Genomic DNA, 57,267 nt, shown 5'->3' on the forward strand with positions numbered 1-57,267 from the left:
CGCCGAACGCGGCGACATGCTGAAAGTCGAAGACGTACTTGAAATCCTGTCTATCCCGCTTCTGGGCATCATCCCTGAAAGCCAGGATGTGCTGCGCGCATCCAATATCGGCTCTCCAGTGACGCTTGCCGACCAGCGCAGTGCGCCGGCTCTGGCCTATCTGGATGCAGCACGCCGTCTGGCGGGCGAAGAAGTGCCGATGACTGTTCCATCCGAAAAGCGCAGCCTTCTGGGCAAAATTTTCGGAAGGAGAGCGGCATGAGCCTATTTCGTTTCTTCACCAAGCAGGCATCGGCGCCCTTGGCGCGCGAACGTCTGCAAGTTCTGCTGGCGCATGAGCGAGCGTCCGAGGGACATTCCGATCTTGTGGCTGTGCTGAGGGAAGAAATTCTGGCGGTGATCGCCAAACATATCCAGATCGATCGCGACAAGGTCAGCGTGAAGATGGATCGGGGAGATCAGATGTCGACACTGGAAGTCGATATCGAGCTTCCCTTGAAGAAAAAGGTGCGGGCAGCCTGATCTTCAAAGCATTTCCGGCAAATCGTGTCTGGAAGTGCTTACTATAACGTGCGGGGGCGATAATGGAGGGATTTTTCCATGAACCGCGGCACACTTCTTATCCGTCTGAAGGAGCTTCAGGAACTGCCAAAGTTTCAGAAGCGCGATATCTGTACGGTAAGCGCCTTTCTACCTCTCGACGCTCTGGCAGAACATGTCAGGGTCTGCGAGGAGGCCGCAGGCGTAGCGCAAACGGGGCAGGATCATTGATCCTGCCTTTTTCGCTGGCTCATGCGTCTTTTACGGCACGGCAAAATGCGTCTGCAAATAGCAGCCGAGAAACAAAAGCACGACCGCAGCCGCTATGAGAGCCAGAATTTTCATAAAACAGCATTCGCTCAATCTCCGCTCACGTTCAATAAAACTGATGGTGATCGACGTGCGGAGGCAGGGAACGTATCAGGCGGTGTTCTGCAGCAGTTCGCGCCGCGCTGTTGCGACAACCTGCTGCGTCAAATCGGAGAGCCGATCAGCCGCAAGCCGATTGACCTGCCAATAGAGCGGTACGTCGAGCGGTGTGTCGGCTACAAGTTCGACCAGCTGGCCGGATGCAAGGTGGTCCTTCACCAGCACGTTTGGGTTTACACCCCAGCCCATGCCGTCAAGGCTCGCTTCGACAAATCCTTGCGTAGAAGGTAACCAATGCGTCGGGCAATTGACATCCGCCTTCAGGTTGTCCTTGATCCAGCGCTCCTGTAGCCGGTCTTTCTGGTTGAAAGTCAAGGCTGGCGCAGTGGCAAGCGCATCCGGCGTCACGCCATTTTTGAAATATCGTTCCATGAAATCCGGCGATGCGGTTGCGTGATACCGCAGCGTGCCGAGCGGAACGATACGGCAGCCTTGCACCAGTTTCGCGTGAGAGGACACAGCCGCCAGAACACGCCCATGCTGAAGCCATTCGGCTGTGTGATCCTGATCATCCACGGCGATGTTGAGAAGATGCTCGGAACCTTTGGTAAAAGCGGAAATGGCTTTCAAAAACCATGTTCCCAGACTGTCGGCATTGGTGGCGATGTTCAGCGTGACGCGCTGCTTCAGGTCGTCCGGCCCGGCAAGGGCTGGCAATTCTTCCAGCAACTCGCGTTCCAGCATACCCACCTGTTCGATGTGGCGACAAAGCCAGTCGCCTTTTTCGGTCGCGGTGCAAGGCGTCCCGCGCGAAATAAGCACCGTGCCAAGCCGCTCCTCCAGATGTTTCACCCGTTGCGATATGGCAGACGGCGTCACGTTCAAGGCGCGGGCCGCTTTCTCGAAACTGCCAGTTTGCACGACCATCGCGACGGCACGAAGTGCGGAATAATCGATCATTAGTTTATCTTAATTATAGTTAGTATCTTTAACTATACTAATCCAGACGAGGTTTGTATCCAAGCGCTATCAACCATTCCAATTTGCGTGGCATCTGGCGCCATGCTCCGTAGCGAGCCGAAATGAATTTCTCCGTTTATCTGACGGGCCTGACCATGGGCCTCAGCCTGATTGTAGCCATCGGCGCGCAGAACGCTTTTGTTCTGCGGCAGGGGCTGCGCGACGAGCATGTCTTCGCGGTCAGTCTTGTCTGTGCTGTTTCGGACGCAGTACTGATCACGCTAGGGATCACCAGCTTTCAGAAGATCGCGGCGGCGCTTCCGTCAATCGATCCGGTCATGCGCTATGGCGGTGCCGCTTTTCTGATTTGGTATGGAGCGCTAAGCCTTTATTCGGCAATCACATCGTCAACGGCGCTTTCGACCGGCAACGGTCAGGCAACAGGCTTGGGGAAAACCATTGCCACCTGCCTCGCTTTGACCTGGCTCAATCCGCATGTCTATCTGGATACGGTTGTCTTGCTGGGCACGATCTCTACCCAGTTTCCGGGCCTCGAAAGCGCATTCGCTATGGGCGCCATCACGGCTTCGTTCGTATTTTTCTTTTCGCTGGGATTTGGTGCGCGCTGGCTACGCCCGGTTTTCGCCAAGCCGTCCGCCTGGCGTGTGCTGGAGGGCTTGATTGCTTTTGTAATGTGGGCAATCGCATGGAAGCTACTGACCGGTGCATAAGCGCCGGTTCGCTCTCTATCCGGTTTATTCTTCCGAACTCTGCTGCCGAATCCGCTCGGAAACAAAGGTATGCAATGTGAACGACGTAGCCGGATTGTGATCCGGTGATTTTGGAAAACCTTTCAAATCCTGCGGCGCTATACCGAACCGCTCCTTGAAGAATTTGGTAAACTGCGCGCGGTCTGAAAAGCCGCAGGCATAGGCGACTTCCTTCATGCTCAGCCGTCGTCCGCCATCATTGATGAGGCGTCGATAAGCAAGGTCGAGCCGCTTGTTGCGGATCACCTTTGTGACACCGTTGTCAGGTTCAAACGCGCGATAGAGATGAGAGTGCGACAGCTTGAACTGTTGCATAATGCTCTTTGGCGAAAGGTTCGGATCAGCCAGGTTCGCGTCGATATGGTCGAGCACGCGCTGACGCAGCGGCTGGCTGACGGCAAGATATTCTTCCAATGTGAAAGCCTGCCTGTTGATCGCCGCTTTCAGCAGAACCATCAGGGATTCCTGAATTTCAGGATAATCATTCTGGTCGATCGTATCGATGATCCGGTCGAGTGTCAGAATGAAATTGAACAGGATCTTGTTGGTTGCAATGTTGGAAGGCAGCACGAGACCGTGCAGGTTCTTGCCCGGAAAGGCCTTGTTGAGTTCCTTGCGCGGAATGGCCAGCGTCACGCGTGCGCCAGCCTCTTTCTTGCTGGTCAACACCTGCGTCAGATCGAGAATGAATATGTCGCCCGGCTTCACATCGACATTCTTGCCGTTGAAGTCGCCCCGGTAGTCGCCAGCCAGAACCAGTTGCAGCAGATAAAGGTCGAGATCCGTTCTCGCGATGATTTTCGGCGTTCGATCACAGAACTGGCTGCTGAATGTGGTATTGCCGACCACCATGTCGCCGAACAGACGCGAGCGGACGGAGCCGCTCATGACTTTGTCGCCCTTTTCGAGCGTTGGCGAAACCTCATAGATGATGGACGACGTGTCCCGCCAGAAATCATTGCGGATTTTCTCGTCAACCATATCCGCCGATATGTAATGGCCGCTCTTCATGTGCCCCCAACTGCGACAATTATCAGCTGGCAACTTTGCATGCGCATAAGCTTACGCACTTTTTAAGCATCCAACTGTTTCCTACTACTCCCAAGCCCGGACCTATTCTATCAAATTTGTCCCTCAAAACGCAAGATGGGACAAAAATACCGCATATTAGGGACATACATGTATTGTCAGTGCGATTGCCTCAGCTATTTCTATTAAGTCGAATTCTTTATTGTTAGATCTTGGTGAAGTATCGAATTGCGGAATTAAATCAGGGTCTAACGCGATAACCGCCCGCCCGATGTTCGAAGTAAAGCTGTCTCGTTGAAACGGGTATTCCAGATCAATTAAATCGTTGGATTAAACAACTCTTATATTGAAAGAAAAATCTGGCGGAGGCGGTGAAATTATACAGCGGGCGCAATTCAGGGTTGCCAAGCCATCATTCTGTTTACGACGGAAAAAGTCGCATATGCGAAGGTTTTGGCGGAATTATCCCCACCAGACGTCGCTATCCCTCACGGATATAGACGCTTGGCGTCGCTTGAGCAGGGCGCGCTCGACACAACGAAAACCTTTCACTGGAACAAACCGCTTTATCAGAAAGGATCGATTATGATCGTGAAGCGAAGAACGCAGCTGCTTGCCAGCATGGTGGTGCTTGCACTGGCGTCACCCGTGCAGGTCGCGTTCGGGCATGACTGGGATCATGACCATTGGGGCCATCATGACCATGATTTTCCGCCTTTCGGTCATGACCATGGTTTTCATCATCACGATCATGCTGGTGCTGCCGTTGCCGCAGGGATTCTCGGACTGGCGATTGCCGCCGCCATTGCCGACAATGGCAACAACCGTCCTCACGATGTTTATGCTCCGCCGCCACAACCTTATTATGCGCCGCCGCCTTATCGCCTGAGCAACGGCATCACCTGTTATCCGGCGCAGCGGGCCTGTTACCTGGCGAACGGACATTATGCGGGCCTCACGACCCATTCGCAGTTCGGCAATTAGGACATATTATGAAATTTCATCATTTTTTACTGGGTGCGGCATTGCTGGCAGCCTTTCCAAAAGTGGCTATGGCTGAAGACGCTGCCAATAATCGGCTCCATGCCGCTTGGGACGCTCTGGCCAAGGGCGAAGGCGAATTTCTGTCAACGAAGCAATTTGCCAGCCTGAACAATCTCGCCTATCAGGCGGCCATCGTCAGGCTCTGCGATGGGCATGAGCTCGATCATGAAGCATTCCGCAGGAAAATTGAAGACGTCATCAAAGATACGGACAAAAAGCTGAGCGACGAGCAGGCCGATCTGCGCGAAGCAGCTGTTCTTGTGGCCTTCGGCGCGCGTTTTGGTCTGTTTCTCGCCGAAGGCAGCGATGACAGCAAGCCAGAGTTTTGTGCATCCGCCGACGAAATCAAATCCTCGCAGGACATTTCAGTTCTGGCGAAGTGAGGCGACTGCCGATCAAAACGAAGCCTCCCGTGCTGTCCGCGCGGGAGGCTTTTTGTCTAGGCGGTCATGCCTCATGCGGTGCTGCTGTCCGTCTGAGGAACCAGCGTGCACTTGCCAGACGGTCAATCTCCACAAAAATCACCGGTGTGATGAACAGTGTCAGCACCTGACTGAGCACAAGGCCGCCCACCACCGCCACACCAAGCGGCTGGCGCAGCTCAGACCCTTGACCGCCGCCAAGTGCTACGGGAACAGCCGCGAGAAGCGCACAGAATGTCGTCATCATGATGGGACGGAAGCGGCGAATAGCTGCCTGATGGATTGCTTCTTCCGGCGCATGGTTTTCATCACGCTTCAGGTAGAGCGCGACATCGACCATCATGATCGCGTTCTTCTTGACGATGCCGATCAGCATCAAAAGCCCGATCAGCGCTATTATCGACAGGTCGAAACCGGACAGCTGTAACGTAATCAGCGCGCCGAACGCGGCCGATGGCAGGCCGGACAGAATGGTCAGCGGATGCGCGAAACTCTCGTAGAGAACGCCGAGTACGATATAGATCGTAGCAACGGCGGCGAGGATCAGCAGACCCATATTGCCGGTCGATTGGGCAAAAATCTGCGCCGCGCCCGAAGGCCGCGCCGATACCGAGGCTGGCATGCCGATTTCACTGCGCAGTGCCGTCACGCGGTCGATTGCGGTGCCAAGCGAAACACCTGCGGGCAGGTTGAAGGACAGCGTGACCGATGCGAGCTGTCCCGACTGGTTGACGGTCACCGGCCCGTTGGTCCGCTTGATTGTGGCAAAGCTGGCGAGCGGAACCAGAGTACCCGATGACGATGGAACGCGCAGCGCGCCGAGTTGCGTTTCGTCCCACTGGCGGTTCTGATCGAGTTCCAGAATGACATCATAGCTGTTGCCGGTGGTCTGGATTTGCGAAACTGTCAGCGTGCCATAGGCGGCTTCCAGTGTGCTGCGGATCGCCTGCGAGCTGATGCCAAGACTTCCCGCCTTGTCGTGATCGATTTCGATACTCGCTTGCAGCGCGTTGTTTTGCAGGTCGGACGCCACATCGACAAAGGTTTGCGGTTCGGCCTTCATGGCGTCGGCCAGTTTCACCGACCAGGACCGGGCTTCGTCGGCATCGAGCGATTGCAGCACAATCTGATACTGGCTCTGCGTGCTGCGTCCGCCGAAACGGAGATTTTGCACCGGCGTTATATAGGCGCTGATACCGGGAAGGGCGGCGAGCGATTTGCGCAACGCGCTCAAAGTCTGGTCGAGCGGAGGGCGGCTGTCACGCGCTTTCAGCTGCACCAGCAGCGAGCCGGTGTTGAAGGTCGAGCCGCCGGGGCCGCTGCCGAGTGACGCCGTAACGTGCTGGACGGCGGGGTTTTCGGAAACGATCGCCGCCGCCTGCTGTTGCAGGTTGCGCATCGCCTGATAGGAAATATCCTGCCGCGCTTGCGTGGAAATGGTGAGAAGGCCAATATCTTCCTGCGGGAAGAAGCTGCGCGGCAGCGTCGTGAACGACCAGATCGAGCCAAGGAAACTGAGGCCGAACACCAGCAGCACCAGCGCCCGATGCCTGAGGCACCAGCCGACAGCGCGCCCATAGCTTTCTGTCACCTGATCGAACAGGCGAGCGATCCGGCCCGGTTTGATTTCCTTGTGCGGCAGGCGTGCGGCGAGCATCGGCGTCACGGTCAGCGACACGAGCGCCGAGGAGAGAATGGCGAGTGTCACCACCATGCCGAATTCGTTCAGCACACGCCCGACGATGCCGCCCATCAGGAGAATGGGCAGAAACACCGCCACAAGCGACAACGACATGGAGATGATCGTGCCGGTCACTTCCTGACTGCCCTTGATGGCGGCCTCAAAAGGCTGCATCCCCTGTTCGGTATAGCGCACGATGTTTTCGAGCATCACGATGGCATCGTCCACCACAAGGCCGACTGCCAGTGTGAGGGCAAGCAACGAGATATTGTCGATGGAAAAGCCGAACGCATACATGGCGGCAAATGTCGCAACCAGCGAAAGCGGCACGGCAAGCCCGGGGATCATCGTCGCCCAGAACTGGCCGAGAAACAGAAAGATCACCAGCACTACTAGGACAATCGTAATGCCAAGCGTCTTTTGAACATCGGCCACCGCATCGCGGATCGACCGGGATACGTCGTTGACGACAGAAATATGCATCTGCGCGGGCAGGGCGGCTTCGATCTCCGGCAGCTTGGCCTTGATCGCATCGACAACGGCAACCGTGTTTGATCCCGGCTGGCGTTGTACCGCAAGCGCAATCGACTGTTTGCCATCCAGCCAGCTGCCTTGATTGATGTTTTCCACGCTGTCGAGAACATTGGCTACATCCGAGAGGCGGACGATGCGATTGCCGCTGCCGGAGATGATCAGGCTTTTGAACTCTTCAGCATTGGTGCGCTGGGTTTTGGCATTGACAGTCAGCGCCTGCGACCCGTTCTGCAATGTGCCGACTGGCGTCTGGCTGTTCGCGGCGGCGATGGTATCGCCAAGGCCAGACAGCGACAGGCTGCGACTGTCGAGTTTGTCGGGATCGACCTCGACGCGCACGGCATAGGTTTTGGAGCCGTAGACCTGCGCCTGCGCAACGCCTGAAATGGTGGAAAGCGCTGGCGATATGATGTTCTGCGCGATGTCGTCCATCTGCGTCAGGCGTGCGCCGTCGCCGGTGAGCGCCAGAATGATGACCGGCGCATCGGCTGGATTGGCCTTACGGTAGCTTGGCGGCGTGGTCAGATTGTCGGGCAACTGACGCTGGGCGCGGGTAATCGCCGCCTGCACGTCGGCAGCTGCCGCGTCGATATTGCGCGACAGGTTGAACTGAAGCGTGATCGACGTGTTGCCGAGCGACGAGGTGGCGCTGATCGTATCGATACCCGCAATCGTCTCGAATTGCTTGATAAGCGGGGTTGCGACAGACGATGCCATGGTATCCGGCGACGCGCCTGCCAGCTGTGCCGACACGTTGACGGTCGGAAAATCCGCCTCGGGTAGAGCCGCGACTGGAAGCTGGAGATAAGCCGCGATGCCGCCGATCAATCCGCCGATGACAAGGAGGATCGTCGCAACCGGGCGGCGAATGAAGACTTCGGAAATGTTCATCGCCCTGGTGCCTTCATTCAGTTGGACGAGACTTTTGTCTCTGCGTCGTTGCTGGCCAGTTTGACCTTGCTGCCATTGGCAAGCGAGGCCTGACCTTCGGTCACGACCTTTTCACCGGGTTGCAGGCCAGCGCTGAGACCGGCCATGCCATTGGCGCGAAGCGCAACCGTGACCGGGCGCACTTCGATGCTGTTATCCGTCTTCACGACATAGCTGATCGAACCGCTTTCCTGCGGCTGCACGGCAACGCCGGGCACAAGCACCAGATTGTCTGCCTGTCCGGCTTCCACCAGTACACGCAGCGATTGGCCTGGCCAGAAATTGCCGGATTGATTGTCCAGCGTGGCGCGCAGACGCACGGTGCCGCTGGCCTCGTCGATTGTGTTGTCAAGGAAACTGACCGGGCCGCTTTCCGAAATATCCCTGCCGTCAGCCGATACTGCGGAAGCTGTGGCTTTTAGTGTGCCGGTGGCGAGCGTTTCGCGGATCAGCGCGATATCCGTTTCCGCTAGTGCAAAATCTGCGTAAATCGGCTTCATCTGCGTGATGGTCGCGACCGGCGAACCGGCGGAAAGATAGGCGCCAGCGGATACAAGCACGGCGCCAAGCTGGCCGTCGAAAGGCGCTATAATCCGGGTGTTGTCGAGGGTCACCTGATCAGCCGCCAGCTGTGCCTGATCGACTTGCAACTGGGCTTCAGCCACTTTGAGAGCGGCCAGCGCATCATCGCCCGCCTGCGATGTACTGACGCCCTTGTTGACAAGGTCTTGCATCCGCTTCAGCAGGATTTGCGCATTGTTCAGCGTGGCCTGCGATTTGGCGACGGAAGCCTGATCTTTCACGACGGTGGCGCGGATGGCTCGGTCATCAAGTTGAGCGATCAGGTCGCCCTTTCTGACGATGGCCCCGTCCTTGACCTTGAGGATGGCCACATTGCCGGGCTCGGGACTGTTGACTGCGGTGGAGGCGACGGCAACCACCGTGCCGATGGTGCTGCGCTGGATCGGCAGCGATCCAGCGGTTGCAACCGCGACCTTGACGGCATGCTCGGCACTGGCCGAGCGGCTACCGCCTTTTCGACTGTCTGTCTGAACTGCGTTTGGAGCACTGGTGCCGTTCTGTTTCGTGGTATGTTGCCAGCCGACAAAACCGGCACCGGCAACCAATAGGATCGGGACACCCCAAACAACCCAACGCTTCACTCAACGCTCCTGTCAACGAAGGGATACGCCGTAATACCGGCTGTCCGAACGCTAACACAACGGTGCCGCCCGGCAATTAAATTGATTGAGAGCGGCAGTTGTTCACTTCGTGATAATGAGTGATGCCATTATTAGCAGAAACGCGTGTTGTTGCTGGCCGTTATTGAAGAACACGGAGAATATCGCGGACGACTTCCGCCTGCAGCGGGCGTTGTTTTTCGATGTTGAAATGGCCGACTTCCTTCACGCCGGAGAAATCGCGGTTGTCCAGCTTCCCCTTGAAACGGGGGCCGGGTACCAGCGGAAGCCCCCAACCGTGCTGCGAGAAATAGAAATTCACAACGCGGCGGATATTTCCTGGCAAGGGATCGGGTGCCGTGGCGGCAAACGAGGCCATGTAATCCACGCGAATGCCTTTTTTCTCAAGGACTTCGGCGATGGAAATAATGGCATTGGCACCCAATGAATGGCCGACGAGAATGACCGGCTGCGGGCCATATTTCTGCCGGTCGGCAATAATCCGGTTGGCGACGAGCCGCCAGGCGGCGTTGCCATCGACATGCGCATCTACACCTGCGGCCTGCAATTCTGCACCGATTTCATCGATGCCGGCGGAAAAGATATTGGCGAAACCGCGCAGGAGATAGACGTCGGGGCGTCCCGGCTGGGCGGCGTTTCCCGTCTTGTCATTCGTAGCGGGCACCTGTCCGGCAGGTTTCGCCGATTTGGCGTGTGCTGCGACCGGCATCGCGGCCAGCACAAGGCCAGAAAGCAGCAGAAAGCGGCGGCTGATGAAATTTTTCGCCGAATTGCCTGATTTGTTCGTCATGTAAAAATACCGGGGTTATGGCCAAGGTCTCGGAATAATACGTCCGGTGCGCCTGGCATATTCGTCATATGAAGCGCCGAATGCGTTGCGCATCATCGCTTCTTCATGGCCTACGCGGTAAAAATAGAGAATGCCGACACCAACAATGCCCGCCAGTCCGGCGAACCAGTTGGGGAGCAGGCAAAACTGCGCTATCGCCCAAAGCCAGAACGATAAATACATCGGATGGCGGACATATTTATAGAGCCCATCCGTCACGAGTTTGTGTTCCTTGCGGATTTCCAGCGACACCGACCAGTTCTTGCCGAGTTGGCGATGACTTGCATGAAACAGCCATAGAAAGGCGAGTTCCACGACAAGGCCGATCCAGCCGAGCCACGGCTGAAAGGTATAATCAGCAAATGCTGGAAAGCCCGTTGCAACATAGATAATCGGGATCAGCGACAGGCCGACGGTCGCGGCAGCCAGCGCCGCCCGGTCGGGCAGTGTCTTGGCATTGGTCGTAACTTTGATCTTGCGGGCGCGCCGCTGGTGCGGCACCCGGATGACCACCCACGCAACGAGGCCAATGGCCCAAACGATCATTGCCAAGGTGGGCGTCATTCGGAAATATCCTTTTCTGGCGACGAGCCGCCCACAATATGGTCACGCACACGGTCTGCGAGGAAAATCGGGCCGCAGCAGACCTGAAAGAAATCGTACCAATAGGGCTTCGTATTGCCGAATACATATTGATAATGCACGCGAAAGAGATTGCGCCTCACCCGCGTGTAAGTCTCGGCCAGCAGCATATCCTTGATGCGCACCTGACGCACGAACGGAAACCTTCTGCCCTCCGCACGCTTGAGCTTCATTTCCGCCACCGGGTCGGTTTTATAGAAGTTGATAGCGTCGGTGAGGCACTGGATTTCCACCCACTCAAGCTTACCATCATCGGTAAGTCTTTGCACGTCTTCACGAAATCTCTTGGCTGCCGGATGGTAGCCCGCCTTGAGCGCCGTGGAACCAAGCGTCAGAATGGTAACCTTCGGCGCGCGCGTTGAAAAGGCTTGGTCTATGGCCAGACAACGGGCGGCGACATCCAGCATCAGCATGCCGCCGGTGCTGTGGCCGATCAGGATGACCTCGTCATATCTGCCCGCTCTGACGCGCTGGACAATGCTTTCCGCAAAACGCTGCATCAGCGCTTCGGCATCCGGTCGCCTGCCGCGAAAGAAGCTCAACGAGAAGGACCAGAGATCCATCAGATGATTGGTGGACCAGCGTTTGCCCAGCACCATCAATGCGAACGAGAACACGGCAAGCCCGATGATCCAGCCAAGTGCGCCAAGCCAATGCGCCGTGAGACGAACGGCGGCATATCCCAACAGCGCGAACAGGACGATTGCGAGGAAAGGATAGAGGAAATAAAGCCCGAAGCGCCAAGCTTTGGCAAAGAATTGGAAAGCCGTGCCGGAAAAGACGAAGTCGGCAAAAGCGCGCAGATATTTGCCGAGCCGAACAGGCAGGGGCCGGGCGAAATCTGCCAATACGATGCTGTCGAGTGCGAGAAAATTGAAATCGGTCGTCGTTGACCAATCTTCGTGCGCAGCACGGGTTTCGATGGTTGCAAGCCCGATCTCGTGATCGGGTGCCTGATCCACGGAAGAGACCGCTGACTGGTAGCCCCACAGCGTGTCGAAACGAGCAATTTCCTTACGCAGCCGCTTGAAAAACGCGTCTGGCGTTTTCGGATCATACCCGCCAATAAAGAATACGGCACGCCGCTGGACCGACTGATTCATGCCGAAAGCGTAATTTGCATCTTATGCATTGTCGAGATTAAACCGCATCGCATAATATTGAAATTCTTTGGCCTTTCTTTCTCAAGCATGAGCTTTCAGCGAGAAAAAATTTCCGGTCCATTTCAGCAATTTTGCATGATGGCTTTATGACGGAAGCTTTGTCGAAACAAATGGATAGCAGGGCTTTTGCTGTTTGGCGCAACAGCCTGCGCGCCTTCTGGCTTGGTGCGACGGACGCTTTGCAACTGGCGAAAACGTGATATGGCGAGAGCGGCGCGATCCGGGGAGGACGCTGTCAGATTCTTGCAAGTTCTGGATCGCATATTATGAGCCGCACTATTCTCTGCCTGGGCGCCCTTACGCTCGACACAATCCTCCGCCTTGACGCATTGCCGGAAAAAGCCGGGAAATATCTGCCCAGAGAAGCGGTGCAGATCGCAGCCGGTATGGCATCGAGTGCCGCAGCCGCCATCGCCCGTCTTGGGGGCGATGTGGCGCTTTGGGCATCGACCGGCGACGACGCCACCGGCGAGCGGGTGATTGCTGAATTGCGGGCCGAAGGCATCGACTGCTCTCATATTCGCAGGCTTCCAGGCGCGCGCACCGCGTTTTCGTCGATTCTGGTTGATCCGTCCGGCGAGCGCGTGATCGTGCCGTTCTATGATCCGCAACTGGGTAGCCCGGCTTCAAGCGTGCCGCCTGTCGAAACAGGTGCATTTGCAGCGGTCATGGCCGATGTCCGTTGGGCTTGGGCCGCAGAAACCGGCCTCAAGGCCGCGCGTCGCGCCGGTATACCCGCCATTCTTGATGCAGACACGGCCCCGGTCGAACGCCTTGAACGACTGTTGCCGCTTGCAACGCACATTGTCGCGTCAGAACCCGCCGCCATCAGCCTGACGGGAACGGCGAATTTGAGCGAATGCGTCGCGATACTGGCCAGCCGCTATGATGTTTTCACAGCCGTTACCGCTGGCGCGCAGGGGTGCTACTGGACTGAACGGGCCGGGCATTCGGTGCAGCATGTCGCCGGGTTTCCCGTAAAGGCGGTCGACACGCTCGCTGCGGGCGATGTCTTCCATGGCGCCTTCGCGCTCGGTTTGGTCGAAGGCGGCGCGATGCATGACATCATCCGCTTTGCCAATGCCGCCGCCGCCATCAAATGCGCACGGTTCGGCGGACGTTCCGGTTCACCAAGCCGGGCAGAAGTGCAGGCATTTATGGAAAGCGGACTGTTTCCGGTTTAAATCTCCAATCCCCAAAATTTACATAAATGCACAGTGAACTCGAATTGACTATTTACTAACATGTTAGTATGTGCCAACTTACAGTTCAATCTTGGGAGGAGACGGCTTTGCCAACAGATTCTGGGCCCCAAAACAATTCTGGGCAGAAGCGCTTCGGGCTTTCTGCAGCGCTCACAACGCCATTCGATGCGGATGGCAAGATCGACGTCAAGCGTGCGCTGGCGCATGCCAAGGCGCGTCTGGATAGCGGCTGTTCCAGCGTCACGCTGTTCGGCACCACCGGCGAAGGATCTTCGGTTGGCGATGCGGAGCGCGCAGCGCTTCTCGACGCATTCATCGCGCAGGGATTTCCAGCAGCCAATATCGTTGTCGGCGTGATGGAGAACTCCATTGCCGATGCGGTGCTTCAGTCGGGCGATGCGCTGCGTCGCGGCTGCAAGGCCATTCTTCTGGCGCCGCCGTCCTATTTCAAGAACCTTTCCGACGATGGCCTTTTCAACTGGTTCTCCGCCGTGCTGAAGGGTCTCGGTTCGGATGCGCGCGATATCATCCTTTACAACATCCCTTCGGTGACGGCGGTTGAACTTTCGGTCGATCTGGTCGGTCGTCTGCGAGTTGCTTTCGGCGCGATTATCTCTGGCGTGAAGGATTCATCGGGCAACTGGGCTTATACCGAGAAGCTTCTGGCTGCGCATAAGGACATTGCAATCCTGATCGGCGACGAGCGCGATCTCGCCGCCGGTGTTCGTCTCGGCGGGCAGGGCGCGATTTCCGGCATGGCCAATCTGTTCCCGGACCGCCTGCTGCGCATGATCAATGACGGGCAGGACGATGCCGAACTGGTCGATGCTGTGCGCAAGCTTCTCAACTATCCGGTGACGCCTGCGGTGAAGGCGCTGGTGGCGCGGCATACCGGCGATCAGGAATGGCGCCGTGTCCGTGCACCGCTGGTTGCGCTGAACGATGCGGATTTCGATGCAATTGGCAGTGTATTTGCCGGATTGCATATGGCAAAGGCGGCCTGAGCCGGGCATAAGCGTTGCAGACATGCTGCGGAAATGTGGGAGACGTTTCCGCAGTATAACCAAAGCGGTTGGGGGAGGACAAAGCCTTGGCGGAAGATCAGAACGAGCCGGTGAAGTTGCGGGACAAAGCCTATCAGAGCTTTACCCAGCATTTGCTGGCGCGCGATTTCCATCCGGGCCAGTTCGTCTCGCAGCGCCAGCTCGTGACCATGACCGGCCTGCCGCTTGGCGCAATCCGCGAACTGATCCCCCGGCTTGAGGCGGAAGGTCTGATCAAGACCGTGCCGCAGCGCGGACTTCAGATCGCACATATTGATCTCAATCTCATTCGTGAGGCTTTCCAGTTTCGCTTGTTCATCGAGAAAGAGTCGGTTGCCATTTTCTGCCAGTCGGCATCGGATGAATTGCTGCGTTCGCTGCGGGCCGAGCATGAAGACACGCTGAACCGCGCCATGAGCGAAGGCGAAACGCCGGAGCTTGAGGAGCGGGCGCAGAATATCGACTGGAGCCTGCACGACACCATTGTCGCTTCGCTCGACAATGAAATCATCTGGCGCGCTTACCAGACGAATACGATCAAGATGCGCCTGATCAATCAGGAGCGTTTCCGGATCACCGGGCGCGTCATTCCGGTCATGCAGGAACATCTGGCGGTCCTGACGGCGATTGAAACCCGCCACCCGCAAATCGCCATGGATGCCATCGCCGTTCATATCAACAATGCGCGGAAGCTGGCTTTACACATCTAGATCAAACAAAGGCCCAGCAAGAGGAGTTGCCGGGTTTGAAACATAGGGGAGGAGCAGAATGAAACTATTTCATCCGACACGTCGCCAGTTTCTGGCGGGTTCAGCGGCCATCGCCGCATCCGGCGTGACAGGCATCAGCCCGTCTTTCGCCGCTTCCACGGTTGACTGGAAGAAATATGCGGGCACCACGCTTGAGGTGAATCTCATCAAGAGCCCGCGCGGCGAAATCCTTCAGAAGCATCAGAAGGAATTCGAAGAGCTGACGGGCATCAAGGTTCATTCCGAACAGATGCCGGAACAGCAGCAGCGTCAGAAGGCGGTCATCGAACTGACCTCCGGTCGCCCGAGCTTCGACGTCATTCACATCAGCTATCACGTGCAGAAGCGCCAGTTCGAAAAGGGCGGCTGGCTTGCCGATCTCAACCCGTTCCTGAAAGACCCGACGCTGACCGATGCGTCGCTGACGGAAAACGATTTCGCAAGCGCTGGTCTGACCTTCGCCAAGGACGCCAATGGCCGCTTCGGCGCATTGCCGTTCTCGGTCGATTACTGGATCATCTACTGGAACAAGGACCTGTTCGCAGCCAAGGGTATCGAATATCCGAAGACCTTCGAAGAACTGGTGAAGGCTGCGGAAGCGCTGACCGATCCGTCTTCGAACACCTACGGCTTCGTGGCCCGCGGCATGAAGAACGCCAATGTTCCGGTCTGGACGAGCCTGATGCTCGGCTATGGCCAGAGCTCGGTCGATGCCGACGGCAATCTGAAGACGGATTCGGCAGAAGCCATCGAAGCCGCCAAGCTCTATCAGCGCCTGATGACCAAAGCGGCACCTCCCGGTGTTGCCGGTTTCAACTGGGCCGAATGCCAGTCGAGCTTCCTGCAAGGCAAAGTCGGCATGTGGCTCGACGGTATCGGCTTTGCGCCGCCGCTCGAAGATCCGAACAAGTCGCGCGTTGTCGGCAAGGTCGGCTATGGCGTCATCCCGGCTGGACCGAAGGCCCAGGCTGCACCGACCACCGGCGACGGCATCGGCGTGACCGAAGCTTCTACCAAGAAGGAAGCCGCCTATCTCTACTGCCAGTGGGCCATTTCGAAAGAAATGGGCGCTCGTCTGCTGCAGACGGGTTCGGGCGTTCCGTTCCGCAAGTCGATCATCGACGATGCGGAAGTGCGCAAGGGCGTGACCATGCCGGAAGGCTGGGTCGAAGCCCTGTCGAAATCCGCACCAATCAGCCAGCTCTGCCTGCCGGTTATCGTCCCGGTCACGGAATTCCGCGACATCATGGGCGTTGGCCTCACCAATCTTCTGAATGGTGCCGAAGCAGAAGCTGAAATGAAGCGCGCGACGGAAGAATTCCGTCCGGTCCTCGCACGGAGCGAAGGAAAATGACATCTGCCGCCCCGACAGGAGCAACAAAGAGCATGAATGGGGAGGCCGCCACAAAGGCGGCTTCCACAACCAGAACCGGTAGCAAGTCTGGCAAAAGCCATCTGAAACCGAGTTACTGGCCGTTTGTGCTTCCCGCCTTGATCACCGTCGGGGCGGTGATCGTCTTCCCTTGGCTGTTCACCCTCTGGATGAGTGCCAATCAATGGCAGCTCGGCGGAGGCATCAGCTTCGTCGGCTTCGACAATTATATCCGTCTGGCAGCCGATGCGCGCTTCTGGGATTCCATGTGGCACACGGCGGTCTATACGGTGCTGTCCGTGGTGGCGCCCATGGTGCTGGGCACGATTGCCGCTCTGATCTTCGACAGCAAGCTGCCGATGCGGGGCCTGTTGCGCGGTATCTTCGTCATGCCGATGATGGCGACACCTGTTGCCGTCGCTCTGGTCTGGACGATGATGTATCACCCGCAGCTCGGTGTGCTGAATTATCTCCTGTCGCTGGTCGGGATCGGTCCGCAGGAATGGATTTTCAATCAGAACACGGTTATTCCGTCGCTGGTCGCGGTCGAGACCTGGCAATGGACACCGCTGGTCATGCTGATCGTGCTCGGTGGCCTTGCCTCCATGCCGCGCGATCCGTTTGAAAGCGCTGAAATCGACGGCGCGAATGGCTGGCAGAAATTCCGCTACATCACGCTTCCGATGATCCTGCCTTTCATCATGGTGGCCGTCATCATCCGCTCGATCGATGCGCTGAAAAGCTTCGACATCATCTATGCGATGACGCAGGGCGGCCCGGGCACGGCATCGGAAACCATCAACATCTATCTCTATAACGTGGCGTTTTCGTATTACGACATCGGATATGCTTCGGCGATTGCCGTGGTGTTCTTCATCGTGATCATCGCCATGTCCATGATCCTGCTGGCGCTTCGCCAGCGGACCAAATGGAACGCTTGAGGACCGGCTCATGGCACGCAAGTCAATTCTGTCGAAGCTCGGCACTGCGCTTCTTGTTTTCGTTATCGTTTCGCCGGCGCTTTTCTTTTTCATCTGGATGCTGTCGCTTTCGCTCAAATACGAAATCGACAACGGTGCCTATCCGCCGATCCTGATCCCGGAACGTTTCGCCTGGTCGAACTATACGCAGATTTTCGAAGCCAATGATTTTCTGCTCTATTTCTGGAACAGCCTTCTGGTGACCGGCATGGCGACACTGCTCGCCCTTCTGGTCGGGGTTCCAGCGGGCTACGGCATCGCGCGACTCAAGGCGCATAAATCGGCGATTGTCATCATGATCGCCCGCATGACGCCGGGTCTGTCCTATCTGATCCCGCTGTTCCTTCTGTTCCAGACACTGAGTCTGCTTGGCACGCTCTGGCCGCAGATCATCATCCATCTGGTCGTCACTGTTCCAATCGTGATCTGGATCATGATCGGTTATTTCGAAACGACGCCGATGGAACTGGAAGAGGCGGCGATAATCGACGGCGCGTCCTCGTTGCAGGTGTTTCTCAAAGTAGCGCTGCCCATTGCCAAGCCCGGCATCGTGGTGTCGCTTATTCTTGCAGTGATCTTCTCCTGGAACAATTTCGTGTTCGGGATCGTGCTCGCAAGCCGCGAAACGCGCACGCTGCCGGTCGCTGTCTATAACATGCTTTCCTTCGAACAGGTGAGCTGGGGGCCGCTCGCTGCCGCAGCACTTGTGGTCACTCTGCCTGTTCTGTTGCTTACCGTCTTCGCACAGCGCCAGATCGTTGCAGGTCTGACCGCAGGCGCCGTCAAATAAGAGTTGAGGTTCAAGATGGCATCTGTATCCATCCGTAATGCAGTCAAGAAATATGGCAATGTCGGTGTTCTGCACGGCGTGTCAGTCAGCATCGAGGACGGCGAGTTCGTCGTGCTCGTCGGCCCTTCGGGCTGTGGAAAGTCCACGCTTCTGCGTATGATCGCAGGGCTTGAGGAAATCAGCGACGGCGAAATCGCCATCGGTCCGCGCGTGGTAAACGACCTGCGCGCCAAGGAACGCGACATCGCCATGGTATTCCAGAACTATGCGCTTTATCCGCATATGACGGTTGCCGACAATATGGGCTTCGCGCTCATGCTCAAGAACGCGCCCAAGGAAGAGCGCGACAACCGCGTTGCGCGTGCAGCCGAAATTCTCGGCCTCAACAAGCTGCTCGACCGCTTTCCGCGCCAGCTTTCCGGAGGTCAGCGCCAGCGCGTGGCCATGGGCCGCGCCATTGTGCGCGATCCGCAGGTGTTCCTGTTCGACGAACCGCTCTCCAACCTTGATGCCAAGCTGCGCGTGCAGATGCGCGGCGAGATCAAGGGCCTGCATCAGCGCCTGAAGACCACCACCATCTATGTGACCCACGACCAGATCGAAGCCATGACCATGGCCGACAAGATTGTGGTGATGCGCGATGGTCTGGTCGAGCAGATCGGCGCGCCGCTCGACCTTTATGATCGCCCGGCCAATATGTTCGTTGCGGGCTTCATCGGCTCGCCGTCGATGAATTTCATCAATGGCAAGATCGAGGAAGGTTCGTTCGTGGCTGAGGGCGGTTTCCGCCTGTCGCTGCCGCAAGGTGACTATTCCAGCCTTTCGGCCAAGGCCGTCTATGGCGTACGCCCCGAGCATATGAAGATCGCAGAAGGCGGCGTTCCGGTTACGGCGGAAATCGTCGAGCCGACCGGTTCGGAAATCATGGTCATGGGCAAGCTCGGCACGCAGCCGATCACCTGCCTGTTCCGTGAGCGTTTGACCGTGCGTCCAGGCGATGTGCTGCCAATCGCCATTGATCCGGCAACGAGCCACGTCTTCGAGCCGGAAAAGGGGATGCGTGTCAGCGCCTGACCATTTCCATTGAACGGCGAACTCCTTTAATACTCAGACTCTCGGTAATGTGAGAGTCTGGAGAATTCTATGCAGCCAATCTGGGCCGTGGGTCTGATGACCGGCACCGTTCTCGATGGAAATATCGACGTCGCGCTTTTGAAAACGGATGGCGAGACGGTCGATATATTCGGCACCTATGCGCTGAAGCCTTATCCGGACGGTATTCTGGAACTGTTGCAGCAGGCGCAGGCCGAAGCCCGCGTTTGGAATTTTGAAGGCCCGGAACCGGCGATTTTTGCCGAGGCGGAAGATGCCCTGACCCGAGCGCAATCGGCTGCCGTGCGCGCGCTGGTTGAAGAAAGCGGGCTGATTATGGCCGATATCGGCGTTGTCGGTTTTCATGGCCAAACCGTGTTGCATCGTGCGCCACAGCCGGGACGGCTTGGCGATACGCGCCAGCTTGGCGACGGTGCGCTGATGAGCGAGTTGCTGGGCACAAAGGTTGTCTATGATTTCCGCACCGCCGACATTCGTGCAGGCGGACAGGGTGCGCCCCTGGCTGCAATCTATCACGCGGCTTTGCTGCGCAGTGCCGATGCCAGCGGCGATACGGCGATTCTCAATCTCGGCGGTGTCGGCAATATTACATGGTGGGATGGCGGCGACACGCTGGTCGCCTTCGATACCGGCCCGGCCAATGCGCCGATCAATGATTTCATGAAAGCGCGTGGTTTGGGCGAGATGGACCGCGACGGCGCGCTGGCGGCGCAAGGCGAGGTTGACGAAGCGCGCCTCGCCAAACTGCTTGAACATCCTTATATGACCGCGCCTTTTCCGAAATCGCTGGACCGCTTTGACTTTACAGCTGCTATGGCTGATGGCCTCAGCGATGAAGACGGGGCTGCAACGCTCACCGCTTTCACCACATCGGCGGTGGCAAAGGCGCTCGATATTCTGCCACAGCGCCCGAACCGGCTGGCGGTCTCCGGTGGCGGGCGTCACAACCCGACGATGATGCGTATGCTGGTCGAGCGTGCTGGCGTCGAGCTTGTGCCGGTCGAGACCTTGGGCTGGCGGGGCGATGCGGTTGAGGCTGAGTGCTTCGCGTTTCTCGCCGTGCGCGCCTTGCGTGGCTTGCCGATCAGTTTTCCAAGCACAACAGGCGTACCTGCGCCCATGACAGGCGGAAAGATCGCGGGCTGAAAGGTCCGCATCAAGGATTTATCTTTTTAAGGGAAATCTGGATAGCAAAACGCCCGCAGCAATTTGGGAGGAGGAGAGTTGCTGCGGGCGGATTGGTAAAGCGCGATTGGGAGGAGGAGTATCGCGCTTCAGGTTCGGTTTTTGGGAGGAGGAGTAAAACCGAACAACTGCAAAATAGAGCCGTGAGCCGGGCCTTACAACAACCGATCCTGCAACCGAGATATGCGTATTTTGCAAGGCGTTAAAACGCGCCCCAAAACGAAACCGCCCCAGCCGCGAATAAACGCGCTAGGGCGGTGAATCTCCGCCAAAGCCCCCAATGGCGAGATGCAAGATTAATAGCACGAGTCGCGCCCTGGTAAACGTTGTCAAGGGCCTTCGATGACAAAAAGAAGCGCACTATGTCAAAACGGCAACAATTCCGGTGCGCAGTGCGCATCGGCCTATCTCCTTGGAAAGTGCGGGCTATTTAATGCAGCTTTTCGGCATCCAGTTTGGGCATCATGGCGAGAACCTCTGGCAGTTCGCGCACCTCACAGGCGGGGCTGAAATACCAGCCCTGCAAATGATCGCATTTCATGTCACTCAAAAGGTCGATCTGTTCGATGGTTTCGACGCCTTCGGCGGTCACCGTCTTGCCGAGACTATGGGCGATCTGAATGACGCCGCGCACGATGGCCCGATCTTCCGGTGAAGCCGCGATATTGGCCACAAAGCTGCGGTCGATCTTAAGGCGATCAATCGGCAGGCGGCGCAAATGCGTGAGCGAGGCGAAGCCGGTTCCAAAATCATCAAGGGCGACTTCCACGCCTGCCATGTGAAGCCGTTTGAGACCCTGTTCGACGCGCTTTTGCGCAAGGCCGAGCAACATGCCTTCCGTCATCTCCGCGCTGAAGCTCTCCGGTCCGATACCGGTTTCGGCGCATAATTCAAAGAAGCGGTCGAGAAAGATATCCGAGCGGAAATCGGAATTGGTCAGATTCATCGCAATGCGATGCAAGGGCGCTTCCGCCTGACGCAGCGATTGAGCATCCGCAAAAATCCGCTCCAGCATGAACATGCCGAGCGCCGCCCGTATGGCCGGGTCTTCAAAGCCTTCGCCGAAATAGGCAGGCGTGAGCAATCCCCGTTCGGGATGACGCCAGCGCATCAGCGCTTCCAACGAAATTGCCTGACCGGAAAGCAGCGGAATGATCGGCTGATAATGCAGTTCGAATTCGCCATGTTCCAGCCCGCCCTCGATCTCTTCATAGAGCGCGGATTTGCGCCGGGCGACTTCGCGCAGCTGCGGCTGGAACACTTCCACGCGGTCCCGTCCCAGAGCCTTGGCTTTGTAGAGCGCGAGATCTGCCGCCTTGAACAGATTGCCGACATCCTTGCCATCGCGCGGAAAGCGCGCAATGCCGAGGCTGGACGATATGCGCCGTGGAGTCGTGCCAATCACCATGGGCTGACGAATGGCTTCGAGAATTTCTTCGAAAAGCTCATCGGCTTCGCAGTCCGTCGCGCCGACGAGAATGAGGCTGAACTCGTCGCCGCCCATGCGCGACATGAACAACTGACTGTCCTCGAAGGACCGCAGACGCTTGCCGATATTCTGGAGCAGAACATCGCCTGCGTGATGCCCGAACGTGTCATTGACCTCCTTGAAGGAGTCCACATCGAGCAGCGCCAGATGGAATATGCCGTTGGACCTTTCGTGGTCCTGCACCTGCATTTCCAGATATTCCTGAAAACGACGGCGGTTCGGTAGTCCGGTCAGCGGGTCGAGATTGGCCAGCCGGTCGAGATGTTCCTTGCTGGTCCGCAAGGCGCTTTCAAGTTTCTTGCGGTCGGAAATATCAAAGCGGATGGCCGTGTAGCTATCCACCTTTCCAGCAGGTGACAAATGCGGGACGATGGTTGTATCGACCCAGTAATGCGAGCCGTCCTTGCGCCGATTGCAGATTTCGCCGTGCCAGATTTTGCCATGGGCGATCTCGCGATACATGTCGCGAAAGAAGTCCTTGCTGTGGACGCCCGAATGCAGGATGCGGTGGTTCGCGCCGATCAGTTCGCGCGCCGTATAGCCGCTGATCTCACAGAACTTGCGATTGACATAGGTGATGATGCCGCGCACATCCGTGTGAGCGACAATCGCAGCGCTGTCGAGCGCATAGCGAATGAAGTCGTCTTCAAGATCGGGCTGCAAGGGCTTTTGCAGCTTCCGCGCAATCTCTTCAACAGCGTCGGTAAAAGACGATGTCTGCTGGTCCAGAGCGTGCTTCTTTTCCGGCGCCGCTTTTTTCTCTGTCATGCGGTATGTCTCAGCATGGGGGATGTTGCTGCTTAATCATATCAAATTTTATCCGTACTTTCCAGAATATAGTATTATTGTTTAGAAATATACAATCTAGTGAATAATTTGAAAATTACATAAGTATCCTCGTTTTATTTAAACTCAGCTTCAACCTACGGTAATCAATTGTATTTCCGGGTTGCTTCTAGGTATGGTTGTTTATGTGCTGGCGTCCAGTCGAGCCTATTTCCGCAGACGTTCGGCAATACGGGCTCTGTTGATCGCCATTGCTTCGTCGGAAGGTTCCCAGTCGCAACACCATTCAGGCGGGATGCCGATCGGCAATTCATGGGTTGCGGTGAACTGGGGCGCGTAACCTCTGGCCTGCATTTCGGCCACAAGCGAGGCCTGACGTTTCGCCAGATAGCCGAGGCGCATATAGAAAAACCGGACATGGCCGGTTCCAAGCGTGTAGGCGGGCGGGTTTCTCCGATCCGTGGTGGTTTCGCCGCGCTGGATCGCTGCTTTCACAAGGGCGAAAACACGCGGCAATTCCCGGTATTCCGCAATAAGATGCGGCCCGGTCAGCTCCGCTGGGGGAATGCAGTTAATGCGTGTCAATTCTCAAAATCCCGCTCGCCCTGAGATTGAATTCGAGAACCGAATAGGCCAAGTCGCCCTGATGCTCAAGCTAATTTAGCTGGCTATTAAAAGATAAGGCCTTGAGATCAAATGGAAATGGCGGCAAATCTGCCGCCATCCAAGCCGTTTCGTTCGCTCTATCTGTGATCGCTCAATGCGCAATCATGACATGGCGCACGGCGGTATAGTCCTCAAGCGCATAGATCGACATGTCCTTGCCATAGCCGGATTGTTTCAACCCGCCATGCGGCATTTCATTGGTCAGCATGAAATGTGTATTGATCCAGGTGCAGCCATATTGCAGGCGGGCTGCGGTCTGCATGCCCTTGCTGACATCTTTGGTCCACACCGACGAGGCAAGACCGTAATCGCTGTCATTGGCCCATTGCACGGCTTCATCGACATCGCTGAAGCGCGTGACCGAAACAACCGGACCGAAGACTTCGCGGCGTACGATTTCATCATCCTGCGTTGCTCCGGCAATCACGGTCGGCTCGAAGAAGAAGCCGTTGGCGCCCGATGTCTTGCCGCCGGTCGTCACCTCGATATGCTTATGCTCGCGGGCGCGGGCGACAAAACTCTCGACACGATCCCGCTGACGGCGGGAAATGAGTGGTCCGATCTCGTTTTGGCTGTCGTCTTCCAGATTGTAGCGGATGCTGGAAACGGCGGATGACAAGTCAGCGACGAAACGATCATAGATGCGCGCATCGGCATAGATGCGGCAGGCGGCGGTGCAGTCCTGACCGGCATTGTAATAGCCGAAGGTGCGAATGCCGTTGACGACAGCTTCCACATCCGCATCGTCAAAGACGATGACCGGCGCCTTGCCGCCAAGTTCCAGATGGGTGCGCTTCACGCTCTTGGCTGCCGCCTGCAAGACCTTCTTGCCGGTTGCGACGTCCCCAGTGATCGACACCATATCGACACGCGGATGATTGATCAGCGCGTTGCCGACCGTTTCACCACGTCCCAACACGATATTGACGACACCCTCCGGCAGAATATCCGCCAGCAGTCTGGCCATTTTCAGCGCGGTCAGCGGCGTCTGTTCGGATGGTTTGAAAACCACCGTATTACCGCCCGCAATGGCTGGCGCCAGTTTCCACGCCATCATCATCAGCGGATAGTTCCACGGGGCGATGGAGCCGATGATGCCGACCGGATCGCGGCGGATCATCGACGTGTGGTTCGGCAAATATTCGGCGGCAATCGGTCCGTGGAGATTGCGCACCGCGCCAGCAAAGAAGCGGTAACAATCGACAATGGCCGGAATCTCGTCATTGATGACGGCGTTGATCGGTTTGCCGCAATTAAGCGCTTCCAGTGTGGCAAAGGCCTCCGCATCGCGCTCAATCGCATCGGCGATCTTGAGAAGGTAGTTGGAACGTTCGCCGGGCGTGGTGCGCGACCAGCTTTTGAACGCCTTGTCGGCGGCGCTGACTGCGGCATCGACCTGCGCCAGCGAGGCTTCCGGCAGTTTGAGAACGGTCTCGCCGGTCTTGGGATTGAGGACGTTTTCCTCGGTTTCCGTGCCAGCTTCAAAGCGCGAGCCAATCAGCATTTCGGTGTTCATATCGTTCTCCCTTGTGTCATTTCCCGTGACCGGCGACCTGATCGCCATCGCGGGTGAGATAGTAGGCGGCGAGGATGGGCAGGAAGGTCACCAGAACCACTACCATGGCCACCACATTGGTGACGGGGCGCTGGCGTGGCCGGATCAGTTCCTGAAGCATCCAGATTGGCAGGGTCATCTGCTGGCCGCCGGTAAATGTGGTGACGATCACTTCGTCGAAAGACAGTGCAAAGGCGAGCATGCCGCCTGCGAGCAAGGCCGTTCCGATATTCGGCAGGATCACATAGCGGAAGGTCTGGAACCCGTTTGCGCCAAGATCCATCGAGGCTTCGATCAGCGAACCGGAAGTGCGTCGAAAGCGGGCCACGGCATTGTTGTAGACGACCACCACGCAGAAGGTGGCGTGACCAAGCACAATGGTCCACATCGAAAACGGAATGTCGAACAGCGAGAAGGCCGAGCGCAAGGCAATGCCGGTGACAACGCCGGGCAGTGCGATGGGCAGGATGACCAGCAGCGAAATGCTTTCACGTCCGAAAAAATGGGTTCGGCTAACAGCAGCGGCACAGAGCGTACCAAGCACGAGCGCAATCAGGGTCGCAATCGTGGCCACCTGCACGGAGAGCGCAAGCGACGACCACACATCGGCACGGTTCCATGTCACGGCGAACCATTGCAGTGTGAAGCCCGGCGGCGGCCATTGATAGCTTTTCTCTTCCGTCGTGAAGGCATAGACGAAGATCAGCAGGATGGGCAGATGCAGGAAGGCGAGGCCCAGTCCGGCAGCAAGCTTCAATCCGAAGGAAGCGCGGTTGTTGCGATCAGAGCGCATCGAAAGCCCCCTGTTTCTTGGCGATCCAAAGATAGATGGCCATGATGACGATCGGCACGACGGAGAAGGCAGCAGCGAGCGGCACATTGCCTGCCGTTCCCTGCTGGGTATAGACGGCTTGTCCGATGAACAGGCGCGACGAGCCGATGATCTGCGGAATGATGTAATCGCCGAGTGTCAGCGAAAAGGTGAAGATCGACCCCGCGATGATGCCGGGCATGGCGAGCGGCATCAGCACGGTTCGGAAGGTTTGCGCAGGCGTTGCTCCGAGGTCGGACGAGGCTTCCACCAGATTGCCCGGCACACGCTCCAGCGCCGCCTGTGTCGGCAGGATCATATAGGGCAGCCAGATATAGACAAAGACGATGAACGTGCCGAGATAACTGACCGACAGTGAATTGCCGCCGATAATTGGCACAGACAGGATGCCGTCGAGCAGCCAGGACAGGTGCAATTTTGCGAATATCCAGGTCAGAATGCCTTCCTTGGCAAGGATCAGCTTCCACGCATAGACCTTAACCAGATAGCTAGACCAAAGCGGCAGCATGATGCCGAGATAAAACAACGCCTTCCAGCGGCCGCGCGCATAGCGGGCGGCATAATAGGCGATTGGAAAGGCGACGAAGGCAGACGCAACCGTCACCAGTGCGGCCATTGATACGGTGCGGATGATGATGTCGAGATTGGCGGAGTTTAAAAGCTGCGCGTAGGTCGCGAGCGTGAAACTATAGTCGATGAGCCCGGAAAAATCGTCGACCGAGAAGAAGCTCTGTAACAGAAGCGCGATCAGCGAGCCGATATAGATAATGCCCAGCCACAAAAGCGGCGGCGTGAGCATGAGAAACAGCAGCATCCCCGGACGACGCCAGAAAAGGTCGGAGAGACGACCAAGTATCCCGCCGTGCTGCGGCAGGATGGAGGTCGGATTGGCCCCAGAATTTGCTCCGGAGTTTCCGAGTGTGGAAGCCTGCGCGCCGCTCATGCTGCCTGATCCATGTAATGAACGTCAACCGGATTCCAGACGATGCGGATATCCGATCCCGTCTCGGGAACACTTGCACCTGCGGGCAGCATGACATGCAATCTGGCACCTTCGGCTTCAACCCCGAGACGTGTGGCGGAGCCGAGAAAGCTGGCGGTTTCGATCCGCGCTGCAACGCCGACCTTGTCGCCTTTATCTGCAAGGCGAATGGATTCCGGCCGGAGGCTGGCCCAGCGGCGCTCGCCGCCAAATGCGGCCATGATTTCCGGTGCGACGACATTGGAAGAGCCGACAAAATCCGCAACGAAACGGGTCTGGGGACGATTATAGATTTCCTGCGGTGTTCCGGCCTGAACGATGCGGCCATTGTTGAAGACTGCGATGCGGTCCGCCATGGACAGTGCTTCGCCCTGATCGTGGGTCACGAAGACGAAGGTGATGCCGAGCGCCTTTTGCAGGCTCTTGAGCTCTTCCTGCATCTGTTCGCGCAGTTTGAGGTCAAGCGCGCCGAGCGGCTCATCGAGAAGTAGCACTTTCGGCTTGTTGACGAGGGCGCGCGCCAGCGCGACGCGCTGCCGCTGCCCGCCGGAAAGCTGGCTTGGCTTGCGGGCGCCATAGCCGGGCAGCTTGACCAGTTCGAGCATTTCCTCGGCGGCGCGGTGGCGTTCAGCCTTTCCGGCACCCCGCACCATCAGCCCATAGGCCACATTGTCCAGAATGCTAAGATGCGGAAACAGCGCATAATCCTGAAAAACCGTGTTGACGTTGCGCCGATAGGGCGGCACGCCACCGGCGCTTTCGCCAAAAATCTCTATTGTTCCGTCGGTCGGCTGTTCGAAGCCCGCGATCAACCGTAGGCAGGTCGTCTTGCCGGAACCGGAAGGGCCCAGCATGGCAAAGAACTCGCCGGGCGCGATGGTCAGGTTGACGTGATCGACGGCCCGGACTTCGCCGAAGTGCCGGCTCACATTTTCAAAACGAACTGCTGCTGTCATGGCTCTACCCATCATCGAGAACGCCAGCCTCCGTTGGCGGGCGCGTCTGTCCGTTCCCTTCCTTCAGCTGAAGGAAGGGCAATGTTTGTAATTGTGATGGTCGATGTCAGCGACCGCCAATGACGCCGATATAATCCGACACCCAGCGATGATAGGGTACGCATTCGCCCTGGCTTTCGCATTTGGCCGTCGGTGTGCGCCAGAAGCTGATCTTGGCAAAATTATCGAAGCCGTTGATCGCGCAGCCTTCGTCGGTCAGAAGCGCATTGCCCTTACAGGCTGCTGGAACGGACGGTACGGCACCGAACCATGCGGCGGCGTCGCCCTGAACCTTCGGTTTTAACGAGTGCTCGAACCACTTATAGGCGCAATTGGGGTGCTCGCTATCCACGTGGAGCATGGTGGTGTCAGCCCAGCCGGTTGCGCCTTCTTCTGGGAAAGTCGAGCCGACCTTGGCATTTTCCGACTTCAGGAGATTGACCTGGAACGGCCATGAACCGGAAGCCACGACGCCCTCATTCTTGAAGTCATCGATCTGGATCATGGCGTCGTGCCAATAACGGCTGACGAGCTTACGCTGCCCGCGCAGGAGATCGAGCGCTGCCTTATACTGGTCTTCGTTGAGTTCGTACGGGTTCTTGATGCCGAGTTCCGGCTTGTGCTTCATGAGATAAAGCGCGGCGTCGGCGATATAGATCGGCCCGTCATAGGCCTGTACGCGGCCCTTGTTGGACTTGCCGTCCGGCAGGGTCTGTTCTTCGAACACCACGTTCCAGCTCTTCGGCGCTTCGCCCTTGAAGACCTCGGTGTTGTACATCAGCACATTCGGACCCCAGAGATAGGGCACGCCGTAATGCACGCCTTTGACGGTGAACCACGGCGCATTTTGCAGCCGTTCGTCCACCGTTTTCCAGCTTGGGATGAGGTCCGTATTGATCGGCTGCACGCGCTTACCCGCCACGAGGCGCAATGAGGCGTCACCAGAGGCGGTGACGAGATCGAAGCCGCCTTCATTCATCAGCGCCACCATTTCGTCGGAGGTGGCGGCAGTCTTCACACTGACCTTGCAGCCGGTTTCCCCTTCGAAATCGGTGACCCAGTCGTAGTTCTTATCGGTTTCGCCGCGTTCGATATAGCCCGCCCAGGCCACGATGCTCAGCGCGCCTTCACCTTCGCCAATTGCTTTCAGCGGTTCGGCGGCAATGGCCTGCGTGGCAAAGCTCGCGACGGCCATTAAAGCGGTACAGGATTGCAGAAATTTTCTCATCGACCACTCCCGTTTTATTCACATTCAGTGATTTTGTTCCCGGAGCAGATGGTGTGCTTAAACCCTGCCTTTCGCAAATTCATTTATCGGAAAGCTGGTATCGATTTTTCCGATATCGGAGCTGGTGTGCTAACGCAGTCGGCCAGAACGCGCAGCCTCGGCAATGCCGATGAAGTCGCGTGCGGATTGCGGCAGGCTCGATCCTTTTCGCCATGCCATACCAATCTGCACGACGGGCAGCGATCCCGAAACATCGCGGCTTTCGATCCGGTCGCCTTCCAGCGACCAGGGGCGATAGACGAGATCGGGGAGGAGGGCTATGCCCGCGCCCGTGGCCACCAAACTGCGCACGGCTTCCACCGATCGCGTGCGGAAAGCCACATGCGGACGGGCACCGAGGGCGGCCAGAAGTTTGCCGGTATTTTCCTCGATTTCATCAACCGTCAGCATGATCAGCGGTTCCTTCGCGATATCACTGACTGAAATGCTGTCGATGGAGACGAGCTCGTGCCCGAGCGGCAGCCACAACCGATAGGGCGAGGTTTCGAGAATTTCCGCATGTAGCGCCATGCGGTCACGCAGGTTTGAAATCACCATCACCGCCACGTCCAGTTCACCGCCAACAAGCAGATGTTCCAGATAGGAACCATTGTCTTCGATGGCGCTGATTTCGACGCCCGGAAAGGCGCGGCGATAGCGGGCGAGCAGGTCGGACAACACGTAGCCAGCGACCAGCGATGTTACACCAAGATTGAGCTTGCCTTTTTCCTGAATGCGCTGGTCGACGAAAGAGCGGCGGGCATCCGAAACGCCGGTCAGAATCTTGGTGGCGTGGCGCAGAAACTGATGGCCGTTATGTGTCACCGTCAGGCCGCGGGGATGGCGCTCGAAAAGCTCGACATTCAGGTCGGTTTCCAGCTCCTTGATCGCCTCCGTGACAGAAGACTGCGAAATTGACAATTTTTGCGCCGCACGGGTGATCGACCCTTGCTCCGCAACTGCAACGAAATACTGTAACTGCCTTAATGTAAACGCCATTTCGGCAGTTAACCGTGACCGGTGAAAGATTGCAAGAGTGGTGGATAGGAACTAAAAGCGGATGATCTGAACGGCGTTGTATGCTAGTTTTGCAACACTGAGAGACGAACATCTAAGATAAAAATAAATTCACTTTCTTATTTCAACCAGTTTGAGTAGTGGCCTGCGCCAATAGCGGTCTTCTTCACCCGCAGTGAACGGTTCGACGACAGATAATGCCTCATTGCAGGCAAAGCGTGCCGCCTAACGCGTATAATTGCCCGTTGATGCTCGACCTTTGGTCAGTGAGTGTTGAAAAATGAATTATGAAAATCGTGGCGCTGGACACGGCGAAGCCGCAGCGACGACAGGCGTAAATGGTCTGCCCATCGACGATGCGCAGGGAAAAAAGGCGCTGGGCAAGGCGGGTCTTGGGGCTGCTCGCGAGCAGATCCTGACAGGTGCTGATTTCGCTGACCCCGGAAAACCGGGCGAACGGCTGGACCTCTTCTTCGAAGAACTGGCCGACAGATTTTCGGATTCGGTTGCCGTTGTTTCGGACGGGCGCAACTGGGCCTATCGGGAACTCGACAACCGCGCCAACCAGTTTGCGCGTCTGCTGATCGAACGCGGTGTTCGTCCTGGTGACCGCATCGGCCTGCTGCTCGACCGTTCTGCCGACACGTATATCGCGCTGCTCGCCGTCATGAAGGCGGGCGCGGCCTATGTGCCACTGGCGACCGCATTTCCGGAAGATCGCATGGCCCTCATCATCGAGGATGCCAATGTAAAGCTCGTCATTTCGCTTGAGGCCTATACGGCCCGCGTCGAACAGATGCCCGTGCCGCATGTGCTGATCGACGGGGCGGGCGCTGAAATTTCAAAGCAGTCCGTCGCGCCACTGGACAAGGCTGCAAGGGCCGCAAATCCGAATCAGATTTGCTATATTCTCTATACGTCTGGCACGACCGGCAGGCCAAAAGGCGTCGCCATCCTGCATCAGAGCTTCTGCAACTTCCTGCGTGTCGCGGCGATGTCCTATGGCTACAGGCCGGGCGACCGTGTTTATCACGGCATGACCATCGCCTTCGATTTTTCGGCTGAAGAATATTGGGTGCCGTTTACGGCAGGCGCGACCGTAGTGCCCGCCCCGGGGCCGATGACGCTGGTGGGCGAAGAACTCGCGGATTTCCTGCGGAAGAATGACATCAACTGCATGGCGTGCAGCCCAACGCTTTTGTCTTCCATCGAAACCGATGTGCCGAAGCTGCGCCTGCTGATGGTGGGCGGCGAAGCCTGTCCGCTCAATTTGGTGGCGCGCTGGACAAAGCCGGGACGCCTGCTTCTCAATACTTACGGGCCCACGGAAGCGACCGTCACGGCAACCATGGGCGTTCTGACGCCCGACAAGCCAGTGACCATCGGTGCGCCGTTGCCGACCTATTCGATAGTCATCATCGAACCGACCGAGCCGAAGCTGACCGACCCGGATCAACTGGGCGAAATCGGCATCGCCGGTATCGGCCTCGCGGTCGGTTATCTCAACCGGCAGGATTTGACCGACCAGAAATTCATTCCTGATTTCATCGGTCTGCCTAACAATCCGTCAGCACGCATCTATCGCACCGGCGATCTGGGGCGCATTAATGCTGCGGGCGAGATCGAGTATCATGGGCGTATCGACACGCAGGTGAAGATTCGCGGCTACCGCATCGAGCTTGGCGAGATCGAAGCCGTTCTGCTCGATCAGCCCGGCGTTGCGCAAGCTGCCGTCACCACCTGGGAAATCGAGCCAGGTCGTGTGGAGCTGGTCGCCTATTACGCGCTGAAGTCGGGCGTGCCACCGCTGCAGCGTGCCGATATTGCGCGTGAGCTGAAGCGTCGTCTGCCGTCCTACATGGTTCCCGCCTATCTTGAAGAACTTGACGCCATTCCAATGACGGTCTCCAACAAGGCCGATCTGAAGCGCCTGCCAAAGCCGACCAATGTGCGCCTTTCGGCGGAGCGCGAAATCGTCCCGCCGAGCAATGACGATCAGCGCTTCATGGCGGACGCGCTGGCCGCAGTGCTTAATCTCGATGAAGTTTCGGTCGAGGATCATTTCTTCGACGATCTGGGCGCCAATTCGCTGCTGATGGCGCGGTTCTGCGCCCGCGTGCGTACAGCGCAGGGTTGGGAAACGGCGTCGATGCGGGATATCTACCTGCATCCAACCATCGCAAGTCTGGCGACGCATCTGCACGCGCCGCAGCAGAAGACCGCGGCCACGGTTGAGCGTCAACTCACTCACAAGGCATCGAATTTTGCTTACTGGACCTGCGGCGCTGCACAGCTCGCCTTCTATGCAGTCTATGCCTATATCGGGCTGGTTTTCTTCGATGGCGGTCTCGACTGGGTCTATGACGCGCTCGACAACCCGCTTCAGCTCTATTTCCGATGTGTCGTTCTCGCTGGGGCAAGCTTCTTCGCGATGACGGGCTTTGCCATCGCAGCAAAATGGCTGCTGATCGGACGCTGGAAGACAGAAAGCTTTCCAATCTGGGGGCTGCGCTATTACCGCTTCTGGGTGGTGAAGACCTTGATCCGCACCGCGCCGGTGGTGCTGTTCCGCGGCAATCCGCTCTATAGCCTCTATCTGCGGCTGCTCGGTGCAAAGCTTGGCCGCAACACGGCCATCGAATGCCGGGCAATTCCGGTTTGCACCGATCTGATTTCCATTGGCGAGAATTCCATTTTGCGCCGCGAATCCAACATTCTCGGCTTTACGGCTGAAAGCGGCTATATCCATACGGGCACGATCACCATTGGTGACGGCGCTTTTGTGGGCGTTGGTTCGACCATCGATATCGACACCAAAATCGGCAATGGCGCGCAGCTTGGCCATGCGTCGTCGTTGCAGCGTGGCCAGAGCATCCCCGATGGTGAACATTGGCATGGGTCGCCCGCAGCGCCCACTACTGCGGATTATTGCAAGGTGCGCAGCATTACGCTGTCGAAAACCCGCCGTATCATGTTCGAGATCGTGCAGCTTGTCGGGCTGTTCATGCTGGTCACGCCGTTCCCTTTACTGTTCCATAGCTACTGGCAAAATGTCAGCGACGATTATCAGGAAACCATCGGCATCGTGGCCATCGGCACGACCGTTACGCTATTCGGCGTGCTGGCAACCTCGTTTATTGCTGCGGTTGCCGTGCCGCGACTGGCCAGCCTGTTCCTGAAGCCAAACCGCACCTATACGCTTTACGGCTTCCATTACTGGCTGCAGTCGATGGTGGAACTGGCCAGCAATTCGCGTCTTCTCAATCTGCTGTTCGGCGATAGTTCTGCCGTCGTGCACTATATCCGGGCCATCGGCTGGAAGCTCAACAAGGTGGTCCAGACCGGGTCCAATTTCGGCACCAACCAGCAGCATGAAAACCCGCTTCTGTGCGAAATCGGCAGTCAGACAATGGTGTCGGATGGTCTGTTTATGATCAACACGCACAAGTCGGCGGCGACATTCCGGCTGGAGCATACCAAGGTCGGCGAGCGGAACTATTTCGGCAATAATATCTTCTATCCGTCCGACGGACGGACCGGGGATAACTGTCTGCTCGGCACCAAGGTTATGGTGCCGATCGAGGGGCCTATGCGCGAGAATGTCGGGCTTCTGGGTTCGCCCTGCTTTGAAATTCCGCGCATGGTCAATCGCGACAAGGAACTGATCGCCAATATTGAGGAAGAGGACCGCCTGCGCCGCTTGCGCCGCAAGAACTTCCACAATTTCCGCACCGGACTGATGTTCCTGGCGGAGCAATGGCTGATGCTGTTTGCAACGCTGGCGATCTGGGACCGTGCGCTGAACTATTATGACGACTGGAAGTACAACGCGCTGTTTGTGGCCGTGGTTCTGACGGCGGGCATTGCAATACCGTTCTATATCTTCATCGAAAGGCTCTCGCTCGGCTTCGGCAGACTGAAACCGCGTATGACGACGATCTATGATGAAGCTTTCTGGCGGCATGAGCGCCATTGGAAACTGTCGGATTCGCCGATTACGCAGCTTTTCGCCGGAACGCCGTTCCGTCCGATGATTCTGCGCTGCCTTGGCGTGAAGGTCGGTCGCCGCGTCTATGACGGCGGCGCCAATCTGACCGAACGTTCGCTGGTGGAAATCGGCGACGATGCAACCTTGAATGAAGGTTGTGTGATCCAGCCGCATTCGCTGGAGGAGGGTGCTTTCAAGTCCGACTTCATCCGCATCGGCAATGGCTGCACGCTCGGACCATCGGCATTCGTCCATTATGGCGTCGTCATGGGCGACGGCTCTATCGTTGATGTGGATTCCTTTGTCATGAAGGGTGAGGTGCTTGAGCCTTATTCCGTCTGGCGTGGTAATCCGGCCAAGCTCAACCGTTTCGTCGTCCCGGTGACGAAGGATGGGACGGTGCTGGCCAATGTCAAACAGGCGGGCGCTTCGATAGCGCATCGCCCGACGGAGGCTGCCGCTTGAGCAAAGCCGTCTCCGACACGAGCGAAATCCGGCTCGCAGCCGTGACGGCAGAATTGCGGTCACGGATCGCGGCGCTGGAGCTGGCACCGGGTCAGGAAGAGCTGGTCGCGGACAATGCCAGTTCACTGGAGGAAGCGGACGAGGACGAGGATGCGCGGCCACGCGCTGTGTTTGCAGGCGACGATCTGGTCGGCTTCCTCATGTATGATGCGACAAGCGACGGGGACAATGCGTTGATCTATCGCTTCATGATCGACCGCGCTTTTCAGGGGCGGGGTTACGGAAAGGCCGCGTTGCAGCTGGTCCTGGCTGAGATCAGGGCGCTCGATCATATTCGTCGCATCTCGATCTGCTACGAACCCGAAAACGAAGGCGCGCGCCAACTTTATGCTAAAGCGGGCTTTGTCGAAGATGGTCTCGATGAAGATGGCGAGATGATCGCCCACCTCAATCTTCGGGACTGATGAAACGGATATGGCGCGCTTCGATCCATTGGAAATTGCGCTGAACCAAGCCATGCAGGCTGTCGCCACGGCGGGCATTTCAACCGCTTGCCGGGTCATTCGGGACGGGGATGAAACCCGATTGCTGGCCGACGAAAATGCTACGCTTCCGACGCGAAATCCGGTTCGCCGTCGCGCCAGCGGGGCCGCCCGCCTTGCGGCGCGGGAATTGCTCATAAAGCATGGCAGAGGCGGTTTTGCGATTTTGCGGGGTAGCTCGGGCGAACCAATCTGGCCATCGGGCATTGTCGGGTCGCTCGCCCATGATGACGATATGGCTGTTGCTGCTGTTGCAAGCAGCGCCGATTTTCTTTCGGTCGGGATCGATGTGGAGCCGGCTATTGCGCTGCCGGAGGACATTGCCGCGCTGGTGAAACAGCCGGGCGACCGTTTGCCTGAAGGCGCAGCCGATGCAGATCGTATTCTTTTTTGCGCCAAAGAGGCGGTTTATAAGGCCGTCTATCCGCTGGACCGCGTGGTGCTGAACTATGACGACATCATTGTCGATCTTCAGCAGGGATATGCGCATACGACGACAGGCAGAACGGTTCGGGTCGTCTTTTGCCGTGCGCCGAAAATTATAATGCTGGCCTATCTCTAAAACGCATCGAAGGCCGGAATCTGGCGGGTTCCCGGCCTTCGACATGTGTGGAGACGTATCAGGAATGAGCTGATACGAACTCCGACATTCTGACGATCAGGAAGGTGCCGACGGTCGCACCGGCATCCTGAAGACCGATGGTCTTTTCCTGGAAGGCTGCTGCCTTGCCATGCTGGGCCACCAGAGACTTGGTTGCTTCCAGCGCGTCTTCAGCGGCCTTGGCTGTCGCAGCCAGTGCGTCGGGCAGGGAAGCACCGACGGCAGCCTGTGCTTCAAGCGTAACGGCAATCGGATCGAGCACGTCGAGCAGGGTCTTGTCGCCGACCTTGGCCTTGCCACGTTCGGCAATACCGTCACGATAAGCGCGCCAGAAGGCGGCAACTTCCGCAGTGCCCAGTTCTTCGACGCCTTCGGTCGCCTTGCTTGCGCGCAGGAAACCGGTTGCCGTCAGCGTGCCCATGGTGGACGGGGCGACGCGGGCCATGGTGGCACCCGCCAGACGCAGCAGCTTGGAGATACCAGCCGCTTCGCCTTCTGCGGCGGTAGCTTCGGCAGCGGCTGCGAAAGCCTTGCTCATGGTGATGCCGAGATCGCTGTCGCCGACCTTGCCGTCAAGCGCGATCAGGAATTCGCGCTGTTCTGCGAAAAGCTGCTTCCAGCTGTCGAAGAGGTTGATGAGATCGGAAGCCTTGATGGAGTTCATGGCGTTACCTCAACCGGCAATGTGCTTGAAGAACGGCGTGTTCGCCGAAGCGGCGATAAGCGGCTCCAGTTCGTCGTCCAGATGCAGCACGGAGATCGAAGCGCCAGCCATTTCCATGGCGGTGGCGAATTCGCCGATCCAGATGTGCTTTACCTTGACGCCGCGCTCGTCGAAAAGCTGGGCTACGCGACGGAACATGATGTAAAGTTCTTCCAGCGGGGTGCCGCCGAGACCGTTCAGCAGAACGGCAACTTCATCGCCCTTGGCATAATCCTGTTCGGCAAAGATGCGGCCCAGAAGCTGGTCGACAACGGAGTCGGCCGGTGCAAGCTTGGTGCGGCTGATGCCCGGTTCGCCATGGATGCCCATGCCGATTTCCATTTCATCGTCGCCGATGGAGAAAGTGGCATGGCCGATTTCAGGCACAACGCAGCTCGATAGCGCAACACCCATCGTGCGGGTGCGCAGGCGCGCCTTGTCGGCGAGACGCGTCACTTCATCGAGCGACAGGCCGTTGGCGGCTGCCGCACCGGCTGCCTTGTAGATGAAGAAAATGCCTGCAACGCCACGGCGCTTGTGTTCTTCACCGACGACCGACGAAGCTACGTCATCGTTGCCGACAACCTGCTTGACGGTGATGCCGTCGAGGTCGGCCAATTCCGCAGCCATGTCGAAATTGATGATGTCGCCCGTGTAGTTGCCATAGATGTAGAGCACGCCCGCGCCCTGATCGATAGCCTTGGTGACCTGATACATCTGTTCAGCGCTTGGCGACTGGAACACGCCACCGACAGCTGCGCCGTCGATCATGTTTTCGCCGATATAGCCGAGGAAGGTCGGCAGATGGCCCGAGCCGCCGCCGGTTGCGATGCCAACCTTGCCAGCCTTCGGCGTGGCGGTGACCATGCAGCGCTTGTCGTCATTGACGAAGGTGAGTTCGGGATGCGCCCGATAGATGCCTTCCAGCATCTCATCAACGAAATTGACTGGATCGTTCAGGAATTTCTTCATGATTTCCTCTTGAGATTATCGGGTTATTTCTTGCGCTGCTGGGTGACGAAGAAGGCGGCGGCCAGAAGAATGAAGCAGCCGACGACGAGACGCTGCCATGTGCTGGGAATGCCGACGAGCACCAGAACGCTGTTGATGACGGTGATGAGCAAAACGCCCAGAATGGTGCCGAAAACGCTGCCCGTGCCGCCGGTAATCCGTGCGCCGCCCAGAACCACAGCGGCGATGACGCTGATTTCGGTTCCGACAAAGTCGAACGGGCTGGACTGACGGTTGGCGCAAACATGGATGATGCCTGCAAGACCCGCGAGACCACCGGCATATCCGAACAGGAATAGGTGGATGGTACGCAGATTATAGCCGAGGCGGCTGGCGATCTGGCTGTTGCCGCCCATGGCGAAAATGGCACGGCCCATCAAGGTGCGGTTTAAGATCCACCAGGTCAGGATCGCCGCGGCTGGCAGGATCAGGAAGTAGAACGGCATGGTGATGGTGGCGCCATTGGCGGATTCGAACTGGAACAAAGGCAGGCGGCCAAACGCGCCCATCGTCGGCGGCAGCGACATGATCCAGACCGTGCCGACGAACGCGAGCAAAAAGCCACGGAACAGATATTGCGTGCCAATGGTGACGATCAGCGACGGAACTTTCAGACTGTGTACCAAAACGCCGTTGATAAGGCCGAGAATGACGCCACCCGCAATCGCCATCAGGATGACGAAGACGATGGGCAGCGTCGGCATATAGGCCTGCACCAGAAGCGTCAGTGAATAGACTGTACAGGCGGCAATGGCCGTAAACGAGACATCGATGCCGCCAGCGGCGAGAATGATGAAGACGCCAAGCGCGAACAGGCCCATCACGACACTGGCGCGACCAATATCGATCAGGGTCGAAGCCTGCAGGAATGCAGGATTGACGATCGACACGATCACGCAGATCGCGACCAGAAGGAAGAAGGTTATGGATTCAGGGCGCCTGCGAATGAAGTCACCCAGCTTGAAGGACCGGGTCTGGCCCAGTTCCTGCTGATATTGCGACGCGCTCATTGCGGTAGCTCCTTTTGCGACGACATCATGGCTTGGTAGAGCTGGTCTTCCGTCGCCTCGGCGGCGTCAAATTCCTTGACGATGCTTCCCGCGTTCATGACGAGAATGCGGTCGGCGTTTTGCAGCAGTTCGGGCAGGTCATCGCTGACGATGATGAGACCCATGCCTGCTTCGGCCAGTGTCTGGATTGCGCGGTAGATTGTATCCTTCGATCCGACATCGACGCCGACAGTCGGGCCGTGCAGCACAAGCAGCTTCGGACCGATGCTGAGCCAGCGACCGATGAGAACGCGCTGCTGATTGCCGCCCGAAAGAGCGCCGACCGGCAGGTCCATATTTTTGGTATTGAGGCGCATCTGCTCCATCAGCGAGGCTGCGATTTCGCGGCCTTTCTTCTGGTCCACGATGCCGATCTTGTTGCTGAGGCGGGTCAGGATCAGCGCGATTTCGTTTTCGAAAATCGACTTGTCGAGGAAAAGCCCCTCGGCCAGACGATCCTCCGGCACATAGCCGATACCGAGTTCTATGGCTTCGGCAGGGTTCTTGACGTTGATCTTGCGGCCTTCGAGCGTAATCGCGCCGTTGGATGCCGGATCAACGCCGGTGATTGCCATTGCCAGCTCGTTGCGGCCAGAATCGGCAAGACCCGTAATGCCGAGAACCTCGCCCTTTCGGAGCGCCAGGTTGACATTCTTGAAATCCGGCGACGATAGACCGTCCAGTTTCAGCAGTTCTGCCTCGCCCGGCGTGCCGGTGCGGTAACGTTCGGCGTCAATTTCACGGCCGATCATCAGTTCGGACAACTGCTTCTTGGTGTAATTTTCAATCGGGCCTTGCGCCACGCACTGGCCGTCGCGAAACACGACGGCGTTACCGCCAATGCGATAGCATTCGTCGAGCTTGTGGGTCACGAAGAGGACGGCGACATTGTCTGCGCGCAGGCGATTGACGACTTCGATGAGGTTGTCGACTTCGCGGCGCGTCAGCGACGTGGTCGGCTCGTCCATGATGACCAGCTTGGCGCTCGTGGCGATCGCACGGGAAATGGCGACCAGCTGGCGCATGGCAAGCGGCAGTTCGGAAACGATGGTGTTCAGGAAGGCGCGGTCCGTCGGCAGCCCGACAGTGGCGAGCGCACGTTCCGCCGTCTGGCGCAGCTTGGTGCGGTCGAAACGGCGCAACAACTTGCCATTGCCTTCAACGAGCTGCTGATTAAGCGCTACGTTTTCGGCAACCGTGAGGTTAGGGATCAGTGAAAGGTCCTGATAGACGGTCTCGATGCCTGCAGCCAGTGACTGAATCGGATCGAGTTCTTTATAGGTCTTGCCGTTGAGAACAATTTCACCCTCGCTCGGACCATGCGCGCCGGACATGATCTTGATAACGGTGCTCTTGCCGCATCCATTCTCGCCGAGAAGGTGATAAGCCTCTCCTAGATCGAGCGTGAGGTCGATGCCGCGCAATGCATGCACGCCGCCGAACCGCTTGTGGATGTTGCGCAATTCGAGAAAACGTTCCGGTGTCCGGCCATTTTCCGTCTCATTGTTCATCGTAGTTGACACGTTAATTCCTCTGCCACAGTGCATCATTGCGCTTGCGCGCAGCGGTTCCGCTGTCGGCTGGTTGGCGGCAAAATCAACCGGGGTTAGTTGCCCGGATGCTTTCCATTCGCGGAAAGCACCCGAGGCCTTGACGCTAAGTGGCGATGGTGAACGGAACGGTCGCCACCCGCAGTCGGATCTTCTGAGACTTCTTAGAACAGGTGTTCCTTGTAGGAATCCTTGTCGGCGATAACCATGCCGTTACCGATGACGAGGAGGCCTTCGCCTGCACCCTTCTTCACCGAAACCTTGTTGTAGCCTTCAACGCCGAGGTCGATGCCGTCCTTGACTTCCTTCTTTTCCAGCAGAAGCTTGGCGACAGCATTCATCGCCATGCCAGCCTTCTGCGGGTCCCAGAAGCCGATAGCCGTGATGGCGCCGGATTCCAGAAGGTCAGCCGAAGGGTTCGGAAGGCCGGTGCCGACGAGGCAGACCTTGCCGCTTAAGCCCGCTTCATCGATCGCGCGGCCAATGCCGAGAACGTCGTTGCCAGCCGAACTCTGGAAGCCTTTCAGGTCAGGATGCTTGCGCAGGATTTCCTTGGCCTTCTCGTAGGTGCCGTTGGCATCGTCGAAGGATTCATTGTTCGGATCGACCAGCTGCATATCCGGGTACTGCTTGGCGTTTTCTTCAGCCGAGCCAACCCACTGCATATGCGTGCGGCTGCCGAGCGAACCAACGAAGGTCGTCCACTTGCCGCTCTTGCCCATGCACTGTGCAAGACGTTCGTTCAGGGCTTTGCCATAGTCGGCATTGTCGAATGCTTCGACGTCGGCCATGGTGTTGACCTGGTTGTCGGCTTCGTGGGTCACGACAACAATGCCGCGTTCGATGGCGCGCTTGAAGGTGCCTTCGAGAACAGCCGGATCCATCGGCACGACGGCCAGAGCGTTAACGCCCTTGGCAACCAGATCCTGAACGATCTGAAGCTGCTGTGCCGCGTCGGCAGTTGCCGGGCCGCTCTGGGTTGCAACCACATCCGGGTTGGCCTTCTGATAGGCTTCAACGCCGGTGTTCATGCGGTCGAACCACGGAATACCGCTGATCTTGACGACGGTTGCGATGACCGGCTTTTCCTGCGCGACCAGCGTGCCTGCGCCGCCTGCGAGTGCAGTGGCAGCAATGAGCGCACCAGTGAGCAGCTTCTTTGTCTTTGCTTTCATGACTTCCTCCTCGTTAAGAGTCCCTCAGTATTACGGTTTGGTGCTTGAGGGTTGAGCACCAATGGGTGCCTTGGAGCGATTGCCCAAGGTAAAGAAACTGGCGACGTCGTAGCGTCCGACAGCGAGGAATGCGAGCAGTAGCAGCCCCCAGGCAAAGTCGCGGACGAAGTTGGACAGTCCACCGAAGTTGAGCAGGCTCGACATGAGCTGCAAGGCGATGGCGCTCAGCACCACGCAGATGATACGACCGTAACCACCTTCTGGCTTCACGCCTGCCATCACGACGATGAGAATGGCGACCAGCAGATAAGAGCTGCCGTAATCATATTTCACATTGACGTTGCGTGCGGCGATGATGATGCCTGCAATGCCTGCCAGAAGGCCGCTTGTTGCATAGGTCGCAATCAGAACGCGGGCGCGGGGAAAACCGGCGAAGACGGCTGCCTTCGGGTTGGTGCCCATCAGCATCAGCCATGCGCCGAAAGGCGTGAAGCGAACCACGGCGCCGATCAGAATGGCGACCGCAAGGAAAATCAGAAAGCTGATCGGGACGGCGAGGAACATGTCATTGCCGATGCGCGACAACAGGTCAGGGCTGCCGACCATCACGGCGCGCCCTTCCGAGACCACGACGGCCAGACCCATGAAAGCCATCTGCGTGCCGAGCGTGCAGAGAATGGGCGTGATGTTGAAACGCGCAATCAGGATGCCATTGATAATGCCGCCTGCAAGGCCGACGATCAGCGCAAGCACGATGAATGCAATGCTGAAACCGAGCGGATTGACAGAGGCCGACACGAAAGACGATGCAATAACCGCTGCAACCACGCCTGCGAGATTGGCAAGCGCGATACCCGAAAGGTCGATGCCGCCATTGCCGGCGCACATGGCCAGCATCACGCCGATGGCGAGAAGGCCGATTTCAGGCACCTGACCAGCCATGGACTGCAAGTTGAACAGGGAGAGAAAAGACCCGCCGGAGATGTACGCGCCAAGCGCGAGCAATCCCACATTAATGACAACAAGCATGGCAAGCGGGTTGCTTGTCCTCTGCATGGTCTCCTCCTACAGCGTTTACTAAACAAAAACTTATTTCACTAAACCTATTGCCTAGCTGACGGCGATGTCAAGCGGATGCTGCTGAAAATTCCGTTGATTTGCGCAGGTTTTCAGCTTAATCGTTTTAAAAACACGGCTGTTGTGTTTACTAAACAAATTGTGTTTTATCGTGGTGCTTTCTCAGTAGCATGATGCGGATTTCCGAATAAGATGCGCATTGAAGAGGATTCCAGCCCATCCTTTCTGGCTTTGCCTGAGCGGGCGGTGGGGCCGAATGGGTCCAAGAGGGGAATGACGTGCTGATGACGGCAGCCGTGCGGAGCGTATGAAAAAGAAGAAATCTTTTACGATCAGAGATATTGCCGAGAATGCGGGTGTTTCCCCCGCCACGGTTTCGCTTGTGCTCAACGGCAAGGGAGAAATCTCTGGCGAGACCCGCACGCGTGTTCTTGAAGCCGTGTCGCGGCTGAATTACGTGCCGCGTGTGGCCAAGACCAGCAACGGCACCACAGGGCCGGGCGAGACGATTCGCTTCCTTAAAATTTCCAAGCACGGCGGCACGGTCAATCGCGATCACAGCGTATTCGTTTCGGACTATATCGACGGCATGTCGTCGGAAGCGTCCCGCCGCAATTACACGCTGGAGGTGGCGAGCTTCGAGGGGCAGCCGGTCAGCGCCGTGGCCGAGTCGCTGGCGGGTGCGCCGGTTCGCGGTGTCATCGCGCTCGGCACCGAATTGTCGGCGGTTGATATCCACATGATACAGGGCATGGGCCTGCCCACGGTCTTCATCGATACGTTTTACGATGTCGTTGAGGCCAATTTTGTCGACATGAACAATGAAGACGCCGTCTTCAAGGTGCTGTCGCATTTCAAGCAGTCCGGCTTCTCCCGCATAGGCTTTGTTGCGAGCCCCACCGAGACGATGAACTTCCGGTTGCGTCGTGAAGCCTATGTAAAGAACATGCAGCGGTTGAACCTCAAGGTTCAGCCCGAGGATATCCTGTCGGTCGAATCGACCTATGAAGGCGCTTATCGCGACACGCGCGAATTGCTGCAATCGGGGCATGAGCTTGCCGAATGCTATTTCTGCACCAATGACATTATTGCCTATGGCTTCATCCGGGCCCTGAAGGAAAGCGGCGTGCGCATACCGGAAGATGTTTCGGTGATCGGCTTCGACAATCTGCCGCAGAGCGCCACCATGGAGCCGATGCTGACGACGGTGGATGTCTCCAAGCGCAAGATCGGCAATCTGGCCGTGTCGATACTGGACGATCTGATCAATGCGGCTGACAAACAGCCTGCGGTCAAGGTGCTTGTGGGCGCTGACCTTGTGATCCGGCAGAGCGATTCGGTTCTGTCATCGCGGAAGAAGAAGCGTCCGCAGATGGAAGAAGCTGGCGAGTGACTGCATTATTCCTCGGCGGTCCAGATTTTCTCGAAAACGGTTTTCGTTCTCGTTGCGCCAAAGATTATTTGTTTATAGCTTCGATCCTAACGACAAGTGGTTTTCCGCATCTCGGGCGCTGGCAGGATAATATTGCCGTTGAAGCGGCTATAGATGAGTGACGTGAAAGCTGCTCTGATCGGATTTAAAAGGGGAATTCGAATGACCAGACAGCCCAATTCCGTTGAAGCTCGAGATATCGCTTATCATTTCCATTCAAACACCAATGCGCGCCGTCATGAAGAAATCGGCCCGGTGGTGATTGAAAAGGGCGATGGCATCTACGTCGAAGACAATAACGGCAAGCGCTACATTGAGGCGATGGCTGGGCTTTGGAGCGTCGGCGTCGGCTTTTCGGAAAAGCGTCTGGCCGATGCAGCGCATAAGCAGATGCTGAAGTTGCCTTATTCGCATACTTTCACGCATCGCTCGCATCCGCCGGTTATCGAACTGGCTGAAAAGCTGATCAGCATTGCGCCGGTGCCGATGAGCAAGGTTTATTTCACCAATTCCGGCTCCGAAGCCAACGACACGATTATCAAGATGTTGTGGTTCCGCGCTAATGCCATGGGCCAGCCGCAGCGCACCAAGATTATCGGTCGCAAGCGCGGTTATCATGGTGTGACGATTGCTTCGGCCAGCGCCACCGGCCTGCCGGTCAATCACAACTCGTTCAATCTGCCCCTGCCAGGCTTCCTGCACACGACGTGTCCGCATTATTACCGCGATGCGCTGCCGGGCGAGACGGTGGATGAATTCACCACGCGTCTTGCCAAGGAATTGGAGGACATGATCCTCGCGGAAGGACCGGAAACGGTTGCAGCTTTCATCGGCGAGCCGGTGATGGGCGCAGGGGGCGTTGTCGTGCCACCGGAAGGTTATTGGGAAAAGATTCAGGCCGTGCTGCAGAAATACGATATTCTGCTGATCGCCGACGAAGTGATCTGCGGTTTTGGTCGTACCGGCAACATGTTCGGTTCGCAGACCTTCAACATGAAGCCGGATATCATGACGCTGTCGAAGCAGATTTCGTCGTCTTATCTGCCGATCTCGGCTTTCATGTTCAACGACCGCGTCTATCAGCCGGTGGCCGATGAAAGCGCGCGTCTTGGCGTGTTCGGTCACGGCTATACGGGATCGGGCCATCCGGTCGCAGCCGCCGTTGCGGTTGAGAATCTCAAGATTATCGAAGAGCGTGATCTGGTGACCAATGCGCGTGAAACGGGTGCCTATATGCAAAAGCGCCTGCGCGAACTGGCCGATCATCCGCTGGTCGGCGAAGTGCGAGGCGTTGGTCTCATTGCGGCACTTGAGCTGGTTGGCGACAAGGCCACCAAGGCACCGCATGAGAAGGTTGGCGCGCTGGGCGGTCTTGCCAATGCTGCGATGTTCGGCAATGGGGTCATCACCCGCAATATGGGCGACGCAATTGCCTTCTGTCCGCCGATGATCATCACGCCTGCGCAGGTCGATGATGTTGTTGCGGCAACGAAGAAGTCGCTGGATGAGGTCGCGGCCTCGCTCGGTCGCAGTTGATCTGAAAACGCCTTCAAGGGACAAACAAAACCCGCATCAGCGATGATGCGGGTTTTCATTTTATGATGGAGAAAAACGCCTGTTCAATTGCCTGTTTGCAAGCGTTGAAAGATCAGATTTCCGATCGGTATGGCCGATGTTGCAGCTGGGGACGGTGCATTGCACACATGCAGCACACGTTTGGTCTGGTGGAATTTGAAGTCGTGAATGAGCTTGCCGTCTCGCGAAACGGCTTGCGCCCTTATCCCCGCACGATAAGGACGCAGGTCGCTTTCCTGCAGGGAAGGGCAATATTTCCGGCATTTTTCCAGATAGCTCGTCTTGAGGAGGCTATCCTTCATTTCTTCGAACCCGGACGAAAGATGGGCAGTAATCACCTTCCAGAAGCCCGGAAATGCGGCATAAGTCGCCATGTCACGCAGACTCGCCGAGAATTTGGGATAACCCTCGCGGGAAAGACCCAAAACGGCATTGGGACCGACGGTCAGGCTGCCATCGATCATTGGCGTCAGATGTATGCCGAGAAACGGCATTGAAGGATCGGGCACCGGATAGATCATGCGTTCAACGAGTTTGTTCAATTCGGGCCGTAAGGCATAGTATTCGCCGCGAAACGGCACGATCTGGAAATCGATATCGACGCCCGACCGGCGGGCAAGGCGGTCGGCCTGCAGACCGGCGCAGGCGATAACCTGCCTGCTTTCCCAAACCTTGTCGCCCGCATGAACGCGCGCGTTATCCGCCCGTTCTTCAATGCGATCGACACTGATATTGAATACGATATCGCCGCCCGCGGCGCGAATGAGATCGGCCATGGCGCGGCAGACCGCGCGATAATCAACAATACCGCTTTGCTCGACCAACAAAGCGGCAAGTCCGGTCACAGCGGGTTCGAATTCGCGTAATTCACCGCCATTGAGACGGCGGCAGGTGATGCCGTTTGCGGCGGCATTGGTTTCAAGGGCAGCAAGGCGCTGCACTTCCACATCGTTGGTCGCCACGACAAGCTTGCCCGGAACGCGATAGGCTATGTTGTTCTCGTCACAAAACTGCTTCGTCATGCGTTCGCCAGCGCGGCAAAGCTCTGCCTTGAAGCTGCCGGGCTGATAATAGATGCCCGCATGGATCACACCGCTATTATGGCCGGTCTGATGCATCGCAACGGCGTTTTCCTTTTCCAGCACCAGAATGCGGGCTGAAGGCTCTCTCCTGACAATGGTAAGCGCCGTGGCAAGGCCGACAATACCGCCACCAACGAGACAATAATCATACATGATGGCGCCCGATATTCGCTGCATGCTGCATCAAAATTACCTTCCACAAAGTAGCACAAGCGTCAATGTCCTATAACAGCAATGTAGCTTCTGCCGCGCGGACGGATAGTCCTCTTTTGGGTGCATATCCCGACGTTGCCGGTGGTGCGAATATTTTTCCTTTGCACGTAAAATTGGTATCCCGTTCCTCTACAACCGCCGCGCGTTGCTCGATCATTGTTGGTATTGGAAGCGCTTGAGGCCGGGGCACAGGCTGGCGCTTTCGGGGTAATCGACAGCTTGAACGAGGGCGTAGGATGACAATACTTACAAGACGTATTTTTCTGGCCGCTTCCACGGCTGTTATTGGGGTGGTGGCTGCAAGCGCAAGCTCCGCCGCTGATGTAAAAATCAATATCGGTTATCAAACGGTGGTTGAGCCGTCGAAGGTTGCGCAGGCCGATGGCGAATATGAAAAGGCGGCCAATGCCGACATCAATTGGCGCAAGTTCGATTCAGGCGCGGATGTGATTGCGGCTGTGGCTTCCGGCGATATCGACATCGGCTATGTCGGCTCCAGCCCGCTGGCTGCTGCCGCCAGCCGCGAACTGCCGATTGAGACGTTTTTCGTCGTGGGGCTGATCGGTGAATCCGAGGCGCTGGTCGCGCGGGATGCCGCCTCCGTCAAGGACCTCGCAGGCAAGAAGGTTGCCGTGCCGTTTGTCTCGACCACGCATTACAGCCTGCTGGCCGCGCTCAAGCATGAGGGCATGGACAGCAAGTCGGTGGAAATCCTCAATCTGCGTCCGCCGGAAATTGCCGCCGCTTTCGAACGCGGCGACATTGACGCCGCTTATGTCTGGGACCCGGCATTGGGCCAGATCAAGACCAAGGGCAAAGTCATTCTGGATTCGGCCAAGGTTGCCGAATGGGGTGCGCCAACCTTTGACGCATGGATCGTCCGCAAGGATTTCGCCAGCGAGCATCCGGCAGCGGTACGGGATTTCGTGAAGGTAACCGGCAAGGCCTATGATGCCTATAATTCCAAGCCGGAAGCCTGGGATGCCAAATCACCGCAGGCGGAAAAGATTGCCCGCCTGACCGGCGCCAAGCAGGAAGAAATTCCAGCGCTCCTGAAAGGCTATGTCTATCCGTCGCTGAAGGATCAGGCCTCTGCCGACTATCTGGGCGGCGCAACCGTGAAGGCGATTGCGGACACTTCCGCCTTCCTGAAGGAGCAGGGCAAGATCGACAACGCGCTGCCGGATTATGCGCCTTACGTCACCACGAAATTCGTGACGGACGCGCTCGCCAGCAACTGATCCTGAGCGTTTCAGATCGAACAAACCCCTGTCCGCCGACCATTCCGGCGGGCAGGGGCATTTGCGGTAACAGGTAGGGCATATGAGCCAGCTCAAACTCAGTCAGATCAGCGTGCACTATGGCGGCACTGCGACACCGGCGCTCAACAATGTATCGCTTGACCTCTCGGCGGGCGAATTCGTTGTACTCACCGGGCGTTCAGGTTGCGGAAAAACGTCGTTGCTCAATGTCGCTGCCGGATTGTTGCAGCCGCAAAGCGGCGCGGTGACGCGAAACGGTGTTCGTCTGCAAGGTGCAGGACAAGGGCGGGCGGTGGTGTTCCAACACGATGCGCTGTTTCCATGGTTCAACACGCGCGACAATGTCGCCTTTGCCTTGCGACTGAAAGCCATTCCCCAGAGCGAGCGACGCCGCATCGCCGATGAATTGCTGGCGCAGGTCCGGTTGGAAGGCGCGGGCGACAAGGCGATCTGGGAATTGTCGGGCGGCATGCGCCAGCGTGTCGGACTGGCGCGGGCGCTGGCCTCAAAGCCGGATTTTCTATTGATGGACGAGCCGCTGGGCGCACTCGACGCGCTGACGCGTGAACGCATGCAGACGCTGTTGCTCGACATATGGGGCAAAAGCGCGGCGGGCGTCCTGATGGTCACGCATGGCATTGAGGAAGCATTGCTGCTCGCAACCAGAATTGTCGTGATGCTGCCGCATCCGGGGCGGATCGAGCGGGTGTTCGATGTGAATTTCGGCAGGCGTTATCTGGCGGGCGAGCCAGTGCGGTCCATCAAGACGGACCCGGCGTTCCTGCAAGCGCGGGGCGAACTGGCGGATGTCATATTCGAAGGAGAAGCCGCATGAGTGTTTCGACAGAAACGCGCAGCTATGACGATATTGCGCAAAGCAAATCGGAGAGTTCCACTGATCTGCCCCGGCTGGGTTCACGGCCATGGCTGTCGTTATTTTCCGGCACGCGTGCGATCAGCGCGGCGACGATTGTTGCTCTCATCCTTGTCTGGTGGTTGGCGGCAAGCCTGAAACTGGTCTCGCCGGTCTTTTTGCCGTCGCCCGCACAGGTTCTGGCCAAGTTTTTCAGCGTGGCGCAAAACGGTTTCGTCGATGCGACGCTGGCGCAGCATCTGATCGCGAGTCTTGCCCGCGTTTTTGCGGCGCTGGTCGTTTCGATCGTCATTGCCGTGCCGGTCGGCCTTGCCATTGGCCTTAGTCCCGTCGGGCGGGGTATTCTCGACCCCATTCTGGAATTTCTGCGCCCGATCCCGCCGCTTGCTTATCTGCCGCTGGTGGTGATCTGGTTCGGCATCGGCGAAACGTCGAAAGTGCTGGTCATCTTTTTGGCGATGCTGGCGCCGATTGCGCTTTCCACGGCATCCGGCGTGCGCAGCGTTTCGCAGGAGCGTTTGAATGCTGCGCGCGCCTTCGATGCAAGTCGTCGGCAACTGGTGCGTTTCGTTGTGCTGCCGCATACGCTGCCCTCGATCTTTACCGGGGTGCGCATTGCGCTGGGCGCAGGCTGGACCACGCTGGTAGCCGCGGAACTGGTTGCAGCGACCAGAGGCCTTGGTTTCATGATCCAGTCGGCCGCGCAGTTCCTTGTGACCGATGTGGTGATCATGGGCATTATCGTCATTGCGCTGATCGCTTTTGCGTTTGAACTGTCGTTGTGCAAGCTTGAATCCGTGCTGGTGCCCTGGGCGGGGCGCGATTGAGGCAGCAGGCTTTACAATATGTCGTGCACTGTCTTGCGCGGCGATAGCGTTCGAGAAGTAAAGAATTTCCCCTGAACCCCGTGAGGTTAGACGTTCGTTTCTGTGGCTGCGCTTATTTGTCTCTAACATAAGAACAAGAAGAAGCCGGTGTTTCAGGAGCAGTATTGATGCGCATTACAAGACGTAAATTTGCAGGACTTCTCGCCGGTTCGGCTGCATTACCATTGATCGGCAGTGTGCCTGCTTTCGCGCAGGAAAACGTGCTGCGCATCGGTTACCAGAAATACGGCACGCTGGTTCTGCTCAAGGCGCGCGGCATTCTCGAAGAGAAGTTGCAGAAGATCGGCTTTGACGTGCGCTGGACCGAGTTTCCGGCAGGGCCACAGCTTCTCGAAGCGCTGAATGTCGGCGCGGTTGATTTTGGCACCACCGGCGAAACGCCGCCGATCTTCGCGCAGGCAGCCGGTGCGCCGCTTGTCTATATTGCGCATGAGCCTCCGGCGCCGACCGGCGAGGCCATTCTGGTGCCGAAGGACAGCCCCATCAAGACGGTTGCAGAGCTGAAGGGCAAGAACGTCGCGCTCAACAAAGGTTCGAATGTTCACTACCTTCTGGTCAAGGCGCTTGAAGATGCAGGCCTTGCCTATACCGACATCAAAACCACCTTCCTGCCACCTGCCGATGCGCGCGCCGCTTTTGAGCGTGGCGCAGTCGATGCCTGGGTGATCTGGGATCCTTTTCAGGCCGCAGCGGAAATCGCCATTGAAGCGCGCGAGTTGCGCAACGGCGAAGGGCTTGTGCCCAACCATCAGTTCTATCTTGGCGCAAAGCCCTTTGTGGATGCGAACCCGCAAGCCATCGATATCGTTATCGATGCGATTGCCGAGATCGATACATGGATCAAGGACAATACGGCGACGGTCGCGGCAGAACTTGCGCCTTCGGTCGGCATTCCGGAAAATGTTCTTGTCCGTGCCGTTGAGCGTCAGTCCTATGGCGTCAAGCCGCTCGATGCAGCGGTCATCGCCCAGCAGCAGGAAATTGCAGACACCTTCTTCAAACTCGGCCTCATTCCCAAGGAAATTTCCATTGCCGAGGTGACGCGCAAGGGAGCGGCTTGATGGCGGATTCAAGCATTTCGGGCATTTCCGGCTTTGCCGGTAAGAGCAGCACAGGCAATGTCCCGCGTTTCAAATCGCTCGGCAAACTGCTTGCACCATGGGCGCTGCCGATTGTTCTTTTGATCGTCTGGGAGATCGCCGCGCGTACCGGCCTGATCACGGCGCGATTGATGCCGGCTCCCAGCACGGTGGCGGCGGCATTCTGGAAGTCGCTGCTGGACGGAACGCTGATCTATCATACCTATATTTCCACACAGCGCGCCTTGATCGGTCTCGTCATCGGTGGTGGCTTGGGTTTTGTCGCCGGGATCGTCAACGGTCTCTGGAAACCAGCCGAAACGCTGCTCGACAGCACCTTGCAAATGCTGCGCAACATCCCGCATCTGGCGCTTATTCCGCTCGTCATCCTGTGGTTCGGGATTGATGAAACCGCCAAGATTTTTCTCGTTTCCATCGGCGTTTTCTTTCCGATCTATATCAACACGTTTTACGGCGTGCGCACCATCGATCCCCAATTGATCGAGATGGCGCATGTCTATGGGTTGGATCGGAAGGCGCTGATCCAGCGCATTATCTTGCCGGGTGCTCTGCCGTCGATCCTTGTCGGCCTGCGCTATGCTCTGGGCTTCATGTGGCTGACGCTGATCGTTGCCGAGACCATTTCGGCCACCAGCGGCATTGGCTATATGACCATGAATGCGCGTGAGTTTCTGATGACCGATGTGGTGTTGCTCGGCATCATCATCTATGCGCTTCTCGGCAAAGTGGCCGACACGGCAACCCGTCTCATCGAAAAGCGTGTGCTTGTCTGGCATCCGGCCTATCAGCCGGAGAAAGGCAAAAACTGATGGCTGCGGTTCAGGACACATATGATGTCGCAACGACCGCTCGCGGTGCGGAAGTGGATGGTGGATTGCCCATTTCGCTTTCCCGTGTCGACCGTACCTTCGGTAGCCTCAAGGTTCTGCGGCACTTCAACCTGGAGGTGCCGTCCGGGCAGTTTCTGGCCGTTGTCGGGCGCTCTGGCGGTGGCAAGTCCACGCTTCTGCGCCTGATTTCGGGGCTCGACCTGCCCGATGGCGGGCGCGTTACGGTGGGTGGAGAAGCGCTGACTGGCATCAGCCCATCGGTGCGTCTGCTGTTTCAGGAAGCACGGCTGGTGCCGTGGCAGCGCGTGACCGACAATGTCGGCATAGCGCGTGGCGAAAACTGGCGCGAGGCCGCACTCTCCGTCCTGTCGGATGTGGGGCTTGAAGGGCGCGGCAATGACTGGCCTTCCGTCCTGTCCGGCGGCCAGCGGCAGCGTGTGGCGTTGGCGAGGGCGCTGGTCAGCGATCCGAAAATCCTGCTTTTGGACGAGCCCTTTGGCGCGCTCGATGCGTTGACGCGTATCGAGATGCACCGTCTTCTGGAACGCATCTGGACGAAGCGTGGCTTTACGACGGTCCTGATCACCCACGATGTGGCCGAAGCTGTCGCACTCGCTGATCGGGTCATCGTTTTACGCGAGGGGTCGATTGCGCTCGATATCGACATTGATCTGGAGCGCCCGCGCCGCAAACTTGCCGATGCCCGCGCGATTGACCTGCAAAAGCGGATTCTGGACGCGGTGTAAGAGCCTGTTCCAAAAGTCGCCCTGTGCGGCTGCAAATGGCAATTTTCTACGTTCCGGTGCTCACGTACCTTAAGTACGCTCCGCTCCGGTACGCGAAAATCACCATTTTCACGCACACATGCTGCTTTTTGGTTCAGGCTCTAAGCGATCTCCCAAAAACACGATATGAAAAACGCTGCGATCTGAATTGATCGCGGCGCGAACCCGTGCCCGCCCTTGACAGCCATTGCGATATCGATAAATTCCAACTGGACTAGTGGAAAGACCAGTGGGTCAGTGGGAGCAGCGTTGATCGTCGCACATAATCTTCTGCTCGATAAGAACACGGGCCTGGGGCGAAACCTGGAGCGGCGTACCATCAAGGATGTGATCGCCGACAAGATCGCAGCGCTTATTGCGTCCGGTTTGCTGGCGGTGGGCGATGAGCTGCCGGGCGAACGCGAATTGTCCGCAGCGCTTTCGGTCAGTCGCCAGACGGTGCGCAGCGCCATCCAGACGCTTGCGGCGCGCGGTGTGCTGGAAGTTTCGCACGGATCGCGCACGCGCGTCGCCAAAGCCGATCTTACCGGCATGGCGGTCGGCATAACATCAAGGCTCAATGTCGATCTTTACGATGTCCATGCCGTGCATGCGGCGAGACTGCTGGTCGAGCAGCAGATCGTCGGCGATGCCGCCGAGCGCATTTCCGACGAAGCGCTGGATATATTGCGTCGCTCGCTCAAGGCGCAGATTGATTGCCTGAATGATCCGGTTCGTTTCCTGATCTGCGACCGCGAGTTTCACGTCACGATCTATCGTGAATGCGGAAACCCGCTGCTCGCCGACATCGTTACCGATCTTTACACCTATATGCTGGAGCATCGCCGCCGCGCCGTTGCGCAGCCGGGCGCAATTGATGGCAGTTTTTCCGACCATCAGGCGATCTTGCAAGCGCTTGAAAAGCGCGACCGCGAGGCGGCGATGGCGGCCTTCGCCGCGCATGAAGAACGCATTTATGTTTCAACCAAGAACTTGCTTGCCAAGGTGCGCGACAAGCGCGGCTGAGGGAGTTGGATGCGGTCAGCATCCGTGAATGGGAAAGGCGAAATCGCATGCATGTTTTGATTATCGGCGCAGCAGGAATGGTTGGCCGCAAGCTTTCCGAAGCAATCGCCCGTGATGGCGGCATTGACGGAAAGCCCGTCGAGCAGTTGACGCTGGTGGATGTGGCTGCGCCGACCCCGCCGGAGGGCTTTACTGGTACGGTCCATGCGAGCGCCGGGGATATTTCCGATCCAGCCGTCACACGCGCGCTGATTGCCAAGCGACCGGACCTTATCTTTCACCTGGCGGCCATCGTTTCCGGTGAAGCGGAACTCGATTTCGACAAAGGCTATGCGATCAATCTCGACGGTACGCGCTATCTGCTCGAGGCGATCCGCAAGGAAGGCGAAAAGGCGCCCTACAAACCGCGTGTTGTTTTCACCTCGTCCATTGCCGTGTTCGGCGCGCCATTCCCGGAAAAGATCGACGACGAGTTTTTCCTGACGCCGCGCACCAGCTATGGCGCGCAAAAGGCAATCGGCGAACTGCTGCTGGCAGACTATGCCCGCAAAGGCTTTCTGGATGGGATCGGCATTCGCCTGCCCACCGTCTGCATTCGTCCCGGCAAGCCAAACAAGGCGGCATCGGGCTTCTTCTCCAATATTCTGCGCGAACCGCTGGTCGGACAGGAAGCGATCCTGCCGGTCGATGAATCGGTACGCCATTGGCATGTGAGCCCGCGCCGGGCGGTTGGCTTCCTGCTTCATGCCGCGACTATCGATCTGGCTAAAGTCGGGCATCGTTGCATCCTCAATATGCCGGGTTTGTCTGCCACCGTTGGAGAACAAATTGAAGCATTGCGCCGTGTCGCTGGCGACAAGGCCGTGGCGCTTATCCGCCGGGAGTCCGACCCGCTGATTGAAGGCATCGTCGCCGGTTGGGCGCAGGACTTCGATGCGAGCCGCGCCATCGCTCTTGGTTTTGTCGGTGACAAATCCTTCGATGAAATCATCCGTATCCATATCGAGGATGAACTTGAGAAGGCCTGATCGGCAAGGCAACTGAAATAAAGGGAGGTTCGCATGGCGCCGGGCAAAACGGCAACCGTGATTGGTCTTGGCTCGATGGGGTGGGGCGCAGCCCTGTCCCTGCTGCGCGCGGGCTTTCACGTCAAGGGCGTGGATATTCGTGACGAAGTGCTGAAGCGGTTCACGGAAGAGGGCGGCGAGGCTTTTTCCGCACCTGCCGATGCGGGCACAAGTGATGTTGTCTTTGTCTTCGTGGTCAATTCCGATCAGGCCATGGAAGTGCTGTTTGGCCCAAAAGGAGCGGTGCAGACCGCCGCGCCCGGCACGGTATTTCTTCTATGCGTGACAATGGCGCCAAGCGTGACGGTCGAGATCGCTGCCAAGCTTGAAGCTGCGGGAATGGCGGTTATCGATGCACCGGTTTCTGGCGGTTTTCAAAAGGCGCTGACCGGCGAAATAACGGTCATGGGTTCCGGCGCGGATGCAGCTTTCGCGAAAGCCGCCCCGGCTCTGGACGCCGTTGCGGCCAAAGTGTTCCGGCTTGGGGAAGAGTTCGGCCTTGGCTCAAAAGTCAAGATGATCAATCAGTTGCTGGCAGGTGTTCACATCGCCGCTGCCGCTGAAGCGCTGACGCTCGCCGCCAAAGTGGGTCTCGACTTGCAGACGGTATTTGATGTCATCCGCGTTTCTGCTGGTTCGTCCTGGATGTTCGAAAATCGCGGGCCGCATATCGTTGATGGTGATTATACGCCGCGTTCTGCGGTCAATATTTTCGTCAAGGATATGGGGATTGTGGCTGGCGAAGCGTCTGATGCAGGCGGCTCGACGCCGCTTAGCGAAGCCGCGCTGGCCTTGTTCAAGCAAGCATCCGAGGCCGGTTTCGGCCTCGAAGACGATGCCGCCGTTGCCAAGATTTTGGCCGCGCGCAGCGGCATTGCCTTGCCGGGCATGGAGAAATAATTGATGGCTATCGTATTGGGCGCCATTGCCGATGACTTCACCGGAGCCACGGACCTTGCCGGGCTATTGGCCCGCAGCGGCTATCCGGTTTCGCTGCGCTTCGGATTGCCCAGTGAAACTGACGCGGCGGAAACGACCGCACCATTCGAAATCATCGCGCTGAAATGCCGGACAATTCCCGTTGATGAGGCCGTGGCTCAGGTGCGCGCAGCATATGCGTGGCTGAAAGCAGCAGGTGCGCAGCGGTTCTACTGGAAATATTGCTCGACATTCGACAGCACTGCCGCAGGCAATATAGGGCCGGTCGCGGAAGCTTTGATGGCCGATATTGGCACGTCGCAGACGATCTATTGTCCGGCTTTTCCTGAAAACGGTCGCAGCATTTTCATGGGGCATCTTTTCGTCGGTGAACAGCCGCTGGATGAAAGCCCGATGAAGGATCATCCGCTGACACCGATGCAGGATTCCAGCCTGGTGCGTTTGCTGCAACCGCAGGTCAAAGGCAAGGTCGGATTGGCCAATCGCCTCATTGTGGCACGCGGTGCCGATGCCCTGAAAGCGCGGCTCGCGGAACTGGCTAGCCAGGGTGTGGCACATGTCATCGTTGATGCGGTCGCCGATGAGGACCTTGGAACCATTGCCGAGGCTACGCTTAATCTGCCCTTGCTCACCGGGGGTAGCGCGCTTGCCATGCCATTGCCGCGTCTGTTGGCTGAGGCAGGGCAGTTGCAGCAAGACAGGCAAGAGGCGCAGGAGCCTGCCGTTGGTGAAGGCCAAATCGTGCTTTCCGGCAGTTGTTCGGCGATGACACTCAAACAGGTTGCGCATTATGCGCAAAGAGCCGCGAGCTACCGGCTCGACCCGCTGGAACTGGCGGAACATGGCGCTGGCGAGGCTTTCGCGTGGCTCCGGCAGCGCTCATTGAATGAACCGAAGCTGATCTATGCCAGCGCAGAACCCGCATCGGTTCGTGCGGCGCAGGAAAAGCTTGGCGTGGAGCGGGCAGGGCAGATTGTCGAAGAGGCTCTTGCCGCTCTGGCGCGCGAGGCTTTCAGTCTTGGCATTCGCCGTTTCGTGGTGGCGGGTGGTGAAACATCCGGCGCAGTGGCGCAGGCGCTTGGCGTCTCGCGCGTGATGGTCGGCAGGGAAATCACCCCCGGCGTTCCGTGGACCTTTGCCACGATCAAGGGCGAGACAGCGGCGCTGGCGCTCAAATCAGGTAATTTCGGTTCCGAGAGCTTTTTTGAAACGGCGCTGCGCAAGCTGGGGGCAGTATGAGCGAAGAAGCGCGGCTACGCGAAAGCATATGCCTGATGGCGAAATCCATGTTCGACCGAGGGCTCACCGGCGGTTCGTCGGGCAATATTTCAGCCCGCTTGTCAGACGGGCGGTTGCTCGTCACCCCGACCGGCAGTTCTTTCGGCAATCTCGATCCGGCAAGGCTGGCCTTGTTCGACAGCGAAGGCAAATTTGTCGGCGGCGACAAGCCGACCAAGGAAATGCCGCTGCACGCTGCATTTTACGAAACGCGGGCAGCCAAAACGGGCGCTGTGGTGCATCTGCATTCCTGCCATTCCGTCGCGCTGTCCATGCTGCCGGATGTGGACCCGGACAATATGCTCCCGCCGCTGACCGCCTATTCGATTATGAAACTCGGTAAGGTAAAGCTGCTGCCCTATTTCATCCCCGGCGATCCCGCGATGGGCGATGCGATTCGTGGTCTGGCAGGCAAGCGAAGCGCCGTAATGCTGGCTAATCACGGTCCGGTCGTTGCCGCCAAGGATCTGGAAGCGGCGGTCTATGCCGTTGAAGAGCTTGAGGAAACCGCGAAGCTCGCCATGCTCACGCGCGGTTTGAAACCGAACATGCTGACGGAGGCGCAAATCCGCCAGATCGTCGATAAATTTGATGTGGAGTGGGATTGATATGGCGCGTTTTTCAGCCAATCTCGGC

General features: G+C 57.7%; 54 protein-coding genes (2 of these 54 running past the window's edge). 32 read left to right on the top strand and 22 right to left on the bottom strand.

Annotation, left to right across the window (positions count from 1 at the left end):
- From minD to HWD97_RS02935, 3 genes are all read left to right on the top strand, one after another.
- A protein-coding gene (gene minD, locus HWD97_RS02925; protein WP_109367680.1) for a septum site-determining protein MinD crosses the window boundary here: on the top strand, window positions 1–262 show its end. It extends 554 nt beyond the left edge of the window; the window shows 262 of its 816 coding nt (coding positions 555–816); its start codon lies off the left edge, out of view; the stop codon is at window positions 260–262.
- Window positions 259–522 (top strand): cell division topological specificity factor MinE, encoded by a 264-nt coding sequence (gene minE / locus HWD97_RS02930; RefSeq protein WP_109367679.1) that lies wholly within the window; start codon window positions 259–261, stop codon window positions 520–522. The genes minD and minE overlap by 4 nt, the downstream gene beginning before the upstream one ends.
- 78 nt (window positions 523–600) lie before the next feature.
- Window positions 601–771, top strand: coding sequence for a hypothetical protein (locus HWD97_RS02935; RefSeq protein WP_167836099.1), 171 nt, complete (start codon window positions 601–603; stop codon window positions 769–771).
- 189 nt (window positions 772–960) lie between these two features.
- Here HWD97_RS02935 and HWD97_RS02940 read toward each other — a convergent pair whose 3' ends face one another.
- Window positions 961–1,869, bottom strand: a complete 909-nt coding sequence (locus tag HWD97_RS02940) for a LysR family transcriptional regulator ArgP (protein ID WP_109367678.1) — start codon at window positions 1,867–1,869, stop codon at window positions 961–963.
- Between the two features lie 122 nt (window positions 1,870–1,991).
- Here HWD97_RS02940 and HWD97_RS02945 point away from each other — a divergent pair, with 122 nt between their 5' ends.
- Window positions 1,992–2,600, top strand: a complete 609-nt coding sequence (locus HWD97_RS02945) for a LysE/ArgO family amino acid transporter (protein ID WP_109367677.1) — start codon at window positions 1,992–1,994, stop codon at window positions 2,598–2,600.
- Between the two features lie 24 nt (window positions 2,601–2,624).
- On the opposite strand, the gene HWD97_RS02950 is transcribed toward HWD97_RS02945, so the two are convergent.
- Complete coding sequence (locus tag HWD97_RS02950) at window positions 2,625–3,650, bottom strand: helix-turn-helix domain-containing protein (protein WP_371834690.1); 1,026 nt, start codon at window positions 3,648–3,650, stop codon at window positions 2,625–2,627.
- A 522-nt stretch (window positions 3,651–4,172) separates the two neighbouring features.
- Here HWD97_RS02950 and HWD97_RS02955 point away from each other — a divergent pair.
- Window positions 4,173–4,652: a hypothetical protein gene (locus tag HWD97_RS02955; protein ID WP_109367675.1), complete on the top strand. Its 480-nt coding sequence runs from the start codon at window positions 4,173–4,175 to the stop codon at window positions 4,650–4,652.
- Between the two features lie 8 nt (window positions 4,653–4,660).
- Window positions 4,661–5,095, top strand: a complete 435-nt coding sequence (locus tag HWD97_RS02960; protein ID WP_109367674.1) for a hypothetical protein — start codon at window positions 4,661–4,663, stop codon at window positions 5,093–5,095.
- A 64-nt stretch (window positions 5,096–5,159) separates the two neighbouring features.
- On the opposite strand, the gene HWD97_RS02965 is transcribed toward HWD97_RS02960, so the two are convergent.
- The 5 genes from HWD97_RS02965 to HWD97_RS02985 form a co-directional block, all read right to left on the bottom strand.
- Window positions 5,160–8,240: an efflux RND transporter permease subunit gene (locus tag HWD97_RS02965; protein ID WP_371834691.1), complete on the bottom strand. Its 3,081-nt coding sequence runs from the start codon at window positions 8,238–8,240 to the stop codon at window positions 5,160–5,162.
- Window positions 8,241–8,257: 17 nt separating this feature from the next.
- Complete coding sequence (locus HWD97_RS02970) at window positions 8,258–9,244, bottom strand: efflux RND transporter periplasmic adaptor subunit (RefSeq protein WP_371834741.1); 987 nt, start codon at window positions 9,242–9,244, stop codon at window positions 8,258–8,260.
- Window positions 9,245–9,602: 358 nt separating this feature from the next.
- Window positions 9,603–10,235 carry a lipase gene (locus tag HWD97_RS02975; RefSeq protein WP_121538805.1) on the bottom strand — a complete coding sequence of 211 codons (633 nt, stop codon included), beginning with the start codon at window positions 10,233–10,235 and terminating at the stop codon, window positions 9,603–9,605.
- A gap of 51 nt (window positions 10,236–10,286) precedes the next feature.
- Window positions 10,287–10,874 carry a protein-S-isoprenylcysteine O-methyltransferase gene (locus HWD97_RS02980; protein WP_109367671.1) on the bottom strand — a complete coding sequence of 196 codons (588 nt, stop codon included), beginning with the start codon at window positions 10,872–10,874 and terminating at the stop codon, window positions 10,287–10,289.
- Window positions 10,871–12,055: an alpha/beta fold hydrolase gene (locus tag HWD97_RS02985; protein ID WP_109367670.1), complete on the bottom strand. Its 1,185-nt coding sequence runs from the start codon at window positions 12,053–12,055 to the stop codon at window positions 10,871–10,873. The genes HWD97_RS02980 and HWD97_RS02985 overlap by 4 nt, the downstream gene beginning before the upstream one ends.
- A gap of 326 nt (window positions 12,056–12,381) precedes the next feature.
- Between HWD97_RS02985 and HWD97_RS02990 the strand changes: the two genes are divergently transcribed.
- The 8 genes from HWD97_RS02990 (at window position 12,382) to HWD97_RS03025 (ending at window position 20,513) form a co-directional block, all read left to right on the top strand.
- Window positions 12,382–13,299 carry a PfkB family carbohydrate kinase gene (locus HWD97_RS02990; protein WP_109367669.1) on the top strand — a complete coding sequence of 306 codons (918 nt, stop codon included), beginning with the start codon at window positions 12,382–12,384 and terminating at the stop codon, window positions 13,297–13,299.
- Between the two features lie 68 nt (window positions 13,300–13,367).
- On the top strand, window positions 13,368–14,324 hold the full coding sequence (locus HWD97_RS02995) for a dihydrodipicolinate synthase family protein (protein ID WP_121538750.1): 957 nt from the start codon (window positions 13,368–13,370) through the stop codon (window positions 14,322–14,324).
- Between the two features lie 86 nt (window positions 14,325–14,410).
- The gene (locus HWD97_RS03000; protein WP_109367667.1) at window positions 14,411–15,073 is read left to right on the top strand and encodes a GntR family transcriptional regulator; all 663 of its coding nucleotides are present in this window, start codon (window positions 14,411–14,413) and stop codon (window positions 15,071–15,073) included.
- A 58-nt stretch (window positions 15,074–15,131) separates the two neighbouring features.
- Entirely contained in the window at window positions 15,132–16,466 is a 1,335-nt protein-coding gene (locus tag HWD97_RS03005; RefSeq protein ID WP_109367666.1) for an ABC transporter substrate-binding protein, read from the top strand.
- Window positions 16,463–17,425: a carbohydrate ABC transporter permease gene (locus HWD97_RS03010; RefSeq protein WP_109367665.1), complete on the top strand. Its 963-nt coding sequence runs from the start codon at window positions 16,463–16,465 to the stop codon at window positions 17,423–17,425. Before HWD97_RS03005 ends, HWD97_RS03010 begins: the two co-directional genes overlap by 4 nt.
- Before the next feature lie 10 nt (window positions 17,426–17,435).
- Complete coding sequence (locus HWD97_RS03015) at window positions 17,436–18,254, top strand: carbohydrate ABC transporter permease (RefSeq protein ID WP_109367664.1); 819 nt, start codon at window positions 17,436–17,438, stop codon at window positions 18,252–18,254.
- Window positions 18,255–18,269: 15 nt separating this feature from the next.
- Complete coding sequence (locus HWD97_RS03020; protein ID WP_121538752.1) at window positions 18,270–19,328, top strand: ABC transporter ATP-binding protein; 1,059 nt, start codon at window positions 18,270–18,272, stop codon at window positions 19,326–19,328.
- A gap of 69 nt (window positions 19,329–19,397) precedes the next feature.
- Entirely contained in the window at window positions 19,398–20,513 is a 1,116-nt protein-coding gene (locus HWD97_RS03025) for an anhydro-N-acetylmuramic acid kinase (RefSeq protein WP_109367662.1), read from the top strand.
- A 469-nt stretch (window positions 20,514–20,982) separates the two neighbouring features.
- Here the strand turns inward: HWD97_RS03025 and HWD97_RS03030 are convergent, their stop codons facing one another.
- The 8 genes from HWD97_RS03030 to HWD97_RS03065 all read right to left on the bottom strand — a co-directional run bounded on the left by HWD97_RS03030 (window position 20,983) and on the right by HWD97_RS03065 (window position 30,123).
- Window positions 20,983–22,809, bottom strand: coding sequence for a bifunctional diguanylate cyclase/phosphodiesterase (locus tag HWD97_RS03030; protein ID WP_109367661.1), 1,827 nt, complete (start codon window positions 22,807–22,809; stop codon window positions 20,983–20,985).
- Window positions 22,810–23,034: 225 nt separating this feature from the next.
- Complete coding sequence (locus HWD97_RS03035; RefSeq protein WP_109367660.1) at window positions 23,035–23,412, bottom strand: pyrimidine dimer DNA glycosylase/endonuclease V; 378 nt, start codon at window positions 23,410–23,412, stop codon at window positions 23,035–23,037.
- Window positions 23,413–23,584: 172 nt separating this feature from the next.
- Entirely contained in the window at window positions 23,585–25,009 is a 1,425-nt protein-coding gene (locus tag HWD97_RS03040) for a gamma-aminobutyraldehyde dehydrogenase (RefSeq protein ID WP_109367659.1), read from the bottom strand.
- 16 nt (window positions 25,010–25,025) lie between these two features.
- The gene (locus tag HWD97_RS03045) at window positions 25,026–25,841 is read right to left on the bottom strand and encodes an ABC transporter permease (RefSeq protein ID WP_109367658.1); all 816 of its coding nucleotides are present in this window, start codon (window positions 25,839–25,841) and stop codon (window positions 25,026–25,028) included.
- Complete coding sequence (locus HWD97_RS03050; RefSeq protein WP_109367657.1) at window positions 25,831–26,823, bottom strand: ABC transporter permease; 993 nt, start codon at window positions 26,821–26,823, stop codon at window positions 25,831–25,833. Before HWD97_RS03050 ends, HWD97_RS03045 begins: the two co-directional genes overlap by 11 nt.
- Window positions 26,820–27,818, bottom strand: coding sequence for an ABC transporter ATP-binding protein (locus HWD97_RS03055; RefSeq protein WP_109367656.1), 999 nt, complete (start codon window positions 27,816–27,818; stop codon window positions 26,820–26,822). Before HWD97_RS03055 ends, HWD97_RS03050 begins: the two co-directional genes overlap by 4 nt.
- Window positions 27,819–27,924: 106 nt before the next feature.
- Window positions 27,925–29,085, bottom strand: a complete 1,161-nt coding sequence (locus HWD97_RS03060) for an ABC transporter substrate-binding protein (protein WP_121538754.1) — start codon at window positions 29,083–29,085, stop codon at window positions 27,925–27,927.
- A gap of 129 nt (window positions 29,086–29,214) precedes the next feature.
- Window positions 29,215–30,123, bottom strand: coding sequence for a LysR family transcriptional regulator (locus HWD97_RS03065; RefSeq protein WP_109367654.1), 909 nt, complete (start codon window positions 30,121–30,123; stop codon window positions 29,215–29,217).
- Window positions 30,124–30,421: 298 nt separating this feature from the next.
- On the opposite strand from HWD97_RS03065, the gene HWD97_RS03070 reads away from it, so the two are divergent.
- From HWD97_RS03070 to HWD97_RS03080, 3 genes are read left to right on the top strand one after another with little or no spacing between them, the layout of a single operon-like run.
- Complete coding sequence (locus tag HWD97_RS03070; RefSeq protein ID WP_371834692.1) at window positions 30,422–34,594, top strand: Pls/PosA family non-ribosomal peptide synthetase; 4,173 nt, start codon at window positions 30,422–30,424, stop codon at window positions 34,592–34,594.
- Entirely contained in the window at window positions 34,591–35,058 is a 468-nt protein-coding gene (locus tag HWD97_RS03075) for a GNAT family N-acetyltransferase (protein WP_235858979.1), read from the top strand. Before HWD97_RS03070 ends, HWD97_RS03075 begins: the two co-directional genes overlap by 4 nt.
- A 10-nt stretch (window positions 35,059–35,068) precedes the next feature.
- Window positions 35,069–35,698 (top strand): 4'-phosphopantetheinyl transferase, encoded by a 630-nt coding sequence (locus HWD97_RS03080; protein WP_109367652.1) that lies wholly within the window; start codon window positions 35,069–35,071, stop codon window positions 35,696–35,698.
- A 58-nt stretch (window positions 35,699–35,756) separates the two neighbouring features.
- On the opposite strand, the gene HWD97_RS03085 is transcribed toward HWD97_RS03080, so the two are convergent.
- The 6 genes from HWD97_RS03085 to HWD97_RS03110 all read right to left on the bottom strand — a co-directional run bounded on the left by HWD97_RS03085 (window position 35,757) and on the right by HWD97_RS03110 (window position 42,281).
- Window positions 35,757–36,401 (bottom strand): dihydroxyacetone kinase family protein, encoded by a 645-nt coding sequence (locus HWD97_RS03085; protein ID WP_109367651.1) that lies wholly within the window; start codon window positions 36,399–36,401, stop codon window positions 35,757–35,759.
- A 9-nt stretch (window positions 36,402–36,410) separates the two neighbouring features.
- A complete protein-coding gene (locus HWD97_RS03090; RefSeq protein ID WP_109367650.1) occupies window positions 36,411–37,412 on the bottom strand; it encodes a dihydroxyacetone kinase subunit DhaK in 1,002 nt (333 codons plus the stop codon).
- Window positions 37,413–37,435: 23 nt separating this feature from the next.
- Window positions 37,436–38,461: an ABC transporter permease gene (locus HWD97_RS03095; protein WP_109367649.1), complete on the bottom strand. Its 1,026-nt coding sequence runs from the start codon at window positions 38,459–38,461 to the stop codon at window positions 37,436–37,438.
- The gene (locus tag HWD97_RS03100) at window positions 38,458–40,011 is read right to left on the bottom strand and encodes a sugar ABC transporter ATP-binding protein (RefSeq protein ID WP_109367648.1); all 1,554 of its coding nucleotides are present in this window, start codon (window positions 40,009–40,011) and stop codon (window positions 38,458–38,460) included. Before HWD97_RS03100 ends, HWD97_RS03095 begins: the two co-directional genes overlap by 4 nt.
- A 203-nt stretch (window positions 40,012–40,214) precedes the next feature.
- Window positions 40,215–41,225, bottom strand: a complete 1,011-nt coding sequence (locus HWD97_RS03105) for a substrate-binding domain-containing protein (protein WP_109367647.1) — start codon at window positions 41,223–41,225, stop codon at window positions 40,215–40,217.
- 30 nt (window positions 41,226–41,255) lie between these two features.
- On the bottom strand, window positions 41,256–42,281 hold the full coding sequence (locus tag HWD97_RS03110; RefSeq protein WP_109367646.1) for an ABC transporter permease: 1,026 nt from the start codon (window positions 42,279–42,281) through the stop codon (window positions 41,256–41,258).
- A 328-nt stretch (window positions 42,282–42,609) separates the two neighbouring features.
- Between HWD97_RS03110 and HWD97_RS03115 the strand changes: the two genes are divergently transcribed.
- The 3 genes from HWD97_RS03115 to HWD97_RS03125 are packed head-to-tail and all read left to right on the top strand — an operon-like array spanning window position 42,610 to window position 45,270.
- Complete coding sequence (locus HWD97_RS03115) at window positions 42,610–43,695, top strand: LacI family DNA-binding transcriptional regulator (protein WP_109367645.1); 1,086 nt, start codon at window positions 42,610–42,612, stop codon at window positions 43,693–43,695.
- The gene (locus HWD97_RS03120; RefSeq protein WP_167836100.1) at window positions 43,692–43,856 is read left to right on the top strand and encodes a hypothetical protein; all 165 of its coding nucleotides are present in this window, start codon (window positions 43,692–43,694) and stop codon (window positions 43,854–43,856) included. Before HWD97_RS03115 ends, HWD97_RS03120 begins: the two co-directional genes overlap by 4 nt.
- A 40-nt stretch (window positions 43,857–43,896) precedes the next feature.
- Window positions 43,897–45,270, top strand: coding sequence for an aspartate aminotransferase family protein (locus tag HWD97_RS03125; protein ID WP_109367644.1), 1,374 nt, complete (start codon window positions 43,897–43,899; stop codon window positions 45,268–45,270).
- Window positions 45,271–45,353: 83 nt separating this feature from the next.
- On the opposite strand, the gene lhgO is transcribed toward HWD97_RS03125, so the two are convergent.
- Window positions 45,354–46,544 carry an L-2-hydroxyglutarate oxidase gene (gene lhgO / locus HWD97_RS03130; protein WP_209445991.1) on the bottom strand — a complete coding sequence of 397 codons (1,191 nt, stop codon included), beginning with the start codon at window positions 46,542–46,544 and terminating at the stop codon, window positions 45,354–45,356.
- A 296-nt stretch (window positions 46,545–46,840) separates the two neighbouring features.
- On the opposite strand from lhgO, the gene tauA reads away from it, so the two are divergent.
- From tauA to HWD97_RS03190, 12 genes are all read left to right on the top strand, one after another.
- On the top strand, window positions 46,841–47,845 hold the full coding sequence (tauA, locus tag HWD97_RS03135) for a taurine ABC transporter substrate-binding protein (RefSeq protein ID WP_109367643.1): 1,005 nt from the start codon (window positions 46,841–46,843) through the stop codon (window positions 47,843–47,845).
- An 82-nt stretch (window positions 47,846–47,927) separates the two neighbouring features.
- On the top strand, window positions 47,928–48,701 hold the full coding sequence (locus HWD97_RS03140) for a taurine ABC transporter ATP-binding protein (RefSeq protein ID WP_371834693.1): 774 nt from the start codon (window positions 47,928–47,930) through the stop codon (window positions 48,699–48,701).
- On the top strand, window positions 48,698–49,567 hold the full coding sequence (gene tauC, locus HWD97_RS03145; protein WP_371834694.1) for a taurine ABC transporter permease TauC: 870 nt from the start codon (window positions 48,698–48,700) through the stop codon (window positions 49,565–49,567). The genes HWD97_RS03140 and tauC overlap by 4 nt, the downstream gene beginning before the upstream one ends.
- Window positions 49,568–49,734: 167 nt before the next feature.
- Complete coding sequence (locus HWD97_RS03150; protein WP_121538758.1) at window positions 49,735–50,688, top strand: sulfonate ABC transporter substrate-binding protein; 954 nt, start codon at window positions 49,735–49,737, stop codon at window positions 50,686–50,688.
- Window positions 50,688–51,536, top strand: coding sequence for an ABC transporter permease subunit (locus HWD97_RS03155; RefSeq protein WP_121538759.1), 849 nt, complete (start codon window positions 50,688–50,690; stop codon window positions 51,534–51,536). Before HWD97_RS03150 ends, HWD97_RS03155 begins: the two co-directional genes overlap by 1 nt.
- Window positions 51,536–52,303 (top strand): ABC transporter ATP-binding protein, encoded by a 768-nt coding sequence (locus HWD97_RS03160; RefSeq protein WP_109367638.1) that lies wholly within the window; start codon window positions 51,536–51,538, stop codon window positions 52,301–52,303. Before HWD97_RS03155 ends, HWD97_RS03160 begins: the two co-directional genes overlap by 1 nt.
- A 288-nt stretch (window positions 52,304–52,591) precedes the next feature.
- Window positions 52,592–53,347 (top strand): FadR/GntR family transcriptional regulator, encoded by a 756-nt coding sequence (locus HWD97_RS03165; RefSeq protein WP_121538761.1) that lies wholly within the window; start codon window positions 52,592–52,594, stop codon window positions 53,345–53,347.
- Window positions 53,348–53,394: 47 nt separating this feature from the next.
- Entirely contained in the window at window positions 53,395–54,375 is a 981-nt protein-coding gene (gene denD, locus HWD97_RS03170) for a D-erythronate dehydrogenase (protein WP_121538763.1), read from the top strand.
- Between the two features lie 33 nt (window positions 54,376–54,408).
- A complete protein-coding gene (gene ltnD / locus HWD97_RS03175) occupies window positions 54,409–55,314 on the top strand; it encodes an L-threonate dehydrogenase (RefSeq protein WP_121538765.1) in 906 nt (301 codons plus the stop codon).
- Window positions 55,315–55,317: 3 nt separating this feature from the next.
- Complete coding sequence (gene otnK, locus HWD97_RS03180; RefSeq protein ID WP_121538767.1) at window positions 55,318–56,592, top strand: 3-oxo-tetronate kinase; 1,275 nt, start codon at window positions 55,318–55,320, stop codon at window positions 56,590–56,592.
- Window positions 56,589–57,239 (top strand): 3-oxo-tetronate 4-phosphate decarboxylase, encoded by a 651-nt coding sequence (gene otnC / locus HWD97_RS03185; protein WP_109367633.1) that lies wholly within the window; start codon window positions 56,589–56,591, stop codon window positions 57,237–57,239. The genes otnK and otnC overlap by 4 nt, the downstream gene beginning before the upstream one ends.
- Window position 57,240: 1 nt before the next feature.
- A protein-coding gene (locus tag HWD97_RS03190; protein WP_371834695.1) for a hydroxypyruvate isomerase family protein crosses the window boundary here: on the top strand, window positions 57,241–57,267 show its 5' end (the start). The gene runs 747 nt beyond the window's last position; the window shows 27 of its 774 coding nt (coding positions 1–27); it begins with the start codon at window positions 57,241–57,243; its stop codon lies beyond the right edge, outside the window.

This window comes from Ochrobactrum sp. C6C9 (assembly GCF_022627935.1).
Lineage (GTDB): Bacteria > Pseudomonadota > Alphaproteobacteria > Rhizobiales > Rhizobiaceae > Brucella > Brucella teleogrylli.

What these genes read in the sequence shown, in the direction of transcription:
- minE (WP_109367679.1), top strand. Translation starts at nt 259, where the DNA reads ATGAGCCTATTTCGTTTCTTCACCAAGCAGGCATCGGCGCCCTTGGCG.
- HWD97_RS02935 (WP_167836099.1), top strand. Translation starts at nt 601, where the DNA reads ATGAACCGCGGCACACTTCTTATCCGTCTGAAGGAGCTTCAGGAACTG.
- HWD97_RS02940 (WP_109367678.1), bottom strand. Translation starts at nt 1,869, where the DNA reads ATGATCGATTATTCCGCACTTCGTGCCGTCGCGATGGTCGTGCAAACT.
- HWD97_RS02945 (WP_109367677.1), top strand. Translation starts at nt 1,992, where the DNA reads ATGAATTTCTCCGTTTATCTGACGGGCCTGACCATGGGCCTCAGCCTG.
- HWD97_RS02950 (WP_371834690.1), bottom strand. Translation starts at nt 3,650, where the DNA reads ATGAAGAGCGGCCATTACATATCGGCGGATATGGTTGACGAGAAAATC.
- HWD97_RS02960 (WP_109367674.1), top strand. Translation starts at nt 4,661, where the DNA reads ATGAAATTTCATCATTTTTTACTGGGTGCGGCATTGCTGGCAGCCTTT.
- HWD97_RS02965 (WP_371834691.1), bottom strand. Translation starts at nt 8,240, where the DNA reads ATGAACATTTCCGAAGTCTTCATTCGCCGCCCGGTTGCGACGATCCTC.
- HWD97_RS02980 (WP_109367671.1), bottom strand. Translation starts at nt 10,874, where the DNA reads ATGACGCCCACCTTGGCAATGATCGTTTGGGCCATTGGCCTCGTTGCG.
- HWD97_RS02985 (WP_109367670.1), bottom strand. Translation starts at nt 12,055, where the DNA reads ATGAATCAGTCGGTCCAGCGGCGTGCCGTATTCTTTATTGGCGGGTAT.
- HWD97_RS02990 (WP_109367669.1), top strand. Translation starts at nt 12,382, where the DNA reads ATGAGCCGCACTATTCTCTGCCTGGGCGCCCTTACGCTCGACACAATC.
- HWD97_RS02995 (WP_121538750.1), top strand. Translation starts at nt 13,368, where the DNA reads ATGTGCCAACTTACAGTTCAATCTTGGGAGGAGACGGCTTTGCCAACA.
- HWD97_RS03005 (WP_109367666.1), top strand. Translation starts at nt 15,132, where the DNA reads ATGAAACTATTTCATCCGACACGTCGCCAGTTTCTGGCGGGTTCAGCG.
- HWD97_RS03010 (WP_109367665.1), top strand. Translation starts at nt 16,463, where the DNA reads ATGACATCTGCCGCCCCGACAGGAGCAACAAAGAGCATGAATGGGGAG.
- HWD97_RS03015 (WP_109367664.1), top strand. Translation starts at nt 17,436, where the DNA reads ATGGCACGCAAGTCAATTCTGTCGAAGCTCGGCACTGCGCTTCTTGTT.
- HWD97_RS03020 (WP_121538752.1), top strand. Translation starts at nt 18,270, where the DNA reads ATGGCATCTGTATCCATCCGTAATGCAGTCAAGAAATATGGCAATGTC.
- HWD97_RS03025 (WP_109367662.1), top strand. Translation starts at nt 19,398, where the DNA reads ATGCAGCCAATCTGGGCCGTGGGTCTGATGACCGGCACCGTTCTCGAT.
- HWD97_RS03030 (WP_109367661.1), bottom strand. Translation starts at nt 22,809, where the DNA reads ATGACAGAGAAAAAAGCGGCGCCGGAAAAGAAGCACGCTCTGGACCAG.
- HWD97_RS03040 (WP_109367659.1), bottom strand. Translation starts at nt 25,009, where the DNA reads ATGAACACCGAAATGCTGATTGGCTCGCGCTTTGAAGCTGGCACGGAA.
- HWD97_RS03045 (WP_109367658.1), bottom strand. Translation starts at nt 25,841, where the DNA reads ATGCGCTCTGATCGCAACAACCGCGCTTCCTTCGGATTGAAGCTTGCT.
- HWD97_RS03050 (WP_109367657.1), bottom strand. Translation starts at nt 26,823, where the DNA reads ATGAGCGGCGCGCAGGCTTCCACACTCGGAAACTCCGGAGCAAATTCT.
- HWD97_RS03055 (WP_109367656.1), bottom strand. Translation starts at nt 27,818, where the DNA reads ATGACAGCAGCAGTTCGTTTTGAAAATGTGAGCCGGCACTTCGGCGAA.
- HWD97_RS03060 (WP_121538754.1), bottom strand. Translation starts at nt 29,085, where the DNA reads ATGAGAAAATTTCTGCAATCCTGTACCGCTTTAATGGCCGTCGCGAGC.
- HWD97_RS03065 (WP_109367654.1), bottom strand. Translation starts at nt 30,123, where the DNA reads ATGGCGTTTACATTAAGGCAGTTACAGTATTTCGTTGCAGTTGCGGAG.
- HWD97_RS03070 (WP_371834692.1), top strand. Translation starts at nt 30,422, where the DNA reads ATGAATTATGAAAATCGTGGCGCTGGACACGGCGAAGCCGCAGCGACG.
- HWD97_RS03080 (WP_109367652.1), top strand. Translation starts at nt 35,069, where the DNA reads ATGGCGCGCTTCGATCCATTGGAAATTGCGCTGAACCAAGCCATGCAG.
- HWD97_RS03085 (WP_109367651.1), bottom strand. Translation starts at nt 36,401, where the DNA reads ATGAACTCCATCAAGGCTTCCGATCTCATCAACCTCTTCGACAGCTGG.
- HWD97_RS03090 (WP_109367650.1), bottom strand. Translation starts at nt 37,412, where the DNA reads ATGAAGAAATTCCTGAACGATCCAGTCAATTTCGTTGATGAGATGCTG.
- HWD97_RS03095 (WP_109367649.1), bottom strand. Translation starts at nt 38,461, where the DNA reads ATGAGCGCGTCGCAATATCAGCAGGAACTGGGCCAGACCCGGTCCTTC.
- HWD97_RS03100 (WP_109367648.1), bottom strand. Translation starts at nt 40,011, where the DNA reads ATGAACAATGAGACGGAAAATGGCCGGACACCGGAACGTTTTCTCGAA.
- HWD97_RS03105 (WP_109367647.1), bottom strand. Translation starts at nt 41,225, where the DNA reads ATGAAAGCAAAGACAAAGAAGCTGCTCACTGGTGCGCTCATTGCTGCC.
- HWD97_RS03110 (WP_109367646.1), bottom strand. Translation starts at nt 42,281, where the DNA reads ATGCAGAGGACAAGCAACCCGCTTGCCATGCTTGTTGTCATTAATGTG.
- HWD97_RS03115 (WP_109367645.1), top strand. Translation starts at nt 42,610, where the DNA reads ATGAAAAAGAAGAAATCTTTTACGATCAGAGATATTGCCGAGAATGCG.
- HWD97_RS03125 (WP_109367644.1), top strand. Translation starts at nt 43,897, where the DNA reads ATGACCAGACAGCCCAATTCCGTTGAAGCTCGAGATATCGCTTATCAT.
- lhgO (WP_209445991.1), bottom strand. Translation starts at nt 46,544, where the DNA reads ATGTATGATTATTGTCTCGTTGGTGGCGGTATTGTCGGCCTTGCCACG.
- tauA (WP_109367643.1), top strand. Translation starts at nt 46,841, where the DNA reads ATGACAATACTTACAAGACGTATTTTTCTGGCCGCTTCCACGGCTGTT.
- HWD97_RS03140 (WP_371834693.1), top strand. Translation starts at nt 47,928, where the DNA reads ATGAGCCAGCTCAAACTCAGTCAGATCAGCGTGCACTATGGCGGCACT.
- tauC (WP_371834694.1), top strand. Translation starts at nt 48,698, where the DNA reads ATGAGTGTTTCGACAGAAACGCGCAGCTATGACGATATTGCGCAAAGC.
- HWD97_RS03150 (WP_121538758.1), top strand. Translation starts at nt 49,735, where the DNA reads ATGCGCATTACAAGACGTAAATTTGCAGGACTTCTCGCCGGTTCGGCT.
- HWD97_RS03155 (WP_121538759.1), top strand. Translation starts at nt 50,688, where the DNA reads ATGGCGGATTCAAGCATTTCGGGCATTTCCGGCTTTGCCGGTAAGAGC.
- HWD97_RS03160 (WP_109367638.1), top strand. Translation starts at nt 51,536, where the DNA reads ATGGCTGCGGTTCAGGACACATATGATGTCGCAACGACCGCTCGCGGT.
- denD (WP_121538763.1), top strand. Translation starts at nt 53,395, where the DNA reads ATGCATGTTTTGATTATCGGCGCAGCAGGAATGGTTGGCCGCAAGCTT.
- ltnD (WP_121538765.1), top strand. Translation starts at nt 54,409, where the DNA reads ATGGCGCCGGGCAAAACGGCAACCGTGATTGGTCTTGGCTCGATGGGG.
- otnK (WP_121538767.1), top strand. Translation starts at nt 55,318, where the DNA reads ATGGCTATCGTATTGGGCGCCATTGCCGATGACTTCACCGGAGCCACG.
- otnC (WP_109367633.1), top strand. Translation starts at nt 56,589, where the DNA reads ATGAGCGAAGAAGCGCGGCTACGCGAAAGCATATGCCTGATGGCGAAA.